This is a genomic window from Micromonospora sp. ATLC16, assembly GCF_057196645.1.
In genome coordinates, this window is record NZ_JBXUOW010000016.1 from 1 (window position 1) to 56425 (window position 56425).

A 56425-nucleotide genomic window follows, 5' to 3' on the forward strand; every position below is an offset into this window, starting at 1 on the left:
GCGCCGACGGTCGGTGCTCCGGCCGCCGCCGCGCCGACCGCCGACTGGCTGCACACCGACGGCAACCGGATCGTCGACGAGGCCGGCAACCAGGTCTGGCTCACCGGGGCGAACTGGTTCGGCTTCAACGCCAGCGAGCGGGTCTTCCACGGCCTGTGGTCGGGCAACCTCGAATCGATCACCCGCCAGATGGCCCAGCGCGGCATCAACATCGTCCGGGTGCCCATCTCCACCCAACTGCTGCTGGAGTGGAAGGCCGGGCAGACGATCCGGCCGAACGTCAACACGTTCGTCAACCCGGAGCTGGAGGGCCTGAACAACCTCCAGGTCTTCGACCACTGGCTCGCGCTGTGCGAGAAGTACGGGCTGAAGGTCATGCTCGACGTGCACAGCGCCGAGGCGGACAACTCCGGCCACGTCTATCCGGTGTGGTGGAAGGGCAGCATCACCCCGGAGCTGTTCTTCCAGGGCTGGGAGTGGATCACCACCCGCTACCGGACCAACGACACGATCGTCGCGATGGACGTCCAGAACGAGCCGCACGGGACGCCGAACGATCCCCAGCGGGCCAAGTGGGACTCCAGCACCGACCAGGACAACTTCAAGTACGCGTGTGAGACGGCGGGCCGGCGGATTCTGGCGATCAACCCGAACCTGCTGATCCTCTGCGAGGGCATCGAGATCTACCCGCGCGCCGGTGCCACCTGGGACTCGCCGAACACCAACCCCGACCGCAGCCCCAACTACCACTACAACTGGTGGGGCGGCAACCTGCGCGGCGTCGCCGAGCACCCGATCGACCTCGGTGCCCAGCAGGACCAGCTCGTCTACTCCCCGCACGACTACGGACCCCTGGTGTACGAGCAGCCGTGGTTCGAGGGCGACTTCGACAAGGACTCGCTGACCAACGACGTGTGGCGGCCGAACTGGTTCTACATCCACGAGCAGAACATCGCGCCGTTGCTGATCGGGGAGTGGGGCGGCCGGCTGGGTCAGGACGCCCGGCAGGACCGCTGGATGGCCGCGCTGCGCGACCTGATGATCGAGAACGGCATCCACCACACGTTCTGGTGTCTCAACCCCAACTCCGGTGACACCGGGGGCCTGCTGCTCGACGACTGGGCGAGCTGGGACGAGACGAAGTACAACCAGATGCTCAAGCCCGCGCTGTGGCAGCACAACGGCAAGTTCGTCGGCCTCGACCACCAGGTGCGCCTCGGTGGCGCCGACTCCACCACCGGCATGAGCCTCGCCGAGCGCTACGCCGGTGGCCCCGGCCCCGGTGACACCACCGCGCCGACCGCACCGGGTCGGCCGGCCGCCACCGAGGTGACTGCCACCGCCGCCACGCTGAACTGGGCGGCGGCCACGGACGACGTGGGTGTCACCTCGTACGAGGTGCTGCGGGCCACCGGCTCCGGGGCGGCCACCGTGGTCGGCACGGTCTCCGGGACCACCTACCGGGCGACCGGACTGAGCGCCTCGACCAGCTACACCTTCACCGTGCGGGCCCGCGACGCGGCCGGCAACGTGTCGGCGGCCTCGCCGTCGTCGACCGTCACCACCCCGGCCGGCAACGACAACGGCGACGGCGGGTGCGCCGCGACGTACCGGGTCACCAGCTCCTGGCAGGGTGGCTACCAGGCGGAAGTGACCGTAGAGAACACCGGCACGTCGGCGATCACCGGCTGGACGGTCAGCTGGACCGCCCCCGCCGGCACCACTATCGCGTCGCTGTGGAACGGCCGGCTCACCACCTCCGGAACGACGGTGACGGTGCGCAACGAGCCCTACAACGGGCAGCTTGCCGCCGGCACCAGCACCACGTTCGGGCTGACCGGCAGCGGATCGGGTACGCCCTCCGGGCTGACCTGCACCGCGTCCTGACGATGGGTGTCCCTGCCCCACCCGGCGGTTCCGTGGGTGGGGCAGGGGCCGTCCGGGGGCGTGACGCCACCCCGGACGGCCCCGCGCGGCCCGGGCCTGGGTGGGCCGCGTCACCGCGTTCGCATCGCCGGGCGCCGGGTCAGGCCAACCGGATGGCGTCCCCGTCGACGGTGACGTTCGCGGCGGGCAGCGGCGCCCTTGCCGGGCCGCTGCGTACCGAACCGTCGGCGATGTCGAACACGCTGTTGTGGCAGGCGCAGACGATGGTGCCGTCGGAGACCGAGCTGACCGTGCAGCCCTGGTGGGTGCAGGTCGCCGAGTACGCCTTGATGGTCCCGTCGGTCGGCTGGGTCACCACCACGCCGGCGTCGGCGAAGATCGCGCCGCCACCAACCGGGATGTCGGCCAGCGTGGCCAGTGCCGGCGGACCGGCGTCCGCGCCGTCGTCGCCCGGCGTGCCGGACGGGTCGACGCCGGAGGCGGCCGACGGGTCGACGCCGGAGGTGCCGGCGGGCGCGGGCGGCGGCGCGGGGGCAGCCGTGGGCTGACCATACGTCGCACAACCGGTCAACGCGGCCACGCCCACCGCGCCGGTACCGGCCAGCAGGGCGCGTCGCGACCGGCAGCAGCCAGCCTGCTCGTGGTTCATCTGCGGGTGCCTTGCCTTTCCGGGGATCAGAACTGGATGCCGAACGTGGTGAAGTACCAGACGGACGAGGTCAGGAAGACCGCGATCAGGGCGACGAACACGACCCCGCCGACCGTGGGGAGCACCCAACCGGCCAGGCCGCGCTTGGGCAGGGTCAGCATCTTGGTGGCGAAGGTGCCGAAGAAGAAGCAGCCCAGCAGGGAGTGCAGCAGCGTACGGGTGTCGTAGTCGGCGAAGCCGAGCGCGTAGAGGCAGTGCACCGCGACCGGCACGGTGAGCAGGAACGCGATCCGACCCGACCAGCGGTGCGCCGAGCCGGCCCAGGACGGGGAGAAGCCGCCGAGCCGACCCCACATCGCCAGCGCGGACAACAGCTGGATGACGGCGAAGAAGGCCGCCCCGGTGCCGAGCCACACCTTCACCGTCAGCGGCGAGGAGAAGCCGGCCACGTTCACCGCGATGCCGGTGGGAGTGTGGGTGCGTCCGTAGACGCCGAGCGTCACCGCCACCCCGGCCCCGACCGCCAGCGGCACCAGCAGCGAGGGTCGCCGTCTCGGCGCGCTCGGCGGCGGGGCCCCGAAGTCACGCATCACCTCGACGGTGGGCTCAGGCGCCCGGCGGGGCACGGTGCGTGCCCCGCCCTGCCGGTGCTGGGACATCACCGCGTCCCGGGGACGACCGGCTCGGCGACGAGGGTCACTCCGTTGACGACGGTGCTGTTGAAGGCGGGGTCCAACGGCGGTGCCGGAATGGGCTGGCCGTTCCAGGTGACGATGCCGATCTGGGTACCGTCGGGCAGCATGATCCAGCCGCCGTCGAAGCCGGCCTTACGGGTCTCGTCGGTCACCCGGTAGATCGCCGGAGCGGTGCCCGAACCGGACTTCACCACCGCCTCGCCGGCCGACGTGTCGTCGGGTCGGGCGGTGAACTTCCAGCGCCGTACGCCGACGACCATCTCACCGCTGACGCGGTCACCCCGGATGACACCGGTCAGCTTCGCGTCCTTGCCGGTCAGCTCGATCCTGCCGTCGCGTACCGTGCCGGACAGCCACAGCTCCATGCTCCGGCCGTCGCAGACGTACGCCTCGGCCCTGCCGTCGGCGACGGTGATGGCGATGGTGGCCCCGTTTTCGAGTTCACCGATCCAGTTCTGCTCGACCGACGTCACCTCGGTGCCGGCCGACGAGGCGTCCGGATCCGCCGGCGGCGAGGTGCCGGCCGGTCGCCGGGCGTCGGCGTCGGGGTCGGTCGGTTCCTCCCCGGGCGCAGCCGCGTCGGGCTCCACCTCCACGTCGGCGGGTGGGGCCGGCGCGGCGGCCGGTGCACCTCCACCGGACGCGGGTTGGGTGCCCGGCGGGGATGCCTGTGCACTCATCGTGAACAGCACGGCAGCCGTCACCGCCCCCGACAGGAGGGTGAGCAACGGGGTAAGGCGCTTCATGGGCCACTCCCTTCGCACTCAGGTACGGGCGGAGGTGGTGGATCGGTTCAACCGCGCGCCAGGAACCTCTCGCCCGCGCCGTTGACGCGCGAGTGGCCCGACGGAAGCGCCCAGGTCCGGCCCGAACACCAGCAGCAGGACGGCGGCGACCAGACACAGCGCACCCAGCGCGATGGCCGGCAGCACGAGCCCGTGACCGAGGGAGAGGACCAGCAGCATGGTGGACGGTCCGAGGATGCCACCGACCTTGGTGGCCGCACCGGCGAAGCCGGAGCCGGTGGCCCGCATCGCGGTCGGGTAGATCTCGGCGCTGTAGGGCAGCAGCATCGCGTTGACCGCGGACAGCGACAGCACCAGCACGCCGATGGAGGCCAACAGCAGCACCGTCCCGCCGCGGTCGGCGGTCCAGAGGGCCACTCCGCCGAGCCCGATCGCGGTGATCGCGATGAACAACGCCAGCGCCCGCCGACCGCTCCAGGCCGCGTAGAGCAGCACGACGAGAGCCAGGGCCGGGGTCGAGTAGAGCGCCGAGTCGGCCAGCAGTCCGCTCGCGACGCCACCGGCCAGCCCGGCATCGCGCAGTTGCGCTGGCAACATGACCAGGAAGCCGAAATTCACCAGCCCCCACACGACACCGACCACGCCGATCACCGACGTCACGACGGGATACGCCCGCAGCATCGCTCCTACGCCGAGGCGTGTCGCCGCGAGCCCGGCGGCCGGTGGCGTGGCACCAAGACGGGATCCGTAACGACGGAGCACCGCCTCCGCCTCGGTGCGCCGGCCGGCGCGCAGCAGATACAACGGCGACTCGGGAATCAGCGGTGCCATCAGCAACAGCAGCAGCCCGGAGGGCAGCCCGATCAGCCAGAGCGCGCGCCAGGTCAGCGCCGGCTCAAGGTGGCGCGCCGCCTCGCTGGCCGCCAGGTACCCGCCCAGACCACCGATCCCACCGACGGTCACCGCCACCCAGCCGCGGTGTCGACGTGGGGTCAGCTCGGCGATCAGCGTGAACACCAGGGGCATCAGGCCACCGGCGGAGGTACCCATCGCGAAGCACATCACCAGATTCCACTCGAAGCTGGGCATCGCCCCGCATGCCGAGGTGCCGATGAACAGCAGGGTGGCCAGGAGCAGGGCGGTCCGCCGCCCGTACCGGTCGCCGAGCAGGCCCCAGAGGACCGAACCGACGGCGGTGCCGGTGAGGGCGACCAGAGGCAGGATCGAGATGGATTCGAGCGACATGTCGTACTCGTCGCTCATGCCGGGCATGACGAAGCCGAGGGTGAGTGGCTTCATGATGTCCACCACGAGGGCGATGGTCAGCACCGCGCAGGTGGTCCAGTAGGCCGGTCTCAGCCGACCGTGCTCGATCGACTCCACGGCGACGCCTTCGGAGTCCGGTCGCTGGATGCCCGCGAACAACGCCCGCCCAGCCACCAGTAGGCCGGCGAGGAGCAGCAGCATGCCGAGGATCATCGTCGGCGTCCACATGTCCATCGGCTCGCCGGGGGGAGCGCCCTCCACACCCGGCATACCCCGCATGCCGGGCTGCGCCGGTTCCATGCGGGCATGCTCGATCATCATCCGCACGTCAGGCAGTTGAAACAGGACGCCGGCCGTCACCAGCGCCACGCCGAGCAGGAATCCGGGCCGTCCGCGATGTCGCGTGGATATGACGCCGGCATTACGGGATTCGGGCATGGATCACCGACCTCCGGGCTGTCCCGGTACGAGAAGAACGTCGGCGGATTGACGACTACCGAAAACTACTGGTGCGTTATCAGACAATCATCAACGTTGCTCTCGGGTCGATCACTTCGCCCCGTACGCGGTCGGCGGCGGCTCCGCCCTGGCCGGATCGGCGCTGCGACTCCGTCACTGCCGTGCCCCGGCGTGCGAGGTGATCCGTCGACGCCGGATGGCCCGGCGTCGTCGCGGGCGGCCAGGGCAGTCCCGCCGAGGTCAGACGGTGACGCGGCTTGCCGGACGGCGGCTCGTGGGCAGCGACGACACCTGGGCGGCGGGCCGTGGCACGTCGTTGGGCGTCACGTCGACCGACGAGATGCCGGCCGAGACGGCGTTCTGCACCGCCGCGGCACTCAGTTGATCGAGGGCGTCGTCGAGGCTGTCGAAGATCGGGAAGACCCCGTCGAGCTTCATGGTGTGCAGCACGGTACGGATGAACCTCGACGGCGCGGCGAGACACAGCTGCCCGTCCTGCTCGCGTACGTCACGGTGGGCCCGGACGAGCATGCCCAGCCCCAGTGAGTCGATGACCTGCACGTGGGTCAGGTCCACCACCACCGTCCCGGCCACGTCGAACGCGGCGCGCAGCGCGGCCCGCAGCGGATCGCCGGTGCCCGGGGCGAGACCGCTGTCCGCGGGTGCCGCCGCCCCCTTGGCGCCGCCGCCCGACCTGCCGCGGTCGCCGTCACCAAGTGGGCTGCCCGGCGGCAGTGAACTGCACCGCGGACAGCGGTGCGGACCGGTGGCGAAGGGTGAACCGCTCCACCCGTGCTCGGAGACCAGCGTCCAGACAACCTCGGCGTCGGGCAGCACGCAGGCGGTGCCGGTGGTGGTGTCGCCACAGACGTCGCAGATCAGGGTCATCAGGTTGTCGTCCGGTACGACGGTCATCCTGCTTCCTCTCCGGTGCCACAGTCGGTCGGCCGGGGTACGGAACTCGGGGCGGCGGGCGGAGCACCGTCGCCGTGCGGACTACTCACCGGGAGTCGGAGCGTTTCCTGCCGGTCGTCGCGACCACGATCACCACCGCGATCGCCGCGAGCCCGGCCTGCACCACCAGACCCAGCATGCTGAACCCCTGAACGCCGGCGAGCCAGGCGGTGACGGCGCCGAGCAGCGCGGCAACAGCGCCGATGGTCGTGGTGAGCCACAGCGGCACGGCCGGGCGGCCGGGCAGGACCAGTCGGCCGAGGGCGCCGACGGCAAGGCCCACGGCGAGAGCCGCGACGATCCCGGCGCTGGTCATGCTGCTCCTCGTGCTCACAGTCTGGTGGGGTCAGGCGCGCACGGTGACCGCGGCGCGGCCGTACGCGGCAGCGCGCGGCCCCGCACCCGGCGACGGTGTCCCGCCGGCCGGTAGGACTGCCGCTTCGGCGGAGGCAGCTGCGTCCGGGGCCGCTGGGGCGGCTCCGGCGTCGGTGTGCACCGGCAGGATCTGGTCCAGTCGGGCGGTCTGCAGGATCCGGGTGATGCGCGGGTTCGGATTGCGTACCGCCAGCACACCTCCGGCGCGGACCATCCGGCGGTGCACATCGAGCAGCAGGCCGATGGCGGCGGCGTCGATGTGCCGGCAGCCGGCCAGGTCGATCACGACCTGCGCGGGGCGCAGGGCCAGTAGCTGATCGAGCACCGCGCCGGTCTCGGGCAGGCAGCTCAGATCGAACTCGGTGATGGACACCTCCACCAGCGGCACCGAGCACTCGGGGCGTCGTGGTGCGGTCACGGCCCAGGCCCCCTCTCCTACGGTCTTCGAGTGGCTCTCACCCTGCCCAGCGGGGTTGGCGGCCACCGCGCGGAAGGATGACAGTTGCGTGACAAAACCCCCTGTTGTCGATCGTGGTTGGCCCGGCGGTCGGGGCTTGGGGATGATTCCGGTATGACAGCGGTACTGGTGATCGAGGACGACGACCGGATCCGGTTGGCGTTGCTGCTCGCTCTGGAGGACGAGGGCTACGAGGCCCGGGGAGCGGCTACCGCTGAGGAGGGGCTGCGCACGCAGCGCCGGGATCCCGCAGACTACGTTCTCGTCGACCTGATGCTGCCCGGTATCGACGGCTTCGAGGGCATCCGCCAGTTGCGCCGCGACGACGACGTTCCGATCGTCGTGGTCAGCGCCCGCGACGACACCCACGACATCGTCGCCGCGCTGGAGGCCGGCGCCGACGACTACGTGGTCAAGCCAGTGGCGATCAAGGAGCTGACCGCTCGGCTGCGCGCCTTGCGCCGACGTGGCCGGGCGGTGACCGCACCCGACGGTCCCGAGCCGGTACCGGTGCTCGCCTTCGGTGACCTGGAGGTGAGCCCCGAGGCGGGGGAGGTGCGCCGCTCCGGCGAGCCGGTCGCGGTCACCCGTACGGAGTTCCGGTTGCTGTGCGAGCTGGCCGAACACGCCGGCCGGGTGCTGTCGCGCCAGCAACTGCTCAGCCGCGTCTGGGGGTACGACAGCGGCGACGAACGGCTGGTCGACGTGCACGTCGGTCGGCTGCGCCAGAAGATCGAGGCCGATCCGGCCAACCCCCGGCACCTGGTGACGTTGCGCGGCCTGGGTTACAAACTGCAACGATGAGACGTCTCGGACTGCGGGCCCGGGTCACCGCCGCGTTCGCGATCGGCGCGCTGCTGCTGTCCGCCTCGATGGCCCTGGTGTCGTACGAGCTGACCCGCCGCACCCTGCTCGACGAGCGGGAGCGCACCGTGCTGCGGGCGGCGTACTACGACGCGGCGGTGGTCCGCGCCGGCCTGAACACCGAGAACCCGGACGTCGCGGAGGCGCTGCGGGTGCTGGACACCGGCACCGGCCGACGACCCCTGGTGCTGCTCGACGGCGAGTGGTACGCGCGCAGCGCCGACACCGGGCTCACCACCATCGTGCCGGCCCGGCTTCAGGACCTGGTCTCGGCGGGGGAGCCGGCGGTGCAGCGGGTCCGCGTCAACGACGACCCGGTGATGCTGGTCGGCGTGCCGCTGTCCGAGTCGGCCGCCTTCTACGAGATCGCCTCGCTGCGGGAACTGGAGCAGACCTTCCAGGTGCTGGCGCTGGCGCTCACCGCGGTAGCGATCATGGTCGCCGGGTCGGGGGCGGCCCTCGGCTGGTACGCGACCCGACACGGGCTGCGTCCGCTGACCGCCGTCGCCGACGCGGCCGAACGGATCGCGGCCGGCGACTTCACCACTCGGCTCGCCCCGGACACCGACCCGGACCTGACCCGCATCTCCACCTCCTTCAACCGGATGGTCGACGAGCTGGCCGGGCGGATCGACCGGGACCGGCGCTTCGCCGCCGACGTCAGCCATGAGTTGCGGTCGCCGTTGCAGACCCTCGCCGCCGCCGCGAGCGTGCTGTCCCGCCGCCGGGAGAACCAGGACGAGCGGACCGCCACCGCGGCCCGGCTCGTCGCCGACGAGATCGAGCGCTTTCAGCAACTGGTCAACGACCTGCTGGACCTGGCCCGTGGTGACCAACCGGTGCACCGGGAGCCGGTCGACCTGCCCGAGCTGGCCCGACAGGCGTGCCGGGACCGGGACCTGCCGGAGTCGATGGTGCAGCTGGCGGCGGGGACACCGGACGAGTGGGGGGTGGACCGTCGCCGGGTCGCCCAGGTGTTGGCCAACCTGCTGGACAACGCCGAGCGGTACGGCGCGGGACCGGTCGCGGTGCGGCTGTCCCATGCCGCGGACACGGGTGTGATCGAGGTCGACGACGAGGGCCCGGGAGTGCCGATGGAGGACCGCAAGGTGATCTTCGACCGCTTCGTCCGGGGCCGGGCGGCCAACTACCGTGGTGGCGGCGACGGCACCGGCCTGGGGTTGGCCCTGGTGGCCCAGCACGCCGCCGCGCACGGTGGAGACGCCTCGGTCAGCGACCGCCCGGAGGGCGGTGCCCGGTTCCGCATCACTCTGCCCGGGAGCGTCTGATGACCCGACCCGCCATCGTCGGGCCCGTGCAGGCCGGCCAACCTGCCCGAATCGGGCGTACCGTTCGGGCCGTGCGGTTGACCGGGGTGGCCCTGGCGGTCGCCACGGTGCTCGCCCTGCTCGGGGCGTGCGGGGTGCCCGCCGAGGACCAACCCCGCGCGGTCACCCCGCCACCGGTGTCCTTCCCGTCCACCGCCACCGCGGCACCGACGGCGGCCGAGACCGGCGCGGTCACCGAGGTGCTCTACTTCTCCCGCGACGAACGCCTGGTGCCGGTGATCCGCCGCGCCGACCAGGTGCCCGCGCTCGACGCGCAGTTGCGGGCCCTGCTGACCGGGCCGACCCCGGCCGAGCGCGACGACGGGCTGACCAGCGCTCTGCCGGGGGCCTTCACCAGCGCGGTGGTCGAGCTGGTCGACGGGTTGGCCCGGGTAACCGTCGGGCTGACCGCGGTGGACACCGGCCGCAGCGACGGTCGGCTGGCCCACGGTCAGATCGTCTGCACGCTCACCGCCCGCACCGACGTCACGGCGGTGCTGTTCCTGGAGGGTGGCACGCCGCTGAGCGTCCCCCGGGCGGACGGCTCGCTGTCGTCGGGGCCGCTCACCGCGGCCGATTACGCCGTGCTGATCAATCCGCGTTGAGAACAAGCGGACCACCCGACGCACGCGCAGCGCGACGACTCGTATCCTTTCCGCGAACCGCCGTGACGACCGGAAAGGACTTGGTGTGAACGACCGGGCCGAGACGTTGGAGTTCCAGGCCGAGGCGCGTCAGCTGCTCCGGCTGATGGTCCACTCGATCTACTCGAACAAGGACGTGTTCCTCCGCGAGTTGATCTCGAACGCCTCCGACGCGCTGGACAAGCTGCGCCTGGCGTCGATGGTCGACAAGGACCTCGCCGTCGACACCGGCGACCTGCACATCGCCATCGAGGTCGACCGGGACGCCCGCACCCTCACCGTGCGGGACAACGGCATCGGCATGAGCCGTGACGAGGTGGTCTCCGTCATCGGCACGATCGCCAAGTCCGGCACCGCGGAGCTGCTGCGGCAGTTGCGGGAGACCAAGGACGCGGGTGACCCGCAGGATCTGATCGGTCAGTTCGGCGTCGGCTTCTACGCCGCGTTCATGGTCGCCGAACGGGTCGAGCTGGTCACCCGGCGGGCCGGCGAGAGCGGCGGTACCCGCTGGGAGTCCACCGGCGAGGGCACCTACACCATCACCGAGCTGGACGACGCCCCCCAGGGCACGACGGTGACGCTGCACCTCAAGCCCGCCGACGCCGAGGACAACCTGCACGACTACACGGCCGAGTGGACGATCCGGCAGATCGTCAAGCGCTACTCCGACTTCATCGCCCACCCGATCCGGATGACCGTCGAGCGGCCCGGCGCCGACGACACCCCCGCCACCACCGAGACCGTCACGCTCAACTCGATGAAGGCGCTGTGGGCCCGCCCGCGCGGCGAGGTCGAGCCCGCCGAGTACCACGAGTTCTACAAGCACGTCAGCCACGACTGGGCGGACCCCCTCGAAATCATCCACATGCGCGGGGAGGGGACCTTCGAGTACGAGGCGCTGCTGTTCATCCCCACCCACGCGCCGCTGGACCTGTTCTCCCCGCAGGGCCGCCGGGGGGTGCAGCTCTACGTCAAGCGCGTGTTCATCATGGACGACTGCGACGCGTTGATGCCCAACTACCTGCGGTTCGTCAAGGGTGTGGTGGACGCCCACGACCTGTCGCTGAACATCTCCCGGGAGATCCTCCAGCAGGACCGTCAGATCCGCGCCGTCCGCCGTCGCCTGGTCAAGAAGATCCTCGCCACGGTGAAGGACCTCAAGACCGACCAGCCGGAGCGCTACCGCACCTTCTGGGGCGAGTTCGGGCCGGCGGTCAAGGAAGGTCTGCTGGAGGACACCGACAACCAGGAGACCCTGCTGGAGATCCTGTCGGTGGCCTCCACCCACGACCCGGCCGAGCAGACCGACCTGGCCGGCTACGTGGACCGCATGCGCGACGGCCAGAGCGACATCTACTACGCCACCGGCGAGAACCGGGCCACCATCGAGAACTCCCCGCACATGGAGGCGTTCCGGGCCAAGGGCTACGAGGTGCTGCTGCTCACCGACCCGGTCGACGAGGTCTGGGTCGAGCGGGTCGGCAGCTACGCCGGCAAGACGCTGCGCTCGGTCGCCAAGGGGCAGGTCGACCTGGACACCGAGCAGGAGCGTACCGAGGCCGAGGCCGAGCGGGAGCGGCAGCGCACCGAGTACGCCGACCTGCTCGGCTGGATGGGCACCGTGCTGGCGGACCACGTCAAGGAGGTCCGCCTGTCGTCGCGGCTGACCACCTCGCCGGCCTGCGTGGTCGGCGATGCCCACGACCTCACGCCCACCCTGGAGAAGATGTACCGGGCGATGGGGCAGGAGGTGCCGAAGGTCAAGCGGATCCTGGAGCTCAACCCGACCCATCCGCTCGTCACCGGCCTGCGCAAGGCACACGAGCAGGGGGTCACCGGCGACTCCCTCGCGGAGACCGCCGAGCTGCTCTACGGCACCGCGCTGCTCGCCGAGGGCGGCGACCTGGCCGACCCGTCGCGGTTCGCCCGGATCCTCGCCGATCGCCTCTCCCGCACTCTGTAGCCACCCCGCTCCGGGATCGAGCGGCCTCCGAGCCAACTCGATCCCGGAGCGGGCCTGACCGTCGCGGGTCGGCGGGCCCCCACAACAGTTCGTCGAGACGCGGGGCGGCGTGGGGTCTCAGCGTACGCGCCGACGACCGTGACCGGGATCGATCGTTGCGCTGCGCGCCTACCAATGGCCGCCGTGCTGGACGGTACGTCACCCCCGCGAGACGGCATACCGCCGTGAGGAATGCATGCCCACCGGTGTGTTGAGCATCTTGTCCGGCGATCGGCACGCGGATAGCTTCCGAGAGGGAAATCTGAACGAGAAGCAGCTGAAACCGCAGCGAAATACCAGATTAAGGAAGCCGGCTGATGATCATTCTGGGGTGCAACGGCTTTTCCCGCAGCGCGGAGATGTTTGCCGAACATTATGGCGCAGTTGGCACCGAGAGGCATTATCTGCTCGGGCACGACGCCGGCGCGGCGCTGCTCGTGGACGGCGAGCTGGTCGCCGCGGTGGAGGAGGAGCGCCTCAACCGGCAGAAGAAGACCTCAGACTTCCCGACCAACTCGATCCGCTGGGTCCTGGATCATGCGGGGATCGGGTTCGATGACGTCGACCTGATCGCGATCCCGTGGAACTTCGACGCCAAGGTCTTCGACAGCACGCTGGCTGAACTGGCGTCGATCCCGATGCCGCCGACACAGAAGCTGGTTCGTCTCAACCATATCGGCATGGTGTTCGCCACGGTGCTGGGACACGACGCGATCCTGGCCGACTTCGCCGCTCGTACCGGGTTCACCCCGGACCCGGCGAAGGTGGTGTTCGTCCCGCACCACTTCGCCCACGCGATGACGGGCTACTACATGGCGGGGGTCAAGGACGCGGCATTCCTGATCAGCGACGGCCGGGCCGAGCTGCTGTCGTCGCTGACCGGGGAGATCCGGGACGGCCGGATCAGGGTCTTCGAGGACTCGTTCGTCACGGCCAATGACTCGCTGGGCAATCTCTACTCCTGCGTCACGCGGTTCTTGGGATTCGTGCCCAACAATGACGAATACAAGGTCATGGGCCTGGCCGGGTTCGGCGAGCCGCCGTCGCCCAACCCGTTCCTGGAACACTTCGTCGAACTGCACGAGGGCGGGCGGTACACCATGGTCCTGCCGAACGACCTGGAGAACCCGCGGCAGTTCGAGCCCCTGCTGGAGAAGCACTTCGGTCCAGTGCAGGCCACCATCGATTACCAGTCCCGGGTCGCGGCGGCGGTCCAGGAGATGGTGACCGTGGTGACCCGGCACCAGGTGGCGGCGCTGGAGACCCGGACCGACCTGGATCACCTGCTGGTCGAGGGTGGGGTGGCGCTCAACTGCGTCAACAACACCGAGCTGCTGGAGGGCTCGCGGTTCTCCGACGTCTCGGTGAGCTTCGGCGCCAGTGACACCGGTGTGGCCATCGGCGCGACGGTGTTCGCGTGGGTCAACCACCCGGCCAACACCGCCGAGGTGAAGTACGCGCCGTCGGTCACCCCGTACCTGGGGCCGGAGTACGACGACGCCGAGGTCGAGCGGGCGCTCGGTGAGTTCGCCGACCGGGTGGAGTGGACTGCCCGGCTGACCGACGACGAGGTTGTCGACCAGGTGGCCGAGCTGCTCACCGGCAAGGTAGTGATCGGCTGGTTCGAGGGCCGGATCGAGCACGGACCCCGGGCACTCGGGCACCGCAGTATCCTGGCGAACCCGAACTTCCCCGACATCAAAGACATCATCAACGAGCGGGTCAAGCACCGGGAGCCGTTCCGGCCGTTCGCGCCGCTGGTGATGGAGCACGACGCACCGAGGGTCTTCGAGATGGGCCGGAAGGTCCACTCGCCCTACATGACCTTCGTCTTCCCGGTCCGACCGGAGTTCCGGGAGGTCATCCCCGGTGCTGTGCACGTCGACGGCACCTCCCGGGTGCAGACCGTCACCACCGAGCAGACCCCGAAGCTGGCGGCGTTGCTGCAGCGGTTCACCACGCTGACCAACGTGCCGTGCCTGATCAACACGTCCTTCAACGTGGCCGGCGAACCGATCGTGTGCAGCCCGACCGACGCGCTGAACTGCTTCCTGAGCACCGAGATCGACCACCTCGTGCTCGGCAACCGCCTGGTCACCAAGTGCGCCACGGGTGCCTGACCGTCATGAGCGACTTCGGAGAGCGCCTGCGGTGGCAACTACGTCCACCAGGCGTGAAATCGCTGGCCGTTGGGTACCACTGACCAGCATGAGTGCGAGTGTGCTGGTGGATCCGGACCGGCCTGCGTCCGCCGTGGCGGTCGGCACCGTCGCGGTCGTGGCCCACCGGAAGAAGAACCTCGGTGGCGGCCTGGACGAGCTGCGCGCCGCCCTCGTCGGCGCGGGCGTCGAACATCTGCTCTGGTACGAGGTGCCCAAGAGCCGTAAGGCGCCGAAGAAGGTCCGCAAGGCGCTCGACAAGGGTGCCGAACTGGTCTTCGTCTGGGGCGGCGACGGCATGGTCCAACGCTGCGCCGACACCCTCGCCGGATCCCGCGTACCGATGGCGATCCTGCCCGCCGGCACCGCCAACCTGTTCGCCACCAACCTGGACATACCCGAGGATCTGCGCGAGGCGGTCCAGATCGGTCTGCACGGGCAGCGGCGCCGGCTCGACCTGGGCAAGCTCAACGGCGAGCACTTCGCGGTGATGGCCGGTGCCGGCTTCGACGGCGACCTCATCCGCGAGGCCGACCGGGAGATGAAGGGGCGTCTCGGCCGGCTCGCCTACGTGTGGACCGGGATCCGCCACGTGCGTGGCGAGCTGACCCGGACCCGGATAACCGTAGACGGTGCCCTCTGGTTCGACGGTGCGGCCAGTTGCGTGTTGTTCGGCAACGTCGGCACCATCACCGGCGGCATCCCCGCCTTCGACGACGCCCGCCCCGACAGCGGCTCGCTGGAGATCGGCGTCTCCACCGCCAGCGGCGCCGTCGACTGGGCCCGGACCCTCGGCAAGATGGCCACCGGCCGCTCCGAGAACTCCAAGTTCGTGCGGATCACCCGGGGACGCAAGGTCAAGGTCCGCTTCGCCGAACCCAAGACGTACGAGCTGGACGGCGGCGCCCGCACCACGGCCCGGAAACTGAAGGTACGCGCCGTGCCCGCCGCGCTGACCGTATGCTGCCCCGATCGGGACGCCGAGGAGGCGTCCGCCGCGCCACAGTGAGCCCGGATACCGGCTGGGCCGCCCGACCCGACCGCGGCTCGGCGGGCGGCGAGAGCCGTGCGCGGCGCGACTGTGCCGACGGCAACCAGACAGTCGCCGGCCCCGGGTCGGGCTGAACCGGGGCTGTTGGTGCCGGACGTCAACGCGGCGTCCGATGACCGCCGGGCAGTTGACCCCTAGCGACCAGGCTGTGGGCCATGAACCACCGGGTCAGCGTGCAGGCGGTGAGGCAGACGGCGGCCGCGAGGACGAGCGGTGGTCGTGGGCCGAGCAGCACGGCGGCGGAGCCGAGCGGTGTCGTCGCGGCGATCGGCCCGAACATGACCGTGTTGGCGGTGGCGGCGACGCGACCGAGCAGCGCGTCGGGGCTGTGTGTCTGGACGGCGGTGACGGCCGCGACGAGCGCCCACGGCAACCCCAGACCGGTCACCACCGACGCGGAGACCACCACTGGCCACCACGGCAGGCAACGACCCAGGCAGCTGATCGCGAAGAGTCCGGCTCCGGCGAGAGCCACCGCCGTCGGGTCGAACCGGGCGATCAACCGGCCGACGACCAGTCCACCGGCGACCGACCCGGCACCCTGGGCGCTGAGCAGCACGCCCAGGAACGTCGCCGGGAGGCCGAGCGTGTCGGTGACGACGGCGTAGCCGGCGGCGGTGACGAAGCCGGACATGCCGATGGCGACCCCGGCCAGCACGACAGGTCGTCGGATGGACGGGGAGCCGAACAGGACGGCCAGGCCGACTCGGACTCCCTGGTCCCGGGGAGCGACCGGCGGCGGCGTGCGGGTCAGGCGCAGCGCCGCGAAGCCGGCTGCGGCGAGAACCGGCAGTACGGCGGCGAGCAGGGCGACCAGATGGCCGCCCTGCCAGGTGTACAGGCCGGCGCCGGCCAACGGCGCGACCAGCTTGATGCCTTCCTGGGCGCTGGAGCGCCACCCGTTGACCCGTCCGAGATGGGCCGGCGACAGGGCCGCCGGCAGCAGAGCGCTCTCGCCCGCGTCGATCAGGACGTACGCGATGCCGTAGACCGTGGCCACGCAGAACAGCAGCCACACCTGGCCGGGGCCACGCACCGCCAGCAGGCTGGGCAGGGTGGCGGCGAGGGTCAGGTTGGCCGCGACGACGACCGGGCGTCGGGGCAGCCGGTCGACGACAGCGCCGAGCCACGGGCCGGCGAGGGTGGGCGCGTAGGTGCAGAGGCCGGCGAGCGCGGCCAGGCCGGGCGAGCCGGTGAGGTCGAGGATCCAGATGCCGGTGACCAGGGCCATCGCGCTGCCGCCGAGGCCGGACAGCAGGGATACCGCCACGAACAGGATCGCGTTGCGCCGCACGGGCCCTCCGGAATCAAGTCAGAGTGGCTCACAGCGTCCTGTCTTGAGTCGTATCGAGGCAACACCTGCGGACGGATGTCAACGTCGCGTTGACAGAGCCTCGGCGAGGCGGCGGGCGACGGCGCGTACCGGAGCGGGCAAACCGGGATCGGCGGCCGGTAGGTCGGCGCGGATGCGGGCGGCCAGGTCGTACAGGGCCCCCGGCTCGGCCTCCAAGGCGAGCACGGTGGTGCGGCGGGTGAGCGCGGCCCTGGGAAAGCGGGTATCCCAGCGACGGTCGGCGTCGATCCAACGCCACAGGTCGGTGAGGAGGCTGCGCAGTGCGGCGACCTCGGCCGGCCAGCGCCTGTCGGATTCATTCCGGCGACTCGTGCGCGCGACGGCCAGGCGCTGACGGCGCTGCTCGGCGGCCTGGCGACTGCTTAGCCCCAGTGCTCCGGCGACCTGGTTCCAGGTGGCGCCGGCCTGCCGGGCCCGGTCGATGAGATCGAGTTCGGCGTCGTCGAGCCGGTCCCGGGTTTCCGGAATGCCGGCCAGTTGATCGAGCGGGTCAAGCACCTGTCAACGTTACATTGACAGCCCTCGGCCGGGCCGGCTCGCTCAGGCGGCGGACCGGCGGCGGGAGTGATCCGTCGACCACGTCGGGCGGGCGGTCGGGGCTGCCCAGGTGTCGTCCTGAGTGGCGGCAGGAGCAATTGCCTCGTCGGCCGTGCGTCCCTGGGCGAGGTTGAGCGCCCGCTGGGCCCGCTGCCACGGCTCGCACGGCCAGTTCTGGCCGGCGCACAGCAGGTGGGTGCAGCCACCGTCCTCGCCCGGTGCGTGCGCGTCGGCGACGTCCAGGGCGAGTCGCCACAGCAGCGGGTCGGTGACGTCGGCCGGACGGTCGGCTGTGTGATAGTGCCGGTCGATGGCGTTCTCGGACACGCGTGATCCCCCTCGTTGTCGAGCTTCAGGCTCTTGATCTCCAGTCTGCATGCAGGTCAAACACGCTTTCCGGGGCGGTCGGGCGAGGTGGGCGCGGTCACCGGGGGGGCGATCTGCCGGCACCCACGGCTTGACCTTGACAGAGTGACAAGGTCTTCACTGTGTCGAGGAGGTGATCCGGATGAACACGTCACAGGAGACCACGGAGACAGCGCGGATGCTGCGCGGGCTGGAGCACGGCGACCCGTCGGTGCGGCTGCGAGCCGCACTCGCGGCCGGCACGACTCCCGACGGTCGGCTGATCGACAAGCTCGTGGAGCGGTGCGCGGTCGAGCCCGAGTTCTCCGTACGCGAGATGCTCACCTGGGCCCTCACCCGGCACCCGGCCACACTGACCGTACCCGGGCTCGTCGAGGAGCTGCGCTCCGGCACTGCGCAGGCCCGGAGCCAGGCGCTGCACACGCTGTCGAAGATCGGCGACCGGCGGGCGTGGCCGGCGATCACCCGGGCGTTGCTGACCGACGCCGACGACGAGGTGGCCCGCAGCGCCTGGCGGGCGGCGGTGGTGCTGGTACCCCACGGTGACGAGCCGGCCCTGGCCGAGGTGCTGGCGGCCCAGCTCGGGCGCGGCGGGCGGGAGACGCAGTTGAGCCTCAGCCGGGCGCTGATCGCGCTCGGTGAGGTGATCACACCGATCCTGCGGGCCGCGGCACGCGATGCCGAACCCGGGGTACGTCAGCACGCGATCGCCACGGAACGTCTGCTCGACGATCCGGACTCCGGCTTCGAATTCGCGATCGAGGAGGCGAAGCGGGTGGTGGCCCTCGGCGAGAACGATCGGAAGCGGTGACCGCGGTGTTGATCGGCGATGTGGCGCGACGATCCGGCGTCAGCGCCCGCATGCTCCGGCACTACGAGTCGCTGGGCCTGGTGGAGCCGACGGGCCGCAGTGGGGCCGGCTACCGGGAGTACTCCAGCGACGACATCCGCCGGATCTTCCACATCGAGAGCCTGCGGTCGTTGGGGCTGTCGCTGCGGGAGGTCCGGCGGGCGCTGGACGATCCCGGCTTCGCCCCCGCACAGCTCGTGGCAGACCTGATCCAGCAGACCCGGGAGCGGATCGCGGCCCAGACGGAGCTGCTCACCCGCCTGCGTCGGATCGGGGCCGCGCAGCCCGCCGACTGGGCGGACGTGCTCCAGGTCGTCGCCCTGCTCCAGGCCCTCGGCTCGGAGAACGCCGGGCGACGCCAACACGCCGCCCTGTCCTCGACCGGCGAGGCGGCGGTGCCGGTGGAGGTGCTGGTCGAGGCGGCGTTGAGCGAGTCGGACCCGAACGTCGCCGGTGCCCTGCGCTGGGCGCTGGCGCAGTCGGCCCACGGCGCCGCCGCGTTGCTGGCGCCGGGCCTCGACGCACCCGACGCCGAGGTACGCAAACGCGCCGTCCAGTCCATCGCCGAGATAGCGGACGAAGACGCGACCGCGTTGCTGCGGGACGCCCTCGTCAACCCCGACGTCGTGGTCCGCAGGTACGCGGCGCTCGCGCTCGGGGCACGTGGCGTGGCAGCGGCGATCCCGACCCTGATCGACATGGTCGTCGAGGAGACGAACGAGGCCGACGCGGCCGACGCACTGACCGCGCTGGCCGGTGAGCCGGCCCTGGCGGAGCAGATCGCCGGCCGGCTGGTCGAGCGCCTCGCCACCGACGGCGTCGAATCACCCGTCCGGAGCCGGCTGACGCAGGCGCTCGCCGACATTCCGGGGCGTACGGCCGCCCGCGCCCTCGCCGAGTTGTCCCAGGACGCGGATCGCGCCGTCGCGTTCACCGCCACGTACGTGCTCACGTTGCGCGACGGGCGTTAGCGCGGCACCTGCCCACCGAGGGCCACCGACCGCCATGATGAGACGGTGAAGATCCTGTCCATCCAGTCCTCGGTCGCCTACGGTCACGTCGGCAACTCGGCGGCGGTGTTCCCGCTGCAACGGCTCGGCCACGAGGTCTGGCCGGTGCTGACCGTGCACTTCTCCAACCACACCGGGTACGGCGAGTGGCGCGGACCGCTGCTGGCCCCCGCCGACGTCGCCGAGGTGATCGCCGGCATCGCCGACCGTGGCGTGCTCGGCGACGCCGACGCGGTGCTCTCCGGCTACCAGGGAGATCCGGCGATGGGCGCGGTGATCCTCGACGCGGTGACCCTGGTCAAGACCGCCAACCCGGACGCCCTCTACTGCTGCGACCCGGTGATGGGCGACGTCGGCCGGGGCATGTTCGTCCGGCCCGGCATCCCGGAGTACCTGCGCGACGTGGTGGTGCCGCGCGCGGACATCGTCACCCCGAACCAGTTCGAGCTGGAGTTCCTCGCCGGCCGCCCGACGAACACGGTCGACGACCTGCTGGCGGCCGTCGACGCGGTACGCGCCACCGGGCCCCGGCACGTTCTGGTGACCAGCGTGCTCCACGGCGACCTGCCGGCGGACACGCTGGAGGTGGTCGCGGTCTCGGACGCCGGTGCCTGGGCGGTGACCACCCCGCTGCTGCCGATCAACCCCAACGGTGGCGGAGACGTCACCGCCGCCCTGTACCTGGCGCACCTGTCCACGACGGGTTCGCCGGCCACGGCGCTGGAACGCACCACCGCCTCGATCTTCGCGGTGCTGGAGGCCACCCTGGCGGCCGGCACCCGGGAACTCCAACTGGTCGCCGCCCAGGACGCGATCGCCGACCCACCGACCCGGTTTCCCGCCCGCCGGCTTCGGTAGGCCGACCTGCACCGGCGGCGGCAACTGGGAACGGGGCGTCAGGACCGGCCGTCGTCGGTCCTGACGCCCCACCTAGCTGCCGACCAGAACGTCAGTACCGCAGGTTACGCAGGTAGCGGTAGCCGATCTCGGCGGTGAGCTGAGGCGTCACGTCCGGCGTGTCGTTCTCCACGATGTACTCCAGCACCGGGTGCCTCCGGAAGATCCGCCTGAAATCGATCATTCCGGTGCCGAGGTCGGCCATGTCGCCGTCGGCGGCGTGCCGGTCCTTGACGTGGTACTGGAGCACCCGCTGGGGCGCGGAGCGGATGACGTCCAGGGTGAAGCCCTCGGGGTCGCTCGCACCGTCGCCGGACTCGATGCCGCCGGTGACCGCCCAGTAGATGTCGATCTCCAGGTGGACGAGCCGGGGATCCAGCTCCTCGGTCAGGATGTCCCACGGGGTACGACCGCCACCGAGGTCGATGGTGAACTCGTGGGCGTGGTTGTGGTAGCCGTAGCGCAGACCGGCGCGGGCCGCCGCGGCGGCCTCGACGTTCATCTGCTCCGCCCACTGCTTCCAGTCGTCGGCGTTCTCCGAGTAGAGGTACGGCACCACCATGAACTTCTGACCCAGCGTCACCGCGTTGCGGATCTTCTCCTGAAGCGCGGCGGGAGTCTCGCTGATCCCGTCGTGGCTGGACGTGGCCTTGATGCAGATGCTGTCCAGGAAGCGGCGCAGCTGGGCGGCGTTGCGGCCGAAGTAACCCAGCGCCAGTTCCACCTTCGGGTAGCCGACCCGGGCGAGGTGCCGCAGTGTGGCGTCGTAGCCCGGCTCACCGTTCAGCGCGTCGCGGACCGTCCACAGCTGGATGCTGATCAGCCCCGGCGGCACCCGCCGCCGACCGCCATGCCCGTGCCCGGGGCCGTGCCCGGGGCCGTGCTTCGGACCGGCGGAGGCGGCTGTCGCGCCCACCCCCGCGGTGGCGAGGCCGACACCGGCCATCGCGGCCATCGAGCCGCGTAGCAGGCCCCGCCGGTCGAGGACGGAACGCCGCAGCGCGGCCATCCCGTCGTAGCCGTAACACATGATGACTCCTCTCGTGGGTCTACACGCCGGGTACGAGCACGACCTGGTCGGTCCCGGTAAGCGGCGGCAGTCCGTCGTCACCGGGATCGGTGTACGAGGCGACGAACACGGCGGACAGGTTGTCGGTCGCCGGGTCGTGCCCCGACGGGACAGTGGTGAGGATCGAACCGGTGCAGCCGTTGGCGGTGGTCTGCGGGTGGCCGTGGTCGTCGTGACCGAGGATGTAGGTCACGCTGACCCGGGCACAGTCCACCGGCTGGTCGTCGCTGACCTGTACCTCGTACCGAACGGTGTCGCCGAAGGCGAAGGGTTGGCCCTCGACCGGCGCGACCAGCTCGACCACCGGCACGGCGTTGCCGACCACGACCCGCACCGACGCCGACGCCGAGCGTCCCTTCCGGTCGGTCACCTTCAGCGTCGCGTCGTAGCTTCCGTTCTCGCGGTAGGTGAACGTCGGGTTCGCCGACCGCGAGTCGACCCGGTCGTCGTCGTCCAGATACCACTCGTAGCGCAGTCGGTCGCCGTCCGGATCGGTGGTGCCCTCGCTGGAGAACTCCACCGTCAGCGGGGCCAGACCGGCGGTCGGGCTGGCCGATACCGCCGGGATCGGGCTTCGGTTGCCGTCCCGACCGATGAAGTCGATCCGGGCCACCTGCGCTTCCGGGTTCTCGCTGAAGAAACCGTCGCCGTACTCGAGGACGTACAGCGCGCCGTCGGGGCCGAACTCCAGGTCCATCGGGTTGTCGAAGACGACCGAGGGCAGCACCGGCTCGATCCCGTCGAGCTTGCCGCGCCGGTCCAACTGGAACGCCTTCACATAGTCACGGGTCCACTCGTAGAACAGCGGCTTGCCGTCGTAGTAAGCCGGCCACGCCACCGGGTTGCGGCCCCGGGTGGTGGAGCGATCGAAGCGGTACGCCGGACCGGCCATCGGCCCAATGCCGCCGGTCTCCAGCTCCGGGAACTCGGGGGACAGGTCGTAGCTGTACCACACGTCCGGCTGCTGCGTGGCGGGCAGCTTCCGCAGCCCGGTGTTGTTCGGCGACTCGTTCACCGGCGCCGTGCAGTCGAACTCCGCGCCGGACTCCTCGGTGGCGAAGTCGTAGTCCCGGTACGGTAGCTGCGGGGTGACGCAGTAGGGCCAGCCGTGGTTGCCGGCCTTGCGGGCCACGAACCACTTGCCGTGCCCCGCCGGTCCGCGCAGCGGGTCGGGCTGGCGGGCGTCGGGTGAGTAGTCGGCGACGTACAGATCGTCGGTCTTGCGGTCCAGTTCGATCCGGAACGGGTTACGCAGACCCATCAGGTAGATCTCGGGGCGGGTTCCCCGGGTGCCGGGCTTGAACAGGTTCCCCTTGGGAATGGTGTACCTGCCGTTGGCGCCGACCCTGATCCGCAGGATCTTGCCGCGCAGGTCGTTGGTGTTGGCGCCGGTGCGCTGCGCGTCGTACGCGGGATTGCGGCCGGGTCGCTCGTCGATCGGGGCGTACCCGCCGGACTCGAACGGGTTCGTGTCGTCTCCGGTGGACAGATAGAGGTTGCCCTTCGCGTCGAAGACGATGTCCCCGCCGACGTGGCAGCAGATGCCCCGGTTCACCGGCACGTCGATGATCCGCTGCTCGGTACGCAGGTCCAGGGTGTTCCTGACCAGCCGGAACCGGGACAGTCGGAGGACGCCCTGGAACGGCGCGAGCTCCTCCTCGGTGCCCCAGGCCGGCGCGTCGCCCTCGTTGACGTCCGGGGTGGCCGGGTCGTCGACCGGCGTGTCCATCGGCGGCGAGTAGTACAGGTAGACCCAGTTGTTGCCGCGTCGGCCGAAACCCGGGTCGATGGCGACGTTCTGCAGGCCCTCCTCGTCGTGCTGGTAGACGTCGAGGGTGGCGGCGATCGTGTTGCGCCCGGTGTCTGGGTCGTGCAGCCACACCTCGCCGGCGCGGGTCACGTGCAGCACCCGGCCGTCGGGCAGCACGGCGAGGTCCATCGGCTCGCCGGGACGGTCGTTGAGGGTGACTTTCTGGAAGGCCGAGTCGGGCGGGGGACTTGAGGTGCCGGGCGCGGCCGTGGGGGTGGTCGGCGCGGCCATCGAGCTGGCGGGCGGGGCGACGAGCGTGATGGTCGTCAGGCCGGCCACGGCGAGCGCGAGTCGTCTCTTCAACTGCCTCTCCTTGGTGTGAGGACGGGTCGGGCAGGTCGGGACGTACGGGGTGCTGAGCTTCTCCTCCGGATGTCGGGCAGCACCGGATGGCCCGTTGTGCCGCCGGTGGACGGCGCGGGCGCGGGAAACTGGGAACTGGGCAGGTGTCCGAGGGGCCGTCGGAGGACACGAGCGTGGTGCTGGCCCCGGTGGCGATTCACCTCGTCGTAACATCCGGGCTGAAGTTAACAAAAGCCATGTCGATATGTCCATGGCTTCTGCCGATTTCAGGCAAACTTCCGGCCACAGTGGCGAAAGGATTGTCCACACACGAAAAACCGCCCCCAGCTCCCGAGGTGGCTCCTCAGGGCCCGAGGCGGTGCAGCTTCGACCGAAGGCCCCGAGTGGCTCGTCAGGCCACCGAACCCGCGTCGTGGGCACCCCGGACCGCGTACCGGTGCATCGTCACGCCATGCTCGAACGACGCCTGCTCGATCAGGTCCAGCTCGACCGGTTCGTCGTGCGCGTCGAACAACGGCCGACCGGTGCCGAGCACGACGGGGTGGGTGAAGAGCAGTAGTTCGTCGAGCAGCCCCGCCCGCAGCAGACTGGTCGCCAGGGTTGCGCCGCCGACTCCGATGTCGCCGTCGGTCTGCTCCCGCAGCCGTCCGAGCTGCTCGATCGCGTCGTCCCCGCCGATGACGCGGGTGTTGTGTCCGGCGCTGTCGCGGGTGCGCGAGACCAGCACCTTGGGCATCGACGTCCAGATCTCGCCGTACTCACGCATGAAGCCCGGCAGGGACTCGTCATCTCGTGCGCCCGGCCAGAACGCCTCCATCGTCTCGTAGATCGTGCGGCCCTCGATCATGAGCGACATCGCCCGAGCCCGCGCGTTGAACTCCCGGTGCAACGACTCCCCGATGCGCATCCAGTCGCCGCCGCCCTGCTCATTCAGGGCGCGCTCGATCCGCAGATCGACCGACACGTTCATCCAGTACACGAATCGACCCGACACGCTGTCTCCCAGCTGGTAGTGATCTGCAACTGCTTCTGGCCCGACGCCGGGCGTCAGCCTGGTTGCCCCACCCTCAGGGCGTGTCAAGCCGGGCCAGCAGGGTCCGGGGTGCCACCGCCCGATATGCGTCCTCAACGACCTCTGCCAGCTCCGCCTCGCCGATACCAGTGTCGAGGCGTACGCCGACCCAGCCGCGATGCCCCACATAGGGCGGGCGGAAGTAGGTCTGCGGATCCTCCGCGATCAGCTCGACAGCCGCACCCGGCGGCGCGGCGCACCACAGGTGGGCGAAGTCGTCCTGATGATGGCCGTCCGGCCAGACCATGGCGAACGACCTCTTGCCCCGGATGAACCAGGTCGGGGTGCCGTGGCTCAGCCGCTCGCTGACCTCGGGAAGACGCAGGCAGGCCCGCCGGACGATCGCCACCATGTCGGTCATCGCCCCACGCTAGGACACCGGTCCGACACGATTCAGGAACCCGGGGGTTCTAAGAACCTGGCGATGGCGCTCGCCGGCGAGGTGGGCGAGCTGTTGGCCGAGTTGCAGTGGCTCACCCCGGAGGAATCCGCGCAGGTGATGGCCGATCCCGAGCACGGCGCACGGGTGCGCGCCGAGATCGGCGACGTCATGATCTACCTGGCCCGCCTGAGCGACATGCTGGGCGTCGATCCGGTGGCTGCCGCGACCGACAAGTTGACGGAGGCGGCGCGTCGCTACCCGGTCGAGCGCTCGTACGGATCGGCGGCCAAGGCTCCTTCGGTCGACCGCACCGACTAGCCACCAACACCCCGATCCGACTCGGTAAGGTGCTCAGAGCCAAGCGGTCCGACGGGCTTCCGGTGCATGGATATGCCCCCCATCCGCACGATCACATCGTGCTGCCTGGGGGCATGTGTCAATGTCGGCGTTTCGGACGTCCGCCGCCAATCTGTTGCGTCTGTCCACTGACGGCGCCCTCGCCGACCAGGTCGCCGAGCATCTGTGGTCGATCCGCCACGGCGTGAGCCAGGCAGAACGGCGGTCCTGGATGAACAGCCTGCCGGTGCTGGCGCAGGATCTCGCCGACGCGGGCCTCGATCAGGTGGAGGTGCTGGTCGAGTACCAGCTGCCGCTGACCAGCCGACGCATCGACGCGGTGCTCGCCGGCGTTGATCCTCACAACGGGGATGACTCCTATCTGGTCGTCGAGCTGAAGCAGTGGTCCAACGCGACCGCGTACGAGGAATCCGACACCCTGGTCGCGGTCGAGCACGCGCGTGGACCACGACTGCACCCCGGCGTGCAGGTCGCCGACTACTGCCAGTACCTCACCGACTTTCTCGGCATCCTGGGCCGCCAGCGGTATCCGCTACACGGTGCCGCCTACCTGCACAACGCCGTCGACCGGAACATCGTCGACCTGCTCGACCGACCAGTCACCGAGCAGAGCCGACTCTTCACCAGGCAGCGTCGCGGCCAGTGGCTCGCCTATCTCCAGTCGCGGTTCGCGCCGAAATCCGGCGCGGCCTCCGCCGATCGCTTCCTGACCAGCACCGTCCGGCCCAGTCGACATCTACTGCGGTACGCCGCGCAGGAACTCAAGGACCGGTCACAGTTCACCCTGCTCGACGAGCAGCACGTAGCGTACGAATTGGTGCTGCACGCGGTCGAGCGGGCCCGGAAGGCGAACCGAAAGCGGGCAGTGGTGGTGGCCGGCGGACCAGGCAGCGGCAAGAGCGTCATCGCCCTGTCGGTGATGGGTGAACTGGCCCGTCAGGGTCGGACCGTGCTGCACGCCACCGGCTCCCGCGCGTTCACCCAAACCCTGCGTCGCTACGCCGGACACCGTTCGACCCGGCTCCAAGGGATGTTCAAGTACTTCAACAGCTTCATGGACGCCGGGGCCAACGACATCGAAGTGCTGCTCTGCGATGAGGCACACCGGATCCGGGAAACCTCCGTCAACCGGTACACACCCAAGGCCCGGCGGGACCGGGCGAGGCCGCAGCTGGACGAACTGATCTCGACCGCGCGCGTGCCGGTCTTCCTGCTCGACGAGCATCAGGTGGTCAAGCCGGGGGAGCTGGGCAACGTCGAGGTCATCTCGGCGTACGCCGGGAGGCTGGGCCTGGAGGTCGAAGTCGTCGCCCTGCACGACCAGTTCCGGTGCGGCGGCAGCGCGGCGTACGAAGACTGGGCGCTCGCCCTGCTCGGCCTCGACGGCGACGGACCGACCAGGTGGGCCGGCGACGGACGGTTCGAGCTGCGGCTGGCGGAGTCCCCGACGCAGCTGGAGGCGTTCCTGCAGGCGCGCCAACGCCCGCCGGGCGCGGCCGGTGAGTCGGGACAGACGGCCCGGATGTCGGCCGGTTACTGCTGGCCGTGGAGCGACCCTCGACCCGACGGCACCCTGGTGCCGGACGTGGTGGTCGGCGAGTGGGCCCGACCCTGGAACGTCAAGAGCGATCGCAGCGTGGGTGATGCTCCCGGTAGCGCCTTCTGGGCCACCGATCCGAACGGCTTCGATCAGGTGGGCTGCGTCTACACCGCCCAAGGCTTCGAGTACGACTGGTCCGGTGTCATCATCGGCCCCGACCTGGTGGCACGCGACGGCCGACTGGTGACTCGGCGGGGCGAGTCGAAGGACCCAGCATTGCGGAGCCGCAAAGCCGTGAGCGACGACGAAGCCGACCGGCTGATCCGCAACACCTACAAGGTGCTGCTGACCCGCGGTATGCGCGGGACGATCATCCACTCGGTCGACCCCGAAACGCGCGAGTTCCTGGCCGGTCTGGTGAGACCGACCCGCAAGGTCGAAGTCCACTATGAGCCGAGTGACGATGATCGGGGTGCGGGGTAGCTCAGGGCTTCGAATACGACTGGTCGGGGGTCATCCTCGGCGGAGACCTGGTCGTGCGGAATGGGCGCTTCGTCAGCCAACCAAGCCAGTCCAAGGATGTTGCCATCATCGGCACGGGAGAGCGGCCTCGCATCGCTCGCAACGCTGACCGGTTGATCCGTAACGCATATAAGGTGCTGCTCACCCGTGGGCTGCGGGGGTGCCTTGTCTACTCAGTCGACGATGAGACGCAGGAGTTCCTGCAGCACCTCATTCCCTCCATCCTCGACGAAAAGGCGCCGGAGGCGCCTGGCGTCTACCCGGTTGGTGAAGGTCTAGGGCGGCGGGGACCCGCGCAAGCTCGTGAAGAGTTGACCGGCCAGGACCGCTGAAACGTCCGCGCTCAGACCCGATCGCTGAGTCGGCAGAGTCCATCAGCCAGTTTGGCTCGGCGACCGCGCAGCGCGGACGAAGGCGGCCCAGGCCGCAGGAGAGAAGGTGAGGGCGGGTCCGGTCGGGTCTTTGGAGTCGCGGACGGCGGCGAGGCTGGGGATGTTGTCGGCGACCTCGACGCAGGCGCCGCCGTTGTCGCCGCTGCGGGTGCTCTTGCGCCAGACGGCGCCGGTCAGGTCAGTCATGCCGAATCTCCCCGATCAGCCCTTTGATCATGTCCTTCGATTCTGCCTCGCCGAGGGCGAGCGCATCCAGTCCCCGCCAGACACGTTCGTATGCCGCGAGTTCATCGGGCTTGTCGAGGTAGAGCGCCCCGGTCAACGACTCGCTGTAGACGACCGACGGCTCCGGTGCGGCCCGACCGCCCTTGGTCGGCGGGAAGTCGAGAACCATGAAGGTGCCGGCCACGGCACCAGGCTGCGGGCCTGCTACCAGCGGAAGCACCCTGACCGACACGTTCGGCAGACCCGACAGCCGGATGAGGTGGTCGAGTTGGCCGCCCATGACCGCCGGACCACCGACGCTGCGCCGGAGTACCGCCTCCGACAGGATCGACTCCAGGCGAGGTGCGGCGGGAAGCCGACGGGTGAGCAGAGCTTGGCGCTGTAGCCGTACCTCAACGGCCCGTTCTCGTTCCTCGTCACTCATCATTCGGCCGAGGCGGATCAGCGCGTGTGCGTACTCCTTGGTCTGGAGGATGCCGGGGATCAGCGATTCGTCGTAGCCGCGCAGCCGCGAAGCGGCGGATTCCAGGCCGACGTACAGCTCGAACCAGCTCGGCACCGCATCGCCGTAGGCGTGCCACCAGCCCTTGGACTTCGTCTCGACGGCCAGGCCGCGCATCGCCTCGGTCATCTCCGGGGACACCCCGTACAGCTCGCACATCGCCTTGACGTCGAGCACCCGGACGGAGCCCATGCCGCATTCGAGCCGCCAGATCTTCTGTCGGCTGTATTCCAGGGCCTCTGCGGCGGCGTCCAGCGTCACCCCGGCCTCGTTGCGGAACTGGCGCAGCAGCCGGCCGAGCTGCCGGCGCGGCACGGTCGATCCGATGTCTTCGGCCATTCGCACACTCCCTGGTTCCGGTTCGCAACACTGCGTTACCTGCTGCTGTAACGCTTATCGGGTTCGGCAAAGAAAGTCAATGCACAAGCACGAAAATCTGCTCTGGAACGTTGCGAATCCAATGCGGAGCGTTCCAGCATGGTCACAGCGCGGCGGCCGGTCGATCCCCCCGAACGGCCGCCGCGTTCCGATCACACCTTCCCGCCCACCGTGGAAAGGCGGCGACATGTCGACCTACCGCTCCACTGCGTACTCCGGTCTGTTGCCCTGGCAGGTGCGCGGACGCCGGTGCCGCCGCGTCTGGCTCGGACGTCGCGGCCCGGCCCCCGACGAGGTGCTGTCCGGCCACGGGACAGGGGCGGGCCGTGGGTAGGCGGTGGACGTGGTTCTTGCGGCCGGGGCCGGTCGCGCTCGACCTGACCGGGCAGGCCGTGCCGGACGGGGAGGTGCCGGGGCGGTTCCGGCGGGTGTCGGTCGAGCATCTCGTACCGGAGCTGCGGGTGACCTCGCGGTGCGACGGTGCGCTTGTCTACGAGCGGCCCGAGGAACCGCCGGTGGCGTCTTCGGCGCGGAATCAACGTGCGGGTCGCTACGAACCGGGCCGGCGAGGCGAGCGGAACCGTGGGAGGCTCCGAGGGTCAACCGACGGCGAGCCGGTCCGGTCCGCTCGGCCGGATGCGGACAACGACCTCTTCGTGACGCCTGCTCAGCTCGCCAGGGCGAACCGGCTGTTCGAGGTGCACTGGCGGAGCCCCGCCGAGGATCCGCGTACCAGGAAGTGCCCGGACTGCCGCGTCGACGGCACCTGCCCCCGGGCGGACTGGGCCGACACGATCATCGTGCGCTGCCTGCGGACGTACTGGCGATGAACGTCTTCGACCTGTCGCCCGCGCAGATCCGCAACCGGCTGATCCTGCGGGCGCGGCGGGCAGCGCTGGCCGCTGGGACCGGACGGCAGCCGCCGGCCCGGCCGCATGGCCACGCCAATGCGGCGGCGGTAGCGCGGGTGCCGGTCGTCCCGTATGTGTCCGTCGCCGCCGGGGACGTGGTCCAGCTCGCCGCTCCCGACTACCGGTACGCGGACGGTCTGCTCCGGCTCCGGATCGTCCGGGTCCGGCCGGACCTCAGCGAGTGGTACGACGGCGAATGGGTGTGGCTCGAAGGCGTCGAGATCGGCCCGAGCGGTCAGGATGGTGCGATCCGGCCGGTGCTGGCCCGGGTCGCCGCGCTGCGGCTTTGCCGAAGAACCGGCTGTGGATGAGTGAGTCCGCGCCCATGCGGTGCCACAGCGACCTTGTGCGAGCCTCTAGGCCGACGGCCGGCCCGCCACTACGACCCCGGCAACCGATCGCACCCCTGGGCCGATCTCCTCGATCGGGATCACTGTGTCGACCAGCGCCCGGAGCGCGAACTCCGTCGGCTGCTCGGAAAACAACACCACCTTGCCCTGCGCCACGGCGTAGCCGACCTCGATGCACACGCTGACGCCGGCATATCCGCCGTTCGCCACCACGAAGATCGCATCCGACTTCGCGATCTTCGCCAAGAAATCACGCGTGAGCTGGATCTTGTCCGACTCGTTGACCTGCACATGCTGTTCGTTGAAGTCGTAGCGCGGCGTGTAGACGGTCATGCCCAGGCGGCGGAACGCTGCCTCGGCACGTCGGGCTGTGTCGTAGAACTTGGAGCTGCTGCATATCGTGACTGCCTCGATCTCCGGCATCGATCCTCCAAGCGTGTGGTCGGTATTCGTGCTCCGATGAACGGTGCCAGATGTCGGGGTCCGTTGAGGTGGACGACACCGTGGTGCCCCCGCAGAATTTTCTCCCACACCACCGAAGCTGCTTCGGGTTCGCCAGGTCGAGGCAGCCTCCGACGGTCCGCCTCGCGGGTTCGGCCAAGGTGCCGTCGTCGGGTGGCCGGAAGCCGTACGCAAGTAACAAACATCTGCAAACCTCGATGAATACTGGACCTTCCTCCGTCACGTCCCGGTAACACTGCACTACCGTCGCAGGCATGGTCTCGCGTCGATCGATCCTCGGAGCGGTGCCACTCGCGGCCGTCGCCCTCACCGCCACCCCAGGTCACGCCCGGCTCAGCGGTTCGTCCCCGTCGACAAGCCCACAACGCGTACCGCCCGACCCGGCGGCGATGCAGGCCGCCGCGACAGCGGTACGCGGCTTCACCGCCGACCTCTACCGCACGATCGTGTCGAGCCACACCGGTGGCAACGTGGTCTGCGCGCCGTACTCGGTCCAACTGGCCCTCGCCATGGCCAGGGCGGGTGCCGGCTCGACCACGGCGGACGAGATGGATGCCGTGCTGCACGCGCCGCATCCGCGACCCGGCGCGCTCGACAGCGGCCTGAACACTGTCGACCAGTCGCTCGCCGGGCGGTTCCAGGACGGCGACGGAGTGCGGCAGCCCCGGGTGACCACGGCCAACGCCGTGTGGAACCGGCTCGATCTGGGCCTGCGCTCCGGGTTCCGGGACACCCTGGCCGGCTACTACGGTGCCCTCGCCCACCCGGTCGACTTCCGTGACGCGCCGGAGGCGGCCCGGCAGGAGATCAACACCTGGGTGTCCGATCGGACCAACGCGAAGATCCCGGAGTTGCTGGCCCCGGACATGGTGCTTCACCGGCATGAGCACCACCGACCCGGCGCTTTGTATCGACGACGTGGTGCACGAGACGTTCATCGGGGTGGACGAGAAGGGTGTCGAGGCGGCAGCCGCGTCGGCAGTCATCATCCGGCCGCCGTCGATCCCGCAGGGACCGCAGTTCTTCGTGAACCGGCCGTTCCTGTACGTCATCCACGACCGGGTCACCGGCGTACCGCTGTTCCTCGGCCGGGTCCACGACCCGCTGGTCACCGGCTGACCGGCCCGGCAGCACGGCAACGTCCGAGCCGGGTCGCGTCCGAGCCGGGTCGCGTCCGCGCCGGGTCGCGTCAGGTGGGCGGGGTGCGGTCCCGGCGGGCGTCGGCCAGCACCTCCGCCCACCAGCGCAGTTCGGCCAGGCTGGCGGTCAGGCCACGGGTGAACTCCGCGTCCGGTGTGTAGCGGCCCTGGCCGTCCAGGGCCGTCCACGGCGCCCGTAGGCCGAGGGCCCGGCGGGTGGTCACCACGCTGAGTTCGGCAAGTACGCCGCGCAGGTGTTCGATTGCCGCGTACCCGCCGTGGACGCCGTAGGCCACGATGGTCGCGGGCTTGAGACGCCACTCGCCGTAGTGCCAGTCGATCAGGCGCTTCAGCGAGGCGGGGTAGCTGTGGTTGTACTCCGGCGTGACGAACACGAACGCGTCGGCGGCGGCTATCCGGTCGGCGACCTCGCTCTTCGGCCCGCCGCCGGGATACAGGAGGCTGTCGTCGGGCAGCTCCACCTGGGCCACGTCGATCAGGTCGACCGGAGCAGGGTCGACGGCGGCATCAGGGTCGACGGCGGCAGCCGGGTCGAGGGCGGCAGCCGGGCCCAGGGCGGCGGCGACCCAGCGGGCGATGGTCGGCCCCATCCGGTCCTTGCGGACGCTGCCCGAGACCACGGCCACCCGTAGGCCGACGGCGGGAGACAAGCTGCTGCGCTGGTCGGTCGAAATACTCATGTCCCAGACCGTGCAGGTTCAACATATGTTGAAGTCAAGTCGCCCGCGTGCCTATCCTGCCGCCATGACAGTGCTCGCGGGTTCCCCTCGGACGTTCAGCGTTGGTGAGGTCGCCGCCGACAGCGGCGTCGCGCCGTCCGCCGTGCGGTTCTACGAGAGCCACGGGGTCATCAACGCGGTACGCACGGCCGGCAACCAACGTCGTTTCGACGGATCCGCCGCGTGCCGGATCCAGGTGGCCAAGCTCGCCCAACGGGCGGGTCTGAGTGTCCGCGAGATCGCCGCCCTCTTCGCCGACCTGTCGGCCGATCCGACGCCCGACGAGTGGGCGGGCGTCGCCCACCGGCTGGTGGCCGAGGTCGAGGGGCGGGTGCGCAACCTCAAGGCGCAGCTCGCGGCGATGGAGTCCGGCACCAGGTTGTGCGAGATCGGGCGGGCCGATCCCGCACGATGACCGACCCGCGAACGTGAGCGCCTCGCGGACTTGACTTCACCATATGTTGAACCCCGATCGTCGGGGGCATGAGTGATCTCCCTTCGTCCGCCCGGACGCTTGCTTCCCTCGTCGAATCGGCCACCATCGTCGGCCTCGGTACCAGCACCCGGGAGGCCGCCGAGACCTTCCGGCTGGTCGAGGAGACCACCCACGAGTTGATCCGGCGCGGATCCCGGACCATCGCGCTGCTCGACAACCAGCGGGTCGGCGACCTCTACGACCGGTACGTCCGGGGCGAGGACGTCGACCTAAATGCGGCACTCAGCCAGGCGTGGGGTCCGTGGCGGACGATCGAGATGCGCGACGCGCTCGTCCGGTTGCGCCGGCACAATGCGCGTCACCCCGACGATCCGGTACGCGTCATCGCGGTCAACGGGCGGCGTACGCTGCCGGCCGACTACGACCGGGTCGTGGCGCTGCTCGACCCGGCGGAACCGGCGACCGCGCCGCCGCCGGGCGACTCCTCGACCCGTAGGCGGCGCGAGGAGGTGTTCGTCGAGGACGGGTAGACCGGTAGGGCCGTCACGACCGCCGTCGGCGGGACCGGGCGTGGTGGCGGGGCCACCGCAGAATGGTGCGCATGCGAGCGGTGATGTTCAACGCGTACGGGCCACCGGAGGTGCTCACTCAGGTCGAGCTGCCGACCCCCGAGCCCCGGGCCGATCAGGTGCTGATCCGGGTGCACGCCACCACGGTGACCACCGCCGAGTGTGGGATGCGCCGGGGCGAGCCTCGGTGGGGGCGGGTCATCATCGGTCTGCGCCGGCCACGCAGGAGCGTCCGGGTGCTCGGGCTGGAGTTCGCCGGTGCGGTGGCGGCGCTCGGGCCGGGGGCGCGTCGGCTGCGCGTCGGTGACCGCGTCTTCGGCTTCACCAGCTTCGGCGCCGGCGCGAACGCCGAGTACAAGTGCCTGTCCGAGCGGGCCTCGGTCAGCACGATCCCGCCGAACGTGACCTATGCGCAGGCTGCGGCCACCGTCGACGGGTTCACCACCGCCTGGCACTTCCTGCGCGACCTGGCCGACCTCCAACCCGGCCAGAAGGTGCTCGTCATCGGCGCTTCCGGCAGCGTCGGCACGTACGCCGTCCAACTCGCCGGGCACCTCGGCGCGACGGTGCACGGGGTGTGCAGTGGCCGGAACACCGCGCTCGTCGGCTCGCTCGGCGCCAGCCGGGTCTTCGACTACACGGTGGAGGACTTCACCGCCAGCGGCGAGCGCTACGACGTCGTCTTCGACACCGTCGGCCGCAGCTCGTTCGCCCGGTGCCGGGCGGTGCTGACGCCGCGTGGCCGTTACCTGCCCACCACCGGCCTGGTCAACAACAGCCTGCTCGCGCTCGGCACCACCCTCAGCCGCGGTCGACGGGTCCGGACCGGGATGTCGGTACGCAAACATGCGGCCCTGGCCGCCCTGCGGGACCTGCTCGCCGAGGAGCGGCTTCAGATCGTCATCGACCGCAGCTACCCGATGACCGAGATCGTCGAGGCGCACCGGTACGTCGACGCCGGGCACAAGGTCGGCAACGTCGTGATCGACGTACGCTGACGGTTTGAGCTGCGGGCTGTCGTCGGACGTCATACCAATCATGTTTAAGTTCCTCTATGCTTTCGGAAGTCGCACCCGACCTCCACCACCACCCCGGAGGAATCACCATGATCGTTGCGAGACGTCATCGTCCCCGACGGCTGGCAGCCATCGGCGCGTCAGCTCTCATCCTGGTGGGTGGGGCCATCATGGCCCCACAGGTCCAGGTCGCGGTCGCCGCGCCGGGCCCGGTGATCGCCGAGGCCATCGTCCCGGGCCAGAGCGCCGTGATCACCGGCGTGGCCTCCGGGCGGTGCCTGGAGGTGCCGAACGCGAGCACCACGAACGGCACCCAGACCCAGTTGTGGGACTGCTCCGGCGCGGCCCACCAGACCTGGACCTACACCGCCGGCAGGCAACTTCAGGTGTACGGCACCAAGTGCCTGGACGCCAACGGCGCCGGCACCAGCAACGGCACCCAGGTGATCATCTGGGACTGCCACGGCGGCACTAACCAGCAGTGGAACGTCAACGCCGACGGCACCATCACCGGCGTGCAGTCCGGCCTCTGCCTGGACGCCAACAACGCCGGTACCGGCAACGGTACGAAGATGATCCTCTGGTCCTGCCACGGCGGCACCAACCAACAGTGGACCTCGCCGGCGCCCCCGCCGACGAGCCCGCCACCCACCCCGCCGGCCGGGTCGCTGCCCTGTGACATCTACGCGGCCGGCGGTACGGCGTGCGTGGCGGCCCACAGCACGACGCGGGCGCTCTACGCCGCGTACCGCGGCAACCTCTACCAGGTGCGGCGCTCGTCGGACAACGCGACCCGCGACATCGACCTGTTGACCACCGGCGGCACCGCCAACGCGGCCACGCAGGACTCGTTCTGCGCCGGTACGCAGTGCGTGATCACCGTGATCTACGACCAGTCCGGCCGGGGCAACGACCTGTGGTACCAGGGCTCCACAGTCGTCCCCGGCTCGCCGCAGAGCCGGCCCGCGATCGCCACCACCGAGTCGCTCACCGTCGGGGGTGGCAAGGCGTACTCGCTGTACATCAACCCGGGCAACAGCTACTGGCGCGACGGCCACCTGACCGGCGTGCCGACCGGCAGCGCACCCGAAGGCATGTACATGGTGACGAGTGGCACCCACGTCAACAACGGGTGCTGCTTCGACTACGGCAACAGCGAGACGACCCGCAAGGCCGACGCGGCCGGCGCGATGGACGCGATCAACTTCAGCACCCAGTGCTGGTTCGGCGGTTGCTCCGGAACCGGCCCGTGGGTGCAGGCGGACCTGGAGTGGGGCCTGTTCCCCGGCGGCAGCCAGTCCTGGAACCCGAACCAACGCTCCTTCCCGCACAAGTTCGTCACCGCCACCCTGAAGAACAACGGCACCACCCGCTTCGCCATCAAGGGCAGCAACGCCCAGTCCGGCAGCCTCTACACGCTCTACGAGGGACCGCTGCCGCCCGGCTACAGCCCGATGAAGAAACAGGGCGCGATCATCCTGGGCAGCGGTGGGGACTGCTGCAAGCCCGACGGCGGGGCCAACCTCAGCGCCGGCACCTTCTACGAGGGCGCCATGGTCGCCGGCTACCCCTCCGACGCCACCGAGAACGCCGTGCACGCCAACATCATCGCCGCCGGCTATCGCTGACGATCTCCCGCCACTCGCGTGGATCACCGGCCGCACTACGCACCGGTGATCCACGCGTAACAACAGAGATGCGTCGATGAAACCCGCCGCTGAGATCGTCGATCATCGATCTTGAGCGGGAGGTGGCGGTGACGATACCGACGACACGGCGACAGTTCCTCCAGGCCGTCGGGGTGTCCGGCGGAGCCGGGGTGCTCTACGGGACGATGGGCGCGCTCGGCCTCGCGCCCGCCGCGCAGGCGGCACCAGCGTTCCGCGCGCCGAACCGGTCCGACTTCACGCTGACCGGTCGCTCGGCGAAGTCCGTGCTGGTGCTCGGGGCCGGCATCGCCGGCCTGGCCACCGCGTACGAGCTGGGCAAGGCGGGCTACCGGGTGCGTCTGCTGGAGGCGCGGGACCGGCCCGGTGGGCGCAACTGGACGGTGCGGGGCGGCACCACCGAGACCGACCTGGACGGGCGTACCCAGCGGGCCCGCTTTGCCGACGGGCAGTACCTCAACGCCGGCCCGGCCCGCATCGCCCAGCACATGGTGACCCTCGACTACTGCCGCGAACTCGGCGTGCCGATCGAGATCTTCGGCAACCAGAACGCCGACGCCTACTACGTCAACGACAACGTCGGGGCGCTGTCCGGCCGGCCGATCCGGCACCGCGAGGCCAAGGCGGACGTCTACGGGTACGTCTCCGAACTGCTCGCCAAGGCCACCGACCAGGGTGCCCTCGACACCTACCTGACGGGTGAGGACAAGGAGCGGCTGCTGGAGTTCCTGCGCGGTTTCGGCGCGATCGGCGGCCGGGTGGCCGACGACCCGGCGGCCAGCTGGCGGTACACGGGCACCAACCGGCGCGGCTACCTGGTGGAGCCGGGCGCCGGCTTCGAGGCGGGCACCCCGAAACTCACCCCGTACCCGCTGACGGACGTGCTGGCCAGCGGCGTCGGCCGGTACTTCTCCTTCGAGTTCGGCTACGACCAGGCCATGCTGATGTTCCAGCCGGTCGGCGGGATGGACCGCATCGCGTACGCCCTCGAAGCGGCCGTGGGCCGACGCCTCATCACCTACCGCGCGCAGGTGCGCTCGATCTCCAACACCGGCTCCGGGGTCACCGTGGTCTACGACGGGCCGGGCGGCCGGCCGCGTACCGCCAGCGCCGACTTCTGTGTGTGCACCATCCCACCGCAGGTGCTGGCGAAGATCCCGTCGAATCTCACCGAGCCGGTCCGGGACGCGTTGGCCTACCCGGTCCCGAACGCCACCGGCAAGATCGGCTTGCAGTACCGGCGACGGTGGTGGGAGCAGGACGAGAACATCTACTCCGGCATCACCAACACCAACCTGGACCTCTCCACGATCTGGTATCCGTCCTACGGCTACCACGGGGCGAAGGGCGTGGTGGTCGGCTACTACAACTTCGGCGCCAACGCCCAGGCGTACGCCGCGTTGACGCCCGCCGAGCGGGAGGCCCGCGCCGTCGCGCAGGGCGTGCGGATCCACGGCGAGGCGTACCGGACGGAGCTGGAGACGTCGTTCTCGGTGGCCTGGGACCGGACCCGTTACTCGGAGGGCGGCTGGGTGTCGTGGCCGTCGCGCACCAGCGGGCAGTACGGCCGGCTGCTGGAGCCGGACGGTCGGGTCTACTTCGCCGGTGACCACCTCAGCCACTACATCGCCTGGCAGGCCGGTGCGTTCGAATCCGCCCGCAAGGTGGTGACCGACCTGCACGCCCGGGTCATGTCGAGCTGAACCCCGACATCTCGACCCCGACGAAACGGCGTCACCTGCGAAAGTGCCCGACCGGCCGGCACGTCGCCGACCCGGGCGATCGACTTTGTTTAATAGCATGGCGCGCATGGTCGTTATCCGGTGGCTGGGGCATCGGCGGGTTCAGGCAGCCGCGCGATGACGCAGCCGGTCCCCGGTGCGGCCCGTCCCGCCGCGTGGTGGCTGCGGGTCGTCTTCGGGGTGATCGGCCTGGTCGCCTCGATGCTCGGCTACATCGGCCTGGAACGGCTGTCGCAGGTACGCCCCGAGGCCATCGGAGACCGGTACGACATCCTCTACTACGACCTGCAACTGTTCCTCCTCAGTGCCGAACTCTTCGAGCAGCCCGGTCCCTATCCGTGGCAGTTGCAGGTCGCCCGGTTCATGGCGCCGCTGTTCACCCTGCTGGCGGTGGCCGAGGCCGGTCGACTGCTGCTGGCCACGGAGATCCGGCGGCGGCGGGCCCGCCGGGCCAGTGGCCATGCCGTCGTCTGCGGCGACTCCCAGTTCGCGCACATGCTGGCCGACCGGCTGTACGCCGATGGTGACCGGGTGGTGGTCGTACGCGCCGAACCGTTCGGTCCGCTGGAGTACCGGCGACGCCGTTACCTCGGCGTCGTCGGCGATCCGACGAACGCCGAGGTGCTGCGGGGCGCCGGGCTGCCCCGGGCGCACACCGTCTACGCCTGCACCGACGACGACGACCGCAACCACGCCATCGCCAACACGGCCAACCGGCTGATCCAGGACCGACGCCACCCGCCCCGGGTGTACGTGCAGGTCCACGACCCGGAGATGTGCCTGTCGTTGCAGGCCCGGCGGCTCGGCGCCGCCGGGTCCAGCCGGCTGCGCCTGGACTACTTCCACGTCGACGACATCGCCGCCCGGGCGCTGCACTGGCACCATCCGCTGCCGTCGGCCCCCGACCGGTCGACCACGGTCCTGATCGTCGGTGGCGGCAGCTTTCGCCGGGCGCTGCTGGTGGAGACCGCCCGGCACTGGCGGGCGCGCCAGGCCGACCAGAGCGGTTCCGGCCGTCGGCTGCGGGTGGCCCTCGTGGCACCGGACGCCCGGGCCGAACTGGCCCTGGCCACCTCCCGTTACCCGTTCCTCAGCGAGGTCTGCCGGTTGGTCGGGTACGACCGGGACATCGCCGGACTTGTCGGCCTGGAACACTTCGCCGCCGAGGGCTACGACCGCATCTACCTGTGCGCCCCCGACGAGATCAGCGGCCTGCGTCTCGCGCTGGACACCCCCGCGCTCTGGCGCGGGGCGCGCAGCATCGTCTTCGTGCCGGTCTACCGACAGGCCGCGCTCGCCGCCGCCTTCCACGGCGACGTCCGCCACGACCTGCTCGACGAGGTGCACGGCAAACTGCGGCTGTACCCGGTGCTCACGCACGCCTGCGACGCCCGGCTGATCGCCGAGGACCTCACCGAACGACTCGCCCAGCAGATTCATCTGCGGTACCTGCACGCCCAGCAGCGGGCCGGCGTCCGACTCGGTGAAGCGCCCGCCATGGTGCCCTGGTCCCGGCTGCCGGAGTCGTTGCGCCGCGCCAACCGCAGCCATGTCCAGGACATCGCGGCCAAGCTGCTGGACCTGGGTTGCGTCGTGGTGCCCCGACACGGCGGCGCCGGTGACGCCTCCGCGGCTGGACGGGCCATCGACGACCGGGTCGAACAGCTGGCCCGGCTCGAACACGAGCGGTGGTGCCGGGAACGGCGCTCCGAGGGCTGGACGTACGGCGAGCCGCGTGACGACGTCCGCCGCCGGCATCACCTGCTGCGGCCGTGGGACGAGTTGCCGCCGGCGGCGAAGGAGCAGAACCGGGAGGAGATCCGGACGTTGCCCGACGTGTTGTCCGACAGCGGTTTCGAGTTGATCCGGTTGGGCCCCACCGTGCCCGTCCAACGGGGAGGGTCGGCCGATGCCGCCTGAACGGGAACCGGTCCACGTCGGGGTCACCGGCCACATCAATCTGACCCCGGCCACCGAGCGGCTGGTCGCCGAGGCGATCCGCGTCGAACTGCGCCGGATCAGCGACCGGCCGGTGCACGGTGTCACCTGTCTGGCGGCCGGCACCGACCAGATCTTCGCCCGCGCGGTGCTGGACGGCGGTGGCACGTACGAGGTGGTCCTGCCGGCCCCCGACTACCGGGACACCATCGCCCCGGCGGCCCGGGGCGGCTTCGATGAGCTGTTGGGCCGAGCCACCCGGGTCCTGCACACCGGCCACCGCACCTCCGGCACCGCCGCCTACGTGGCCGCGAACCGGGAGTTGCTGCTGCGGGTGCAGCGGCTGGTGGCGGTCTGGGACGGCGAACCGGGCTGCCACGACGCGTCGACCGACCGGACCGTCGGCTGGGCCCGCGAGCGGGGCATCCCCACCACCGTCATCTGGCCCACCGACGCGCGGCGATCCCCGGCGGGTTGACCCCGGTGTCCGGGTCGTGTCCCGCGGCCACCGAGAGCCAGAAGACGCCGTGACCGGCGACGCCCAGGTCGTACCCGCCCGAATTCGGCACGCCGGGAAACTCGGCGCCGCCGGTCAACTCCCGGGGCCGGCAACCGACGTGCGAGGCCAGGCTCAGCGTGGTGGTCTGCGGGTAGCGGGAGAAGTTGAACAGGCAGAGCACCTCGTCGTCGGGCTCACCGCGTAGGAACGCCAGCACCGCCGGGTTGGTGGAGCGGACGATCCGGCAACCCGGGCGGGAGAACGCCGGGCAGGCGTGCCGGGTCTCGATGAGTTTCTCGACCACGTGCAGCAGCGACGAGCGCGAGCGGAGCTGGTTCTCCACGTTCACCGCCATGTAGCCGTAGATCGACTCATGGATCGGGGGCGCCGGCAGGTTCTCCGGCTGAGCCACCGAGAAGCCGCCGTTGCGGTCCGGTGCCCACTGCATCGGGGTGTTGAACGCCAGGTGGCCCGGCAACGCCAGGTTCTCACCCATGCCGATCTCGTCGCCGTAGTACAGCACCGGCACGCCGGGCATCGACAGCAGCAGGGCGAAAGCGAGCTCCAACTGCCCCCGGTCGTCGTTGAGCAGGGTCGCCGTGCGCCGCCGGATGCCGGTCGCACCGCGCATCCGGGCCAGCGGCGCGTACGCGTGCAGCAGGTCGTCGCGTTCCCGCTCGTGCAGCAGGCCCAGCGACATCTCATCGCCGTTGCGCAGAAACACCGCCCAGTGCCGGTCGGGCGGTTGGTCGCCCATCTGCGCCAGCACCCGGGACACCGGCCGGTGCGCCTCCCGTCGCATCGCCAGCAGCAGGCTCGGCATCAGCGAGGCGTACATCACCAGGTGGCACTCGGGGTGCTCGGCGGTGCCGAAGTAGGCGCCCGCCCCCTCCGGCCAGTCCTCACTCCAGGCGATCAGGATCCGGTCCGGGTACGCCGAGTCCAACCAGGACCGCAGCTGGCGCAGGTAACCGTGGGTCTCGTCGAGCCCCTTGCTGGAGGTGCCGCTGCGCTCGAACAGGTACGGGACGGTGAGCAGGCGCAGCCCGTCGACGCCCTGGCGGAGCCAGAACGCCATCACGTCGCGCATCGCCGCGCGTACCTCGGGCGCGTCGTAGTTCAGGTCCGGCTCGGACCGGCTGTAGCGGTGCCAGTAGTACTGGCGGCGTTGGCTGTCGTAGGTCCACCCCGCGCCGTGGCTGCCGAGCGGGTCGTCGGCCTCGGCGTAGCCCTCGCCGCTGTCGCTCCACACGTAGAAGTCGCCGTACGGGCCGGACGGGTCGTTGCGCGACGCCTGGAACCACGGGTGCTGATCGCTGGTGTGGTTGAGCACCAGGTCCAGCACCACCCGCAACCCCTGCCGGTGGGCGAGGCTGAGCAGTTCCAGCAGGTGCGACGGTGCGCCGAGGCCCTCGTCGATCGCTTCGAAGTCGGCGGCCGCCCGACCGTCGCCCAGCGCCGGGGCCGCCATGATCGGGTTGAGCAGCAGGCAGTCGACGCCGAGGCGGCGCAGATAGTCCAGCTTCTCGGTGACACCCCGCAGGTCGCCGTGTCCGTCTCCGTCGGAGTCGTAGAAGAACCGGACGTTGACCTCGTAGAAGGTGCTGCCGGCCGCCCAGCCCGGCTCGCCCGCCGGCTCCGGCGGCCCGGGATCCTCCGCCACCTCGGCCCGGGTGACCCGCAGCCGTCCCGACAGGGCCTGGCGGGCGCGCTCGGCCACCCGTTCCGCCGGATCCCGTTCCAGGGTCTCCAGCGTCTCGAAGACGGCGACCAGCTGGTCTCGGCTGCGCTGGTGGCCGTACGCCCAGTTGCTCAGCTCGTCCACCGCCAGCACCCGGGCCGCCGCGAGCCGGCTGCGGGTGAGCGCCAGCAGTTCCTCCGGGATCAGCTGGGGCCGGCGGGGCGCGTTGCTGAGGATGAGATCACCGACTCCGGCGGCGCGCATCTGCGGTGTCTGCCGGCGTTCCCGGTCGATCATGCGTACGGCCGCGTACTCGAACGCCTCCCGTACGCTGATGATCCCGTTGCCGTCCCGGTCGGCCCCGCCGGTACGCAGCCCCTCCAGGAACGGACCGGAGAACGCCGACGGCAGCGCGTGCTGCTTGTGGCCGTCGCCCTCGTGGGCCAGCTCGGTGGCCCCGGCGGAGACCACGACGATGCGACTGCGGTCGCCGCGCTGTTTGAGGTCGCCGAAGGCGCCCGCGTGGCAGCAGTCGAGGATCAGCACCAGTTCGTGGGCCCGGCACTCGTCGACCCAGTGCCGGAACTCGTCGGTCGGTACGGAGGTCGGTGGCAGCCGGTCGGGGTCGGTGTCGGTCGCGGTGAGGTAGAGCCGGTGATCGTGATGCAGCCGCCCGTGGCCGGAGTAGTAGATGAGCAGGAAGTCGTGCGGCTCGGCGCTGGTCAGGAAGTCGTAGAGGGTGAGCTGGAGGCGGTACGAGTCGGCGTCCAGGAGATCGCGTACGTCGTCGAAGGCTCCGAGCGTCGGATCCCGTAGCAGTCGGGCCCAGTCCTTCAGGTCGCTGGCGGGGGAGTCGAGGGTGGGCAGCGCCTCGTTGGCGTAGCTGCCCACCCCGACCAGCAGCGCCCGCTTCACCGTGGCTCCGCCGGGTCAGTCACCGTCGACCTTCTCGGGCACGGCCGCCGTACCCTGCCGGGGTACCGACACCGACTTGATCAGCTCGGCCAGGGTCTTCTCCGACACGTCCCGTACGTCGATCTCGGTGCCGTCGGGAAGGGTCATGCGCAGTCGCTTGCCCTTGTTGCGCTCCTGATAGCGCTTGATGACCTCGGCCAGGTGCCGGATGTCCGCCGCCGCCCGCTTGACCGTCGGCACGGTGAACACGGCGAGGGCCAGTACGCCGAAGATGTAGCTCGCGGTGTCCCGGGTACCCGGGGCGGCCTCGGCGGTCAGTTCGCTCGCCTCGACACCGGGCAGCTGGTTCAGGTGTTCCTTCAGATGGCGCGCCTGCTCGGCCAGCTCCTCGTCGCTGAGCGGACCGTCCGACCCGACCTGCAAGATCAATCCATCGACCATGATCCCATCGTGGTCGCTGTCACTACGCGGTGCAAGGGCCGCGACGGCGGGATACGGGTCAGGAGCGGGAGTGACGGGCATCCGACAGAAGCCGGGGGGATCCCGCGCGGCGGCGGCGTGCTGTCCGTTTCGCTGATGCCAATTCGTCGTACCTCAGGAGTAGACCGACCAGGACTGATGCATGTCGGTGCGGCGGTCGCGCGGCGACCGCCACCTCCGACCCGACGAAGACGAGAGAATGCTCATGAGTGGTGTACGCGTACTGGTAGGGACGCGCAAGGGCGCGTTCATCCTGACCTCCGACGGCAGACGCGACAGCTGGACGGTCGACGGGCCGCACTTCGGCGGCTGGGAGATCTACCACCTCACCGGATCGCCGGCCGATCCGGACCGGCTCTACGCCTCCCAGTCCGGCGGCTGGTTCGGGCAGCTGATCCAGCGCTCCGACGACGGCGGACGGACCTGGACCACGGTCGACAACGACTTCGCCTATGCCGGCGACGTCGGCGACCACCTCTGGTACGACGGAACCCCGCGGCCCTGGGAGTTCAAGCGCATCTGGCATCTCGAACCGTCCCGCGACGATCCCGACACCCTCTACGCGGGCGCGGAGGACGCGGCGCTCTACGTGTCCAACGACGGCGGCGGCAAGTGGACGGAGCTGACCGCCCTGCGTACCCACCCGAGCGGGCCGTCGTGGCAGCCCGGCGCGGGTGGCCTGTGTCTGCACACGATCATCCTGGATCCGGTCCACCAGGGTCGGATCTACACCGCCATCTCGGCGGCCGGCGCGTTCCGCAGCGACGACGGCGGCATCAGCTGGCTGCCGATCAACAAGGGCCTGCGGTCGGGGGAGATTCCCGACCAGGACTCCGAGGTCGGCCACTGCGTGCACCACATCACCCAGCACCCGTCGCGCCCCGACACGCTGTACATGCAGAAGCACTGGGACGTGATGCGCAGCGACGACGCCGGAGCGAACTGGCGCGAGGTCAGCGGCAACCTGCCGTCGGACTTCGGCTTCCCGATCGCGGTGCACGCCCACGAGCCGGAAACCATCTACGTGGTGCCGATCAAGAGCGACTCCGAGCACTACCCGCCGGAGGGCAAGCTGCGCGTCTACCGCAGCCGCACCGGCGGCGACGAGTGGGAGCCGCTGACCGACGGGCTGCCGCAGTCCGACTGCTACGTCAACGTGCTGCGCGACGCGATGGCCGTCGACACGCTCGACCCCTGCGGCATCTACTTCGGCACCACCGGCGGCCAGGTCTACCGCTCCGCCGACGGCGGTGACAGCTGGGCGCCGATCGTCCGGGACCTGCCGCCCGTGCTCTCCGTGGAAGTCCAGGTGCTGCCGTGATCCGGGTCGTCCTCCCGGCTCACCTGAAGACCCTCGCCGGGGTGACCGGTGAGGTACGGGTCGAGGTGGCCGGCCCCGGGCCGGCCACCCAACGCCTGGTGCTCGACGCCGTCGAGGCGCGGTACCCGATGCTGCTCGGCACCATCCGCGACCGGCACAGCGGTAAGCGTCGCGCCTTCGTCCGCTTCTACGCCTGCGAGGAGGACCTCTCCAACTGCTCACCCGACACGCCCCTGCCCGAGCGGGTCGTCGCCGGGCAGGAGCCGTTCATCGTCCTCGGCGCGATGGCCGGCGGCTGACCCGGCTCACAGGCCACGGGCGAACAGCGCCAGGCGTACCCGGTTGGGGCTGCCCGTCTTGGTCATCAGGCTGGTGATGTGGGATTTGACCGTGGTGACGCCGACGTGCAGCCGCTCGGCGATCTCGCCGTTGGACAGGCCGTCGGCGACCAGGTCCAGCACCTGCTGCTCCCGAACGGTCAGCCCGGTGACCGGCGACGGCGTCCCGGTGCGGGCGTGCACCGCGCGCTGTACCAACCGGCGCAGCACCTCCTGGCTGAACGGGCTGTCGCCCGTCGCGGCCCGGCGCACGCCGTCCAGCAGCTCGGTCGGCGGTGCGTCCTTGAGCAGGAAGCCGCAGGCGCCGGCCGTCAACGCCGGATAGAGGTGGTCGTCGTCGCCGAACGTGGTCAGCACCAGGACGCGGGCACCGGGACGGTCGGCGATGATCCGGCTGGTGGCGGAGATCCCGTCGACGCCGGGCATGCGCAGGTCCATCACCACCACGTCGGGCACCAGCCGGGCGGCCAGGGCGATCGCGTCGCGGCCGTTGTCGGCCTCGCCGACGACCTCGATGTCGGGCTGGGCTTCGCAGAGCATGCGCAGCCCGGCGCGGATGAGGTGCTGGTCGTCGACCAGCAGTACCCGGATCACGCGGGCTCCGTCGCGCGTGGGCCGGCGCGGGTCCCGTCCAGCACGGTGGCCACCCGCCACCCCGTGCCGGTCGGGCCGGCCGTCAACTGTCCACCGAGGACCTCGACCCGTTCGCGCATACCGGTGATGCCGTGCCCGCCGCCGACCGGCACGGTGGCCGGCACCGAGCCGCGACCGTCGTCGACCACCTCCCAGTGGACGGCTCCGTCGACCACGCTGACCGAGAGCCGCGCCACCGCAGCGGTACCGGCGTGCTTGGCCACGTTTGTCAACGCCTCCTGGCTGAGCCGAAGCACCGCGAGGCCGCGTACCGCGTCGAGGGTGCCGACCGCCGGGTCGATGTCGGCGACCACTGTGACACCGGCCTGGCGGGCCCGGTCCACCGCGGCGCCGAGCGCGGCCGGCAGCGCCGACGGTTCGATCGCGGTCAGCGCGGCGTCGCCGCGTACGCCGTCGGGGTCGCGCAGCACCGCGACCAGCCGGCGCAGGTCGGCCAGGGCTGCCGTGCCGGTGCCGTGGACGTCGTCGAAGACCTCGCCGACCCGTGGATCCAGGTCGGTCAGCACGTGCCGGGCCACCCCGACACGCAGCACCATCGACGCCACGTAGTGCGCCACCACGTCGTGCAGTTCCCGGGCGATGGCGCTGCGCTCGTCAGCACGCGCGGCACGGCTCTCCGACTCTCGTCGCCGCTGCTCCTCCTCGGCCCGCTGCCGCGACTGCTGTCCGAGTTCCCGGGTGGTCCGGATGACCAGCCCGAGCAGCAGCGGAACGCCGACCTCCGCCAGCAGCCCGAACACACCGGAGAGCAGACGCGGCAGCGGATCGCCGATCGAGTCGGTCAGGTCGACCACGGCCAGCAGACCCGCCGCCAGCCAGATGGTCCGCCCCCGGCGGGCGGCCATGGTCAGTTCGAGCAGCGCCCAACTGGCACCCACCTGGTTGATCATGAAATCGTCGACCAGCCAGATCGCGACCGCCAGCAGCGTGGTCTGCGTCAGCATGCCGGCCAGCGGCCGGTGGTGCAGCGACAGCCCGACCGTGAAGGCGAGCGCCGCGAGCACCCACTGGGTGCTGGTCGGTGCGGACAGGGTGCCGAAGAACAGGTAGCCCAGGCCGGAGAGGATGAGCAGCACCATCCGTACCAGGCTGTCGCGCGCGTCGAACAGCCGTCCCACCCAGGCCACGGCCTCAGCCTAGGCGGTGCTCGTCGGGGCCGGCAGCGGCCGTCGGGTCAGCCCATCTGGTGCGTACGACCAGATAGGCGGCCAGGCCGATCGGACCGAGCAGGATCGTCAGCAGCAGCACCGGTGCCATCACCAGAGGTGGAACTGCCCGTTTCCGGCTGTCGAGCCAGGCCCAGCGGCCTACGAAGAGGTCGAAGGCGATCATGTGTGCCCAGGCCGCCGCCGCGCCGTCGGCAGTGCCCAGCAACTCCCGTACCCCGTCGAGGGTGGGATCGATCACCGCCGGCAGGACCTCCGCGAACGCCGGGACCACCAGGATCGCGTAGATCGCCACGACCGGCACCACGATCAGCGGTGATCGGATGATCCGGTGGGTCACCGTCCAGTTCGGCAGCAGGATCATCAGCGCCCAGAAGGGTGCCGCCACCGCGAAGGTCAAGGAGAACAACGTGGCGCTCACGCGGTCACCCCCACCCGTGGGTCACCCTCGGTCCGGTCGCCGGGTCGTCCCGTTGGCCGCGCCCTCTCCGGATCCACTGATCGCTGCTCATCCGGAGCCGACGGTTGCTGTCCACCCGGAGCCGCCCGGTGTTCGGCTCCGGTCGCCGGAGCCCGGCGGCGGGCCAGCACCCCGCCGGCAGCGGCGACGGTGGCGACCGCCAGCCCCGCGACGGCGGCCAGGGTGAGCGTGTCCGGCCGTAGCAGCGGCTGCCCGCGCAGCGCCTGCCAGGTCAGCAGTACGGTCGCCGCACCATAGCCGACGCCCACGACGAGCAGCAGCCGTGCCCGGGTTCGCTCGTCCAGCCGGCCACCGGTGAACCGGCTCAGCAGCAGCGCCAGGATCGGCAACACCTGCATCCCGTGCAGCCCCACGAAGTGCCCGATCCGCAGGTCCCCGCCGGTGGTACTCCATCCGACCAACGGCAGCCCCGGCCCCCCGTCGGGCACGCCCACGCTGTGTGCCCCGGCGATGCCCTCGATCATGGGAGCCTGAGCCGGCAGGGTCATCGGCACCGCGACCAGCATGCCGAGCGCCGCCAGGCCGAGCCCCAGACCGATCGCGTACCGGCCGGCCCGGCCGGCGACCGGCTGCCGCAGCACCGCGACACCGATGACGACGTGGGCGACGAAGAGCACCATGATGGCCGCGCCCATCAGTTGCCACAGCACCGCGTTCAACGGGGTGGTCTCGTTGTAGTGGCTGGTGGTGCCGCGGATCACCTGCCCGACGATGACGCACATCTCCACCACACCCATGGCGACCACCACGGTGACCGCCCACTCCGCGACCCGGCTACGACGACGCAGCAGGGAGAGCAGCCAGGCCAGGGTGCCGCCGTACAGGACGAAGGACACCGCGAACTTGAACGGCTTGAGCCAGGCCGGCGCACCGGTCAGGACCCGCTGGTCGACCACGATGCCGACCGCGCAGACGACGGCCAGCACCGCCATCGCCGAGACGAAGACCATCAGGGGGCGGTGCCGGTACGCCCGCCGCGACAGGTTGTCAGTCATGTCTGTAGATGCTGGATCGAACGATTGCCCGCCGCGCCCGACCAGGAGCCTCAGCCGCGGCCGCTGGGTGGACCTCCACATCCTCCCTGGGTCGGAGTCCAGCGGCGGGCATCAGGTCACAGGCTTTCTCGACCGAGCAGCCAACTATCGGCGTCTGTCACTGCATAGTGTGGAAGGAGCTGGTCGAATCTTGTCTGTGTATGGGTTTTGCGGCTAGCCTGCGGAGGGGAGTTCGGGCGGCCCCGAGTGGATGGATTGGCTGCGCTCGGGTGCGACGCATCGCGGCGCGTAGATCGGCTCGTCCCGGCCGGCGGGACGGTGTGGCCTCCGCCGTGAGCGCATCCAGGGCACCGTCAGTGGATGGATCGTGGGCACGACCGTCCTCCGCTGCCACCGTCACCACGCATGAAGCGCCAACGGCCGTGGCGACTCGACCGACCGCAACGGATCAGATCGGGGAATGTGCCCATGCTACGAAGATTGAATGTGTCGGCGCTCTTCGCGGCTTTCGCCGCCGTCGTGGCCACCACGGCGATCGCCGCCGGTCCGACCAACGCCGCAGCTGACGCCCCAGTACGGGTGATGCCGCTCGGCGACTCGATCACCGACGGGTTCAATGTGCCCGGCGGGTACCGGATCGACCTCTGGCAGAAGCTCGTGGCCGACGGCTACCAGGTCGACTTCGTCGGCTCCATGTCCAACGGCCCGAGCAGCCTGGGTGATCGCAACCACGAGGGTCACTCGGGGTGGACGATCGCGCAGATCGACGCCAACGTGGTCAATTGGCTGCGGGCTACCACACCCCGCACGGTGCTGCTGCACATCGGGACCAACGACATGTTCGGCAACTCGTCCGGCGCGTCGTCCCGGCTGTCCACGCTCATCGACAAGATCACCGCCACCGCGCCGGCAGCGGATGTGTTCGTCGCCACCATTGTGCCGTTGTCCGGAGCGGACAGTCAGGTGCGCGCTTTCAACGCGGCAATACCCGGCATCGTGCAGAGCAAGGTCGACGCCGGGCGTCGCGTGCACCTGGTCGACATGTACAACGCTTTGACGATGGCGGACCTGGCGGACGGTGTACATCCCAACGCTCGTGGCTACAGCAAGATGGCCGCCGTCTGGTACGACGCCCTGCGGTCGGTCCCGGGTGCGATCGGCGGTGACACTCCACCGCCGACGACCGCGCCGCCGACGACACCGCCGCCCACCACTGCGCCGCCAACGACACCGCCGCCCACCACTCCGCCGCCGACCACTCCACCCCCGACGACTCCGTCGCCGGGACCGGGCTGCACCGCGTCGGTGTCGCTGAATCAGTGGAACGGTGGTTTCGTGGCCACGGTCCGGGTGACCTCGGGCGGAACGTCGATCAATGGTTGGACGGTGACCATGGCACTGCCGTCCGGCGCTACCGTCACCAACGCCTGGAACACCGACCGCAGCGGCAACACGGGAACGGTCCGGTTCGCCAATGTCAGCTACAACGGCTCGGTGGCCGCTGGTCAGTCGACTGAGTTCGGTTTCCAGGGCACCGGGTCAGGGACGGGCATGGAACCGGCGTGCTCCGCCGCATAGCGCGAGGCTCCTGCCGGAGGCGGTCCGATTCGTAACCGGCGGTAGTCTGCCGCAGTGGTGTTCCACCCCGATCAGATGAGATGGCCACGCACGGCGGCCTCCCGGGGGAGCAGCGAGCCGGTCTGCCTGAAGCCCAACTGGTATCGGGTCGGCGGGGGGCCGGCCGCGCGGCGCACGTGGTGGCTCAGCGGGGCGCGGCGTACGCCAGCGGGGCCTGTACGCCGTCCCAGGTGCCGGTCAACGTGGCACCGGCTGGGGCGGCGGTGGATCCGGGGCGGCGGATCACCCCCAGCTCGACGGTGTCGGTGACGACGAGCGTCGGGTCGCCGTCGACCACCCGGAGCAGCGCGCCGACCGGAGGCACGACGACGGCGGGAACGTCGCTGGTGATGGCCATGCTGGGCGGGCGTACCTCGCGCCGGCCGTCAACCTCGAAGTATTCCTCGGCCTGTCCGGCGCCGGCCAGGATGGCGCCGGCGAGAGCGGCCGCGTAAACCGGGTCGCCGACCGCGTCGTAGACCCAGCGCCGACCCAGCACCGAGTGCTCGGTGGTGCCCACCAGCCACTCGTCGGCGCCGTCCAGCGGCGACCCACGGTAGGTCAACGGCACCTGGTGCACCGGCCCGTCGCCGCCGGCGACCAGGAGCGTCTCGATGCCCACCTGCCCGGCCGGGTCGTCGAACCGGTACCCGGCCACCCGCGCCACGTCGACGCCGCCCTCGTACCAGTCGCGGGTCGGCAGCCAGGCCGCCAACAGCTCCAGCTTCGTGGGACGGATGTCCGCTCGGTGCAACAACGCCATGTGCCGCATCGTACGCACCACCGGAACCGGCCTCAGCGGGTTCCCGGCCGCGGATGGCGGCGCGGCGGCGTTGTGGCCTAGCATCTCGGGCCAGTACAACGTCGAGCTCAACGCGGGTTCCCCCGACTCGCCGCCGGTGCCGCCGCCGGGTTAACGGCCCGCGGGAAAGGCACCCCTCGTGAAGATCGTGGCCGCAGACGTCATCGTCGCCAGCCCGGACCGCAACTTCGTCACCCTGAAGATCACCACCGAGGACGGTCTCACCGGCCTGGGTGACGGCACGCTGAACGGACGCGAACTCTCCGTCGCCTCGTACCTGCGCGACCACGTGGTGCCGCTGCTGCTCGGGCGCGACGCGCACCGCATCGAGGACGCCTGGCAGTTCCTGTACCGCTCGGCGTACTGGCGGCGCGGGCCGGTCACCATGGCGGCCATCGCGGCGGTCGACGTCGCGCTCTGGGACATCAAGGCCAAGGCGGCGGGGATGCCGCTCTACCAGCTGCTCGGCGGCGCGTCCCGGACCGGCATCATGGCGTACGGGCACGCCTCCGGGCGGGACCTGCCGGAGCTGTTCGACTCCATCCGGTCGCACCTCGACCTCGGCTTCCGGTCGATCCGGGTGCAGACCTCCGTGCCCGGCATCAACGCCGTGTACGGGGTGGCCACCCAGCCCAGCGCCGACGGCACGCGGTACGACTACGAGCCGGCGCAACGCACCCCGTTGCCGGCCGAGGAGGACTGGGACACTCGGGCGTACCTGCGCCACCTGCCCGGCGTCTTCGAGGCCGTCCGCAACGAGTTCGGGCCCGAGCTGCCGTTGCTGCACGACGGGCACCACCGGATGACCCCGATCCAGGCCGCGAAGCTGGGCAAGGCCCTCGAACCGTACGACCTGTTCTGGCTGGAGGACTGCACCCCGGCGGAGAACCAGGAGGCGCTGCGGCTGGTCCGGCAGCACACCACCACGCCCCTGGCGATCGGCGAGGTGTTCAACACCGTCTGGGACTACCAGACCCTGATCCGGGAACAGTTGATCGACTACGTGCGCTCCGCGGTCACCCACACCGGCGGCATCACCGCGATGCGTAAGCTGCTCGACTTCGCCGCGCAGTACCAGATCAAGTCCGGCATCCACGGGCCGACCGACATCTCGCCGGTCGGCATGGCCGCCGCGCTCCACCTCGACCTGGCCATCCACAACTTCGGCATCCAGGAGTACATGCGGCACGGCGCGCTCACCAACGAGGTGTTCCGCCAGTCGTTCACCTTCACCGATGGCTACCTGCACCCGGGTGAGCAGCCGGGGCTCGGCGTCGAACTGGACGAGGAGGCCGCCGACCGGTTTCCGTACCAACCGGCGTACCTGCCGTTCAACCGGCTCCAGGACGGCACCGTCCACGACTGGTGACCGGCGGAGCTAGCACGTCGGCGGGCCTGGGGGTCGCGTTCTCGGGTTTTCGGTGCACGCCCTGGGAGCGCGGTCCACCATCTGTTCCGATGGCCTTGGCCGGGTGACGCGACGGCAGGTGGACAGGCGTGCGGGAGACAGCGGTCGAGCCGATCGTCAGCGGCGAGGACACCACTCTGGCGGAGCAGGTGTGGCGCAACGCGGCCGAGGATCCGGACGCGGTGCAGTTCGTCCGGCCCGCCCCGGACCCGAGGTCGTGGCCGGTGCGGCGGTCGGGGCGCGGCGGCGCTCTGCCGGTGACCTGTCGGCAGTTCCGGGACGACGTGGCGGCGGTGGCCCGCGGTTTCCTCGCCGCCGGGATCGCCCACGGCGACCGGGTCGGGTTGCTCAGCCGCACCCGGTACGAGTGGACGCTCGTCGACTACGCGCTCTGGTCGATCGGCGCGGTGACCGTGCCGATCTACGACACCTCCAGCGCCGAACAGATCCGCTGGATGCTCGGCGACTCCGGTGCGGTCGGCTGCGTGCTGGAGACCGCCGACCACGCCTTCGCCGTGGCCGATCTACGACCGGAACTGCCCGAGTTGCGGCAGACCTGGCGCATCGACGCCGGTGAACTGATCGAGCTGGTGGCGCGGGGCCGCGCCGTCGACGCCGCCGAGGTGGATGCCCGCCGAGCCGCCGTCACCGGCGACGACCTCGCCACCATCGTGTACACCAGCGGGACCACCGGCCCGCCGAAGGGCTGTGTGCTGGCTCACCGCAATCTCTCCGCCGACATCGGCAACGCCACGGCCGTGCTGCCCGAACTGCTGCATCCGGGTGCGACGACGGTGCTGTTCCTGCCGTTGGCGCACGCCTTCGCCCGGCTGATCCAGATCGGCATGGTGCACAACCGCGCCACCATGGTGCACAGTGCCGACGTCTCCGGGGTGCTTGACCAGCTACGCCGGTTCCGGCCCACCTTCATCCTGGCCGTGCCCCGGATGTTCGAGAAGATGCGCGACCAGGCCCGGCACACCGCCGAGGACGCGCACCGGGGCTGGCTCTTCGGCCTCGCCGAGCGGGTGGCCGTGCGGTACAGCCGCGCGCTGGACACCCCGGGCGGGCCTGGAAGGCTGCTCCGCCTGGCGCACCTGGTGTTCGACCTCGCCGCGTACCGCCGGTTGCGCGCCGCACTCGGCGGGCGGTGCCGGATGGCCATCGTGGGCGGCGCGCCGCTGGGGGCGCGGCTGGGTCACTTCCTCCGGGGCGCGGGCATCACGGTGCTGGAGGGGTACGGGTTGACCGAGACCTCCCCGGCGCTGACCGCGAACCTGCCGACGGCGATGCGGATCGGCACGGTCGGACGACCGCTGCCGGGGGTACGGATCCGCATCGCCGACGACGGCGAGGTCCACGCCCGGGGCGAGGTGGTGTTCGGCGGCTACTGGAACGACCCGGAGGCCACCCGGGCGGCATTGACCGACGACGGCTGGCTGCGCACCGGCGACCTGGGCACGATCGACGACGACGGTTTCCTGCGGATCACCGGACGGACGAAGGACATCATGGTCACGGCCGCCGGCAAGAACCTCGCGCCCGCGCCGATCGAGGAGCGGATCCGGTCGCATCCGCTGATCAGTCAGGTGATGCTGGTCGCCGACGGCCGCCCCTACGTCGCCGCCCTGGTGACGGTGGACCCGCGGGCGTGGAGGCGCTGGCGGGAGCAGCACGGGCACCCGGGAGCGTCGGTGTCCGCGCTGCGGGACGATCCGGAGCTACGCGGCGAGGTCCAGGTGGCGATCGACCGGGCCAACCGTAGTGTCTCCCGGGCCGAGCAGGTCAAGACCTTCCGGATCCTGCACCGGGATCTCACCGAGGTGGACGGGGAACTCACCCCCACTCTCAAGATCAAGCGGGAGGCGGTGCAGGATCACTTCGGCGACGAGGTCGCCGCCCTCTACCAGGGTCACTAGGGCGGGCCACCCAGCCGGTGCTGATCAGGAACAGCGCGGCGATGTAGGTCGCCATCACCAGCACGCCGTGTCCGGCCGCGGCCAGTTCCCGTTCACCGGGCAGGTGTCGTCGGTGCGGTAGGTGCCGCTGACGACGGCATCGCGCAGCCGTCCGAAGACCAGGTCGGCGACGGAGGCTCGGGTGACGGAGACGAATGCCAGGCCCGCAGTGTGGCCGAGGGCACATCAACCCGCCCGGCTGGGCTACCGGGGGCCGGCAACGTCTGTCGGGTCCCGACGTCCGGCGGCCCGAACGCGGGGGGGGCGGTCTCGGCCGACCCGCGCGCACCCGGCTCACGGCACCACTGCCCACGGCCGGTGTGGCCGCCGGGCGTCAACGCTGGGCGGTCGGCGAGGGGGGAGCGCTGCCGCCCTGGGGCCCCTCGACGGACATCAGCTCCACCACTGCCTTGCGATCGGCCGCCGACGGCAGGCCCCAGCCCGGTCGGTACCCGTACACCTCGCGCAGCGCAGTGGCGCTGGTCCGCCCGCCGAGTATCTCCACGGTGTCCGTGTCGATCAGTCCTGGATGCTCCACCCCGCACGCCTCGGCGACCTTCATCAGGTCCCGCCGCAGCGTCTTGATGTAGTGCGCCGCCCGGACCGACTTCGATGCCGGGTCCAGCCCTCGGGTCAGCCAGGCGTTCTGCGTCGCCACGCCGGTGGGGCAGGTGTCGGTGTGGCACTTCTGCGCCTGGATGCAGCCGATCGCCAGCATCGCCTCCCGGCCCACGGCCACCATGTCGCAGCCGAGCGCGAATGCGACCACCGCGTTGTCGGGCAGACCGAGCTTGCCGGAGCCGATGAAGACGACCTGCTCGTGCAGGTCACGTTCGGCGAAAATGGGGTAGATCCGGGCGAAGCCCTGCTGGAACGGCAGCGACACGGAATCGGTGAAGATCAGCGGGGCGGCGCCGGTGCCGCCCTCGCCGCCGTCGATGGTGACGAAGTCGATGCCTCGGCCGGTGTCGCGCATCAGGTCGGTCAGCTCGGTCCAGAAATCGAGGTCACCCACGGCCGACTTGATGCCGACCGGCAGGCCGGTCTCGGCCGCCAGGAGTTCCACCCAGTCGAGCAGACTGTCGCAGTCGGAGAACTCCGCGTGCCGCGACGGGCTGACGCAGTCCCGTCCGATCGGGATGCCCCGGGTCGCGGCGATCTCCGCCGACACCTTCGCCGCCGGAAGCAGACCGCCCAGGCTGGGCTTGGCGCCCTGGCTGAGCTTGATCTCCAGGGCGCGCACCGGTGCGTCGGCGACCGCGTCCTTGAGTCGGGCCAGGTCGAATCGGCCCCGGTCATCCCGGCAGCCGAAGTACGCGGTACCCAGTTGCAGGATCAGCTCGCCGCCGTGGCGGTGGTACGGGGACAACCCGCCCTCGCCGGTGTTGTGCAGGCAGCCGGCGAGGGCCGCGCCCCGGTTCAACGCCTCGACGGCGGGGCCGGACAGGGAGCCGAAGCTCATCCCGGAGATGGTCACCACTGATTCGGGGCGGAAGGCGTGGGTGCGTCGCCGCGCGCCTCCGAGCACCTTCGCCGACGGCAGCCGCACCTCGTGCCCGGTGGCCGGCGTCGATGGCGGTACCGCTCGACCGAAGGTGCGGTGCTTGATGACCGGATACCCCGGGGTGTACTCCATGTCGTTGTCGGTGCCGAACCCGAAATAGTTGTTCTGCCGCTTCGCGGATGCGTACACCCAGCGGCGCTGGTCCCGGGTGAACGGACGTTCCTCGTTGTTGCCGGCCACGATGTACTGCCGTAGTTCGGGTCCGAGCGATTCGAGCAGGTAGCGGGCCCGACCCAGCAACGGGAAGTTGCGCCTCAGCGCGTGCTCGCGTTGCAGCAGGTCCCGGGCGGCAAGCGCGGCGAGGGCGGTGACGGCGGCGGGTACGGCGTGGCGGGCCCATCTCATCCCGCCACACTTTCCGCCGTCGCCCCCGGTCAAACGTCCTGACCGCGCAGCTCAGCACCGGGTCCGACGGCCTTCTCGGCCCCGGTAGGGGTCACCGAGCCCGGCTGAGCGCGTCGAGCACGGTGGCCA

General features: G+C 70.5%; 52 protein-coding genes and 3 pseudogenes. 29 read left to right on the forward strand and 26 right to left on the reverse strand.

Features of this window, described 5'->3' with window-relative positions; all coding sequences use genetic code 11:
• The coding region (locus AC2CHE_RS09400) for a cellulase family glycosylhydrolase (RefSeq protein ID WP_484504513.1) at positions 1-1887 on the forward strand (1887 nt) is incomplete at its 5' end.
• A 139-nt stretch (positions 1888-2026) separates the two neighbouring features.
• Here AC2CHE_RS09400 and AC2CHE_RS09405 read toward each other — a convergent pair.
• The 7 genes and pseudogenes from AC2CHE_RS09405 to AC2CHE_RS09435 all read right to left on the reverse strand — a co-directional run bounded on the left by AC2CHE_RS09405 (position 2027) and on the right by AC2CHE_RS09435 (position 7449).
• Positions 2027-2536 (reverse strand): Rieske (2Fe-2S) protein, encoded by a 510-nt coding sequence (locus tag AC2CHE_RS09405; protein ID WP_484504514.1) that lies wholly within the window; start codon positions 2534-2536, stop codon positions 2027-2029.
• Between the two features lie 26 nt (positions 2537-2562).
• Positions 2563-3126, reverse strand: coding sequence for a DUF6529 family protein (locus AC2CHE_RS09410; protein ID WP_484504515.1), 564 nt, complete (start codon positions 3124-3126; stop codon positions 2563-2565).
• Between the two features lie 68 nt (positions 3127-3194).
• Positions 3195-3977, reverse strand: coding sequence for a hypothetical protein (locus AC2CHE_RS09415; protein WP_484504516.1), 783 nt, complete (start codon positions 3975-3977; stop codon positions 3195-3197).
• Between the two features lie 18 nt (positions 3978-3995).
• Positions 3996-5681, reverse strand: coding sequence for an MFS transporter (locus AC2CHE_RS09420; protein ID WP_484504517.1), 1686 nt, complete (start codon positions 5679-5681; stop codon positions 3996-3998).
• Between the two features lie 402 nt (positions 5682-6083).
• Positions 6084-6617 (reverse strand): annotated as a pseudogene (locus tag AC2CHE_RS09425) (STAS domain-containing protein); the annotation flags it as partial.
• An 85-nt stretch (positions 6618-6702) separates the two neighbouring features.
• Positions 6703-6972 (reverse strand): GlsB/YeaQ/YmgE family stress response membrane protein, encoded by a 270-nt coding sequence (locus AC2CHE_RS09430; RefSeq protein WP_484504518.1) that lies wholly within the window; start codon positions 6970-6972, stop codon positions 6703-6705.
• A 30-nt stretch (positions 6973-7002) separates the two neighbouring features.
• Positions 7003-7449 carry an STAS domain-containing protein gene (locus AC2CHE_RS09435; protein ID WP_484504519.1) on the reverse strand — a complete coding sequence of 149 codons (447 nt, stop codon included), beginning with the start codon at positions 7447-7449 and terminating at the stop codon, positions 7003-7005.
• Between the two features lie 153 nt (positions 7450-7602).
• On the opposite strand from AC2CHE_RS09435, the gene AC2CHE_RS09440 reads away from it, so the two are divergent.
• The 6 genes from AC2CHE_RS09440 (at position 7603) to AC2CHE_RS09465 (ending at position 15494) form a co-directional block, all read left to right on the forward strand.
• Positions 7603-8292: a response regulator transcription factor gene (locus AC2CHE_RS09440; protein ID WP_484504520.1), complete on the forward strand. Its 690-nt coding sequence runs from the start codon at positions 7603-7605 to the stop codon at positions 8290-8292.
• Positions 8289-9641, forward strand: a complete 1353-nt coding sequence (locus AC2CHE_RS09445; protein WP_484504521.1) for a HAMP domain-containing sensor histidine kinase — start codon at positions 8289-8291, stop codon at positions 9639-9641. Before AC2CHE_RS09440 ends, AC2CHE_RS09445 begins: the two co-directional genes overlap by 4 nt.
• Positions 9641-10285 (forward strand): GerMN domain-containing protein, encoded by a 645-nt coding sequence (locus tag AC2CHE_RS09450; RefSeq protein ID WP_484504522.1) that lies wholly within the window; start codon positions 9641-9643, stop codon positions 10283-10285. Before AC2CHE_RS09445 ends, AC2CHE_RS09450 begins: the two co-directional genes overlap by 1 nt.
• A gap of 145 nt (positions 10286-10430) precedes the next feature.
• Positions 10431-12287 carry a molecular chaperone HtpG gene (htpG, locus tag AC2CHE_RS09455; RefSeq protein ID WP_484504588.1) on the forward strand — a complete coding sequence of 619 codons (1857 nt, stop codon included), beginning with the start codon at positions 10431-10433 and terminating at the stop codon, positions 12285-12287.
• Between the two features lie 356 nt (positions 12288-12643).
• Positions 12644-14446 carry a carbamoyltransferase family protein gene (locus tag AC2CHE_RS09460; RefSeq protein ID WP_484504523.1) on the forward strand — a complete coding sequence of 601 codons (1803 nt, stop codon included), beginning with the start codon at positions 12644-12646 and terminating at the stop codon, positions 14444-14446.
• Positions 14447-14534: 88 nt separating this feature from the next.
• Positions 14535-15494: a diacylglycerol/lipid kinase family protein gene (locus AC2CHE_RS09465; RefSeq protein ID WP_484504524.1), complete on the forward strand. Its 960-nt coding sequence runs from the start codon at positions 14535-14537 to the stop codon at positions 15492-15494.
• A 139-nt stretch (positions 15495-15633) separates the two neighbouring features.
• Here the strand turns inward: AC2CHE_RS09465 and AC2CHE_RS09470 are convergent, their stop codons facing one another.
• From AC2CHE_RS09470 to AC2CHE_RS09480, 3 genes are all read right to left on the reverse strand, one after another.
• The gene (locus AC2CHE_RS09470) at positions 15634-16830 is read right to left on the reverse strand and encodes an MFS transporter (protein WP_484504525.1); all 1197 of its coding nucleotides are present in this window, start codon (positions 16828-16830) and stop codon (positions 15634-15636) included.
• 78 nt (positions 16831-16908) lie between these two features.
• Complete coding sequence (locus AC2CHE_RS09475; protein WP_484504526.1) at positions 16909-17388, reverse strand: hypothetical protein; 480 nt, start codon at positions 17386-17388, stop codon at positions 16909-16911.
• A 42-nt stretch (positions 17389-17430) separates the two neighbouring features.
• On the reverse strand, positions 17431-17754 hold the full coding sequence (locus AC2CHE_RS09480) for a hypothetical protein (protein WP_484504527.1): 324 nt from the start codon (positions 17752-17754) through the stop codon (positions 17431-17433).
• A gap of 181 nt (positions 17755-17935) precedes the next feature.
• Between AC2CHE_RS09480 and AC2CHE_RS09485 the strand changes: the two genes are divergently transcribed.
• Genes AC2CHE_RS09485 through pdxY form a run of 3 tightly spaced genes read left to right on the forward strand, consistent with a single transcriptional unit; the run spans position 17936 to position 20511 of the window.
• On the forward strand, positions 17936-18604 hold the full coding sequence (locus AC2CHE_RS09485) for a HEAT repeat domain-containing protein (protein WP_484504528.1): 669 nt from the start codon (positions 17936-17938) through the stop codon (positions 18602-18604).
• A 5-nt stretch (positions 18605-18609) separates the two neighbouring features.
• Positions 18610-19614 carry a HEAT repeat domain-containing protein gene (locus tag AC2CHE_RS09490; RefSeq protein ID WP_484504589.1) on the forward strand — a complete coding sequence of 335 codons (1005 nt, stop codon included), beginning with the start codon at positions 18610-18612 and terminating at the stop codon, positions 19612-19614.
• Positions 19615-19659: 45 nt separating this feature from the next.
• The gene (gene pdxY / locus AC2CHE_RS09495; RefSeq protein WP_484504529.1) at positions 19660-20511 is read left to right on the forward strand and encodes a pyridoxal kinase PdxY; all 852 of its coding nucleotides are present in this window, start codon (positions 19660-19662) and stop codon (positions 20509-20511) included.
• Between the two features lie 91 nt (positions 20512-20602).
• Here the strand turns inward: pdxY and AC2CHE_RS09500 are convergent, their stop codons facing one another.
• The 4 genes from AC2CHE_RS09500 to AC2CHE_RS09515 all read right to left on the reverse strand — a co-directional run bounded on the left by AC2CHE_RS09500 (position 20603) and on the right by AC2CHE_RS09515 (position 25165).
• A complete protein-coding gene (locus AC2CHE_RS09500; protein ID WP_484504530.1) occupies positions 20603-21580 on the reverse strand; it encodes a sugar phosphate isomerase/epimerase family protein in 978 nt (325 codons plus the stop codon).
• 19 nt (positions 21581-21599) lie between these two features.
• Entirely contained in the window at positions 21600-23732 is a 2133-nt protein-coding gene (locus tag AC2CHE_RS09505) for a PQQ-dependent sugar dehydrogenase (protein ID WP_484504531.1), read from the reverse strand.
• Positions 23733-24123: 391 nt separating this feature from the next.
• Positions 24124-24726, reverse strand: a complete 603-nt coding sequence (locus AC2CHE_RS09510) for a dihydrofolate reductase family protein (RefSeq protein WP_484504532.1) — start codon at positions 24724-24726, stop codon at positions 24124-24126.
• A 73-nt stretch (positions 24727-24799) separates the two neighbouring features.
• Positions 24800-25165 (reverse strand): MmcQ/YjbR family DNA-binding protein, encoded by a 366-nt coding sequence (locus AC2CHE_RS09515; RefSeq protein WP_247672877.1) that lies wholly within the window; start codon positions 25163-25165, stop codon positions 24800-24802.
• A gap of 63 nt (positions 25166-25228) precedes the next feature.
• On the opposite strand from AC2CHE_RS09515, the gene AC2CHE_RS09520 reads away from it, so the two are divergent.
• The 3 genes and pseudogenes from AC2CHE_RS09520 to AC2CHE_RS09530 all read left to right on the forward strand — a co-directional run.
• A complete protein-coding gene (locus AC2CHE_RS09520; protein ID WP_484504533.1) occupies positions 25229-25504 on the forward strand; it encodes a MazG-like family protein in 276 nt (91 codons plus the stop codon).
• Positions 25505-25625: 121 nt separating this feature from the next.
• Complete coding sequence (locus AC2CHE_RS09525; protein WP_484504534.1) at positions 25626-27566, forward strand: DNA/RNA helicase domain-containing protein; 1941 nt, start codon at positions 25626-25628, stop codon at positions 27564-27566.
• Between the two features lie 11 nt (positions 27567-27577).
• Positions 27578-27937: pseudogene (locus tag AC2CHE_RS09530) on the forward strand (DNA/RNA helicase domain-containing protein); the annotation flags it as partial.
• Positions 27938-27979: 42 nt separating this feature from the next.
• Here the strand turns inward: AC2CHE_RS09530 and AC2CHE_RS09535 are convergent.
• Both AC2CHE_RS09535 and AC2CHE_RS09540 read right to left on the reverse strand, forming a co-directional pair.
• A complete protein-coding gene (locus AC2CHE_RS09535; RefSeq protein WP_484504535.1) occupies positions 27980-28183 on the reverse strand; it encodes a DUF397 domain-containing protein in 204 nt (67 codons plus the stop codon).
• Entirely contained in the window at positions 28176-29063 is an 888-nt protein-coding gene (locus tag AC2CHE_RS09540; RefSeq protein WP_210933821.1) for a helix-turn-helix domain-containing protein, read from the reverse strand. Before AC2CHE_RS09540 ends, AC2CHE_RS09535 begins: the two co-directional genes overlap by 8 nt.
• Before the next feature lie 389 nt (positions 29064-29452).
• On the opposite strand from AC2CHE_RS09540, the gene AC2CHE_RS09545 reads away from it, so the two are divergent.
• Positions 29453-29932, forward strand: a complete 480-nt coding sequence (locus tag AC2CHE_RS09545) for a hypothetical protein (protein ID WP_484504536.1) — start codon at positions 29453-29455, stop codon at positions 29930-29932.
• Positions 29929-30324 carry a hypothetical protein gene (locus AC2CHE_RS09550; RefSeq protein ID WP_484504537.1) on the forward strand — a complete coding sequence of 132 codons (396 nt, stop codon included), beginning with the start codon at positions 29929-29931 and terminating at the stop codon, positions 30322-30324. Before AC2CHE_RS09545 ends, AC2CHE_RS09550 begins: the two co-directional genes overlap by 4 nt.
• Positions 30325-30369: 45 nt before the next feature.
• On the opposite strand, the gene AC2CHE_RS09555 is transcribed toward AC2CHE_RS09550, so the two are convergent.
• The gene (locus tag AC2CHE_RS09555) at positions 30370-30786 is read right to left on the reverse strand and encodes a nucleoside 2-deoxyribosyltransferase (protein ID WP_484504538.1); all 417 of its coding nucleotides are present in this window, start codon (positions 30784-30786) and stop codon (positions 30370-30372) included.
• A 428-nt stretch (positions 30787-31214) separates the two neighbouring features.
• Between AC2CHE_RS09555 and AC2CHE_RS09560 the strand changes: the two are divergent.
• Together AC2CHE_RS09560 and AC2CHE_RS09565 are read left to right on the forward strand one after the other, a co-directional pair.
• Positions 31215-31676: pseudogene (locus AC2CHE_RS09560) on the forward strand (serpin family protein); the annotation flags it as partial.
• A gap of 31 nt (positions 31677-31707) precedes the next feature.
• A complete protein-coding gene (locus AC2CHE_RS09565) occupies positions 31708-31944 on the forward strand; it encodes a serpin family protein (protein WP_484504539.1) in 237 nt (78 codons plus the stop codon).
• A 70-nt stretch (positions 31945-32014) separates the two neighbouring features.
• Here AC2CHE_RS09565 and AC2CHE_RS09570 read toward each other — a convergent pair whose 3' ends face one another.
• The gene (locus tag AC2CHE_RS09570; RefSeq protein ID WP_484504540.1) at positions 32015-32665 is read right to left on the reverse strand and encodes an NADPH-dependent FMN reductase; all 651 of its coding nucleotides are present in this window, start codon (positions 32663-32665) and stop codon (positions 32015-32017) included.
• Between the two features lie 64 nt (positions 32666-32729).
• On the opposite strand from AC2CHE_RS09570, the gene AC2CHE_RS09575 reads away from it, so the two are divergent.
• The 7 genes from AC2CHE_RS09575 to AC2CHE_RS09605 all read left to right on the forward strand — a co-directional run bounded on the left by AC2CHE_RS09575 (position 32730) and on the right by AC2CHE_RS09605 (position 40550).
• A complete protein-coding gene (locus tag AC2CHE_RS09575) occupies positions 32730-33119 on the forward strand; it encodes a MerR family DNA-binding transcriptional regulator (protein ID WP_484504541.1) in 390 nt (129 codons plus the stop codon).
• A gap of 68 nt (positions 33120-33187) precedes the next feature.
• On the forward strand, positions 33188-33670 hold the full coding sequence (locus AC2CHE_RS09580) for a hypothetical protein (RefSeq protein ID WP_484504542.1): 483 nt from the start codon (positions 33188-33190) through the stop codon (positions 33668-33670).
• A gap of 71 nt (positions 33671-33741) precedes the next feature.
• On the forward strand, positions 33742-34707 hold the full coding sequence (locus tag AC2CHE_RS09585; RefSeq protein WP_484504543.1) for an NAD(P)-dependent alcohol dehydrogenase: 966 nt from the start codon (positions 33742-33744) through the stop codon (positions 34705-34707).
• Positions 34708-34814: 107 nt separating this feature from the next.
• On the forward strand, positions 34815-36353 hold the full coding sequence (locus AC2CHE_RS09590) for an arabinofuranosidase catalytic domain-containing protein (RefSeq protein WP_484504544.1): 1539 nt from the start codon (positions 34815-34817) through the stop codon (positions 36351-36353).
• 128 nt (positions 36354-36481) lie between these two features.
• Positions 36482-38095 carry a flavin monoamine oxidase family protein gene (locus AC2CHE_RS09595; RefSeq protein WP_484504545.1) on the forward strand — a complete coding sequence of 538 codons (1614 nt, stop codon included), beginning with the start codon at positions 36482-36484 and terminating at the stop codon, positions 38093-38095.
• Between the two features lie 156 nt (positions 38096-38251).
• Positions 38252-40054: a RyR domain-containing protein gene (locus tag AC2CHE_RS09600; protein ID WP_484504546.1), complete on the forward strand. Its 1803-nt coding sequence runs from the start codon at positions 38252-38254 to the stop codon at positions 40052-40054.
• Positions 40044-40550 carry a hypothetical protein gene (locus AC2CHE_RS09605; protein ID WP_484504547.1) on the forward strand — a complete coding sequence of 169 codons (507 nt, stop codon included), beginning with the start codon at positions 40044-40046 and terminating at the stop codon, positions 40548-40550. Before AC2CHE_RS09600 ends, AC2CHE_RS09605 begins: the two co-directional genes overlap by 11 nt.
• On the opposite strand, the gene AC2CHE_RS09610 is transcribed toward AC2CHE_RS09605, so the two are convergent.
• Positions 40510-43167, reverse strand: coding sequence for an alpha-amylase family glycosyl hydrolase (locus AC2CHE_RS09610; RefSeq protein ID WP_484504548.1), 2658 nt, complete (start codon positions 43165-43167; stop codon positions 40510-40512). The two genes, AC2CHE_RS09605 and AC2CHE_RS09610, sit on opposite strands and share 41 nt — an antisense overlap.
• Before the next feature lie 15 nt (positions 43168-43182).
• Positions 43183-43608, reverse strand: a complete 426-nt coding sequence (locus AC2CHE_RS09615; protein WP_093405676.1) for a hypothetical protein — start codon at positions 43606-43608, stop codon at positions 43183-43185.
• 244 nt (positions 43609-43852) lie between these two features.
• Here AC2CHE_RS09615 and AC2CHE_RS09620 point away from each other — a divergent pair, with 244 nt between their 5' ends.
• Both AC2CHE_RS09620 and AC2CHE_RS09625 read left to right on the forward strand, forming a co-directional pair.
• A complete protein-coding gene (locus AC2CHE_RS09620; RefSeq protein ID WP_484504549.1) occupies positions 43853-44968 on the forward strand; it encodes a WD40/YVTN/BNR-like repeat-containing protein in 1116 nt (371 codons plus the stop codon).
• Entirely contained in the window at positions 44965-45267 is a 303-nt protein-coding gene (locus AC2CHE_RS09625) for a MoaD/ThiS family protein (protein ID WP_093405671.1), read from the forward strand. Before AC2CHE_RS09620 ends, AC2CHE_RS09625 begins: the two co-directional genes overlap by 4 nt.
• A 6-nt stretch (positions 45268-45273) precedes the next feature.
• Here AC2CHE_RS09625 and AC2CHE_RS09630 read toward each other — a convergent pair whose 3' ends face one another.
• The 4 genes from AC2CHE_RS09630 to AC2CHE_RS09645 are packed head-to-tail and all read right to left on the reverse strand — an operon-like array spanning position 45274 to position 48602.
• The gene (locus AC2CHE_RS09630) at positions 45274-45900 is read right to left on the reverse strand and encodes a response regulator transcription factor (RefSeq protein WP_484504550.1); all 627 of its coding nucleotides are present in this window, start codon (positions 45898-45900) and stop codon (positions 45274-45276) included.
• Positions 45897-47087 carry a sensor histidine kinase gene (locus AC2CHE_RS09635; RefSeq protein WP_484504551.1) on the reverse strand — a complete coding sequence of 397 codons (1191 nt, stop codon included), beginning with the start codon at positions 47085-47087 and terminating at the stop codon, positions 45897-45899. Before AC2CHE_RS09635 ends, AC2CHE_RS09630 begins: the two co-directional genes overlap by 4 nt.
• A 4-nt stretch (positions 47088-47091) precedes the next feature.
• Positions 47092-47547, reverse strand: coding sequence for an ABA4-like family protein (locus tag AC2CHE_RS09640; RefSeq protein ID WP_484504552.1), 456 nt, complete (start codon positions 47545-47547; stop codon positions 47092-47094).
• Positions 47544-48602 (reverse strand): hypothetical protein, encoded by a 1059-nt coding sequence (locus AC2CHE_RS09645; RefSeq protein WP_484504553.1) that lies wholly within the window; start codon positions 48600-48602, stop codon positions 47544-47546. The genes AC2CHE_RS09640 and AC2CHE_RS09645 overlap by 4 nt, the downstream gene beginning before the upstream one ends.
• A gap of 468 nt (positions 48603-49070) precedes the next feature.
• On the opposite strand from AC2CHE_RS09645, the gene AC2CHE_RS09650 reads away from it, so the two are divergent.
• On the forward strand, positions 49071-50180 hold the full coding sequence (locus AC2CHE_RS09650; RefSeq protein ID WP_484504554.1) for a cellulose binding domain-containing protein: 1110 nt from the start codon (positions 49071-49073) through the stop codon (positions 50178-50180).
• Positions 50181-50364: 184 nt separating this feature from the next.
• Here the strand turns inward: AC2CHE_RS09650 and AC2CHE_RS09655 are convergent, their stop codons facing one another.
• The gene (locus tag AC2CHE_RS09655) at positions 50365-50982 is read right to left on the reverse strand and encodes a CG0192-related protein (RefSeq protein ID WP_484504555.1); all 618 of its coding nucleotides are present in this window, start codon (positions 50980-50982) and stop codon (positions 50365-50367) included.
• Between the two features lie 178 nt (positions 50983-51160).
• Between AC2CHE_RS09655 and manD the strand changes: the two genes are divergently transcribed.
• Entirely contained in the window at positions 51161-52390 is a 1230-nt protein-coding gene (gene manD / locus AC2CHE_RS09660) for a D-mannonate dehydratase ManD (RefSeq protein ID WP_484504556.1), read from the forward strand.
• A 128-nt stretch (positions 52391-52518) separates the two neighbouring features.
• The gene (locus AC2CHE_RS09665) at positions 52519-54348 is read left to right on the forward strand and encodes an AMP-dependent synthetase/ligase (protein WP_484504557.1); all 1830 of its coding nucleotides are present in this window, start codon (positions 52519-52521) and stop codon (positions 54346-54348) included.
• Positions 54349-54721: 373 nt separating this feature from the next.
• Here AC2CHE_RS09665 and AC2CHE_RS09670 read toward each other — a convergent pair whose 3' ends face one another.
• Entirely contained in the window at positions 54722-56296 is a 1575-nt protein-coding gene (locus AC2CHE_RS09670) for a glutamate synthase-related protein (RefSeq protein WP_484504558.1), read from the reverse strand.
• Between the last annotated feature and the right edge of the window lie 129 nt (positions 56297-56425).

Excerpts from the sequence above, each read along its gene's own strand:
- AC2CHE_RS09405 (WP_484504514.1), bottom strand. The coding sequence starts at position 2,536 with ATGAACCACGAGCAGGCTGGCTGCTGCCGGTCGCGACGCGCCCTGCTG.
- AC2CHE_RS09410 (WP_484504515.1), bottom strand. The coding sequence starts at position 3,126 with ATGCGTGACTTCGGGGCCCCGCCGCCGAGCGCGCCGAGACGGCGACCC.
- AC2CHE_RS09415 (WP_484504516.1), bottom strand. The coding sequence starts at position 3,977 with ATGAAGCGCCTTACCCCGTTGCTCACCCTCCTGTCGGGGGCGGTGACG.
- AC2CHE_RS09420 (WP_484504517.1), bottom strand. The coding sequence starts at position 5,681 with ATGCCCGAATCCCGTAATGCCGGCGTCATATCCACGCGACATCGCGGA.
- AC2CHE_RS09430 (WP_484504518.1), bottom strand. The coding sequence starts at position 6,972 with ATGACCAGCGCCGGGATCGTCGCGGCTCTCGCCGTGGGCCTTGCCGTC.
- AC2CHE_RS09440 (WP_484504520.1), top strand. The coding sequence starts at position 7,603 with ATGACAGCGGTACTGGTGATCGAGGACGACGACCGGATCCGGTTGGCG.
- AC2CHE_RS09445 (WP_484504521.1), top strand. The coding sequence starts at position 8,289 with ATGAGACGTCTCGGACTGCGGGCCCGGGTCACCGCCGCGTTCGCGATC.
- AC2CHE_RS09450 (WP_484504522.1), top strand. The coding sequence starts at position 9,641 with ATGACCCGACCCGCCATCGTCGGGCCCGTGCAGGCCGGCCAACCTGCC.
- htpG (WP_484504588.1), top strand. The coding sequence starts at position 10,431 with ATGGTCCACTCGATCTACTCGAACAAGGACGTGTTCCTCCGCGAGTTG.
- AC2CHE_RS09460 (WP_484504523.1), top strand. The coding sequence starts at position 12,644 with ATGATCATTCTGGGGTGCAACGGCTTTTCCCGCAGCGCGGAGATGTTT.
- AC2CHE_RS09465 (WP_484504524.1), top strand. The coding sequence starts at position 14,535 with ATGAGTGCGAGTGTGCTGGTGGATCCGGACCGGCCTGCGTCCGCCGTG.
- AC2CHE_RS09485 (WP_484504528.1), top strand. The coding sequence starts at position 17,936 with ATGAACACGTCACAGGAGACCACGGAGACAGCGCGGATGCTGCGCGGG.
- AC2CHE_RS09500 (WP_484504530.1), bottom strand. The coding sequence starts at position 21,580 with ATGTGTTACGGCTACGACGGGATGGCCGCGCTGCGGCGTTCCGTCCTC.
- AC2CHE_RS09515 (WP_247672877.1), bottom strand. The coding sequence starts at position 25,165 with ATGACCGACATGGTGGCGATCGTCCGGCGGGCCTGCCTGCGTCTTCCC.
- AC2CHE_RS09520 (WP_484504533.1), top strand. The coding sequence starts at position 25,229 with ATGGCGCTCGCCGGCGAGGTGGGCGAGCTGTTGGCCGAGTTGCAGTGG.
- AC2CHE_RS09525 (WP_484504534.1), top strand. The coding sequence starts at position 25,626 with ATGTCGGCGTTTCGGACGTCCGCCGCCAATCTGTTGCGTCTGTCCACT.
- AC2CHE_RS09535 (WP_484504535.1), bottom strand. The coding sequence starts at position 28,183 with ATGACTGACCTGACCGGCGCCGTCTGGCGCAAGAGCACCCGCAGCGGC.
- AC2CHE_RS09540 (WP_210933821.1), bottom strand. The coding sequence starts at position 29,063 with ATGGCCGAAGACATCGGATCGACCGTGCCGCGCCGGCAGCTCGGCCGG.
- AC2CHE_RS09550 (WP_484504537.1), top strand. The coding sequence starts at position 29,929 with ATGAACGTCTTCGACCTGTCGCCCGCGCAGATCCGCAACCGGCTGATC.
- AC2CHE_RS09555 (WP_484504538.1), bottom strand. The coding sequence starts at position 30,786 with ATGCCGGAGATCGAGGCAGTCACGATATGCAGCAGCTCCAAGTTCTAC.
- AC2CHE_RS09565 (WP_484504539.1), top strand. The coding sequence starts at position 31,708 with ATGAGCACCACCGACCCGGCGCTTTGTATCGACGACGTGGTGCACGAG.
- AC2CHE_RS09570 (WP_484504540.1), bottom strand. The coding sequence starts at position 32,665 with ATGAGTATTTCGACCGACCAGCGCAGCAGCTTGTCTCCCGCCGTCGGC.
- AC2CHE_RS09575 (WP_484504541.1), top strand. The coding sequence starts at position 32,730 with ATGACAGTGCTCGCGGGTTCCCCTCGGACGTTCAGCGTTGGTGAGGTC.
- AC2CHE_RS09580 (WP_484504542.1), top strand. The coding sequence starts at position 33,188 with ATGAGTGATCTCCCTTCGTCCGCCCGGACGCTTGCTTCCCTCGTCGAA.
- AC2CHE_RS09585 (WP_484504543.1), top strand. The coding sequence starts at position 33,742 with ATGCGAGCGGTGATGTTCAACGCGTACGGGCCACCGGAGGTGCTCACT.
- AC2CHE_RS09590 (WP_484504544.1), top strand. The coding sequence starts at position 34,815 with ATGATCGTTGCGAGACGTCATCGTCCCCGACGGCTGGCAGCCATCGGC.
- AC2CHE_RS09600 (WP_484504546.1), top strand. The coding sequence starts at position 38,252 with ATGACGCAGCCGGTCCCCGGTGCGGCCCGTCCCGCCGCGTGGTGGCTG.
- AC2CHE_RS09605 (WP_484504547.1), top strand. The coding sequence starts at position 40,044 with ATGCCGCCTGAACGGGAACCGGTCCACGTCGGGGTCACCGGCCACATC.
- AC2CHE_RS09615 (WP_093405676.1), bottom strand. The coding sequence starts at position 43,608 with ATGGTCGATGGATTGATCTTGCAGGTCGGGTCGGACGGTCCGCTCAGC.
- AC2CHE_RS09620 (WP_484504549.1), top strand. The coding sequence starts at position 43,853 with ATGAGTGGTGTACGCGTACTGGTAGGGACGCGCAAGGGCGCGTTCATC.
- AC2CHE_RS09645 (WP_484504553.1), bottom strand. The coding sequence starts at position 48,602 with ATGACTGACAACCTGTCGCGGCGGGCGTACCGGCACCGCCCCCTGATG.
- AC2CHE_RS09650 (WP_484504554.1), top strand. The coding sequence starts at position 49,071 with ATGCTACGAAGATTGAATGTGTCGGCGCTCTTCGCGGCTTTCGCCGCC.
- AC2CHE_RS09655 (WP_484504555.1), bottom strand. The coding sequence starts at position 50,982 with ATGGCGTTGTTGCACCGAGCGGACATCCGTCCCACGAAGCTGGAGCTG.
- AC2CHE_RS09670 (WP_484504558.1), bottom strand. The coding sequence starts at position 56,296 with ATGAGATGGGCCCGCCACGCCGTACCCGCCGCCGTCACCGCCCTCGCC.